Source organism: Oleiphilus sp. HI0125, from assembly GCF_001635355.1.
On record NZ_LWGF01000845.1, the window covers coordinates 1 to 52,355 of the forward strand.

The window sequence follows — 52,355 nt, forward strand, 5'->3', positions numbered from 1 at the left end:
AGTTCTGATTGATGCTGGCTGTGAACTCGATTGTTATGCATCGGATATTACGCGTACTTTTCCCGTAAACGGAAAGTTCAGCAAAGAGCAGACAGAGATTTATCAAATTGTTTTAGATGCCCAAGAAGCCGCGATTGCTCAAGTGAAGCCAGATAATCACTGGAATCATCCACATGAAGCCGCCGTTGAGGTTATTGTTGATGGCTTGATCAAACTTGGGTTGCTTGAAGGTTCTCGTGAAGACAATATCGAGAATGAGACGTATAAAAAATTCTACATGCACCGCACAGGTCACTGGCTAGGTATCGATGTTCACGATGTAGGTGAATACAAAAGCGGCGGCGAATGGCGAGTGTTAGAACCAGGAATGGTGATGACAGTTGAACCAGGCATATACATCGCTCCGGGCAGTGAGAATGTACCATCGAAATACCATGGTATTGGGGTACGAATAGAGGATGACGTTGTTGTTACCTCTTCAGGTTACGACGTTTTGACGAACGGCGTACCAAAGACGATCCAAGAAATCGAAGCGTTAATGGCAGAATAGTAATGCAAGCTCAAGCTGATCACTTACGAACCGAATATGATATCGCCGTGATTGGTGGAGGTATGGTTGGCATTCCTCTTTCAATTGGTTTGGCTCATTCTGGCTTCAGCGTGCTGCTTCTTGAGAAGTTCCCTATTAAGGCTAACGCTCAGCCTCAAACTGTACATAATAGTTTCGATAGTCGCTCCACAGCTTTGTCATTAGGTAGCATCGAAATATTGAAAGATCTCGATCTATGGGATGCAGATTCAGTACAAGCAAATCCAATTAATACGGTTCATGTCTCCGAGCAGGGGCGAATGGGAACAACTCGAATTGCCAAAACAGATTTGCAGCTTGATGCCCTTGGCTATGTCGTTCCAAACATGGCCTTTGGTCAGTACTTATCTTCGCAGTTATTAGATAGCAAGGTAGATGTTCTTGATGGAGCCAATGTTTCGCAGGTTGTCATGCACGATACGCACGCTCAATTAATCGTTGCTCGTGACAATGGTGGCGCACAGGAGTTAAAAGCTAAGCTCGTCATCGCCGCGGATGGTGCCAACTCCCCGACAGCTCAGGGCTTGGGAATAGAGTACCAAATCAAGTCTTATGAGCAATTTGCCATTGTTGCAAACGTAGAGACGGAATTACCAAATGAAGGTGTTGCTTTCGAGCGCTTTGCTCGAACAGGTCCTTCAGCGCTTTTACCCCTCACAATCGATACGAGTGCTTTGGTATGGACCTTATCTGAGCAAGATGCAGAAGCCGCTATGAAATTAAATGAGCGTGATTTTGCGGACAAAGTTGCGCGTTTGTTTGGAGATCGTCTAGGACGAATTCTTAATGTGAGTAAACGGGTTTCGTACCCTTTGACTTTGAAGCAGGCTAAGGAGCCGGTTCGTTCTCGCTTTGTAGTGGTCGGGAATGCCGCGCATAGCTTGCACCCCGTAGCTGGGCAAGGGTTTAATTTAGCTCTTCGCGGTGTTGCTGGCGTGATTGAAGGTCTGAGGCAATCTAGTCGAGATGCGTATTGGAGTTATTCTGTCTTACAAAATATCGCGCAGCAGCATCAGCCTGAACAGCGTAAAATTGTGAGCTTTAGTGATCAACTGATTGATGTGTTTTCCCCAGAGTCACACATCCCAGCGCTAGCTCGTAGTGCTGGTTTAGTGACTCTGAATGGCTTATCGCAACTAAAGTCAGAGTTTGCAAAGCATGCAATGGGGCGAGCTCAGACATTTGATTTAGAACGCGCTTGAGAGAATTCGATAATTTATGTCTGAGCAAACGTCCTTAAACGATCAATCATTTGACCTCGCTATTGTGGGAGCGGGGATTGTTGGTGCAAGCGCTGCACTATGCCTAGGTCAACAAGGCTATCGTGTGGCTTTGATTGATCGACAATCACAACCTGATGTAGCCGTCGATATGAAGCGCTACTCTGTAAACGACTACTCGGCTAGAGTCAGTGCCTTGACGCCTGCAAATGTCGCTTTTTTTCATCGTTGTGGTGTTTGGGAGCATCTTCCTTCATCACTTGTGCAACCTTACCAAACTATGGAGGTTTGGGAGGAACTAGGCGGCGGTCGTATCCATTTTGATTCGGCTGAATATCAGGCCCAGGCGCTTGGATACATTATCGAGAATCATGTATTGCTGGCAGCTTGTATGAGAGCCATTGGCGAGCAAAACAATGTGCATACTTTCTTCGAGAAAGACATTACATCATGCGCCTTGATCTCTCGCGAGGGCGAGCAAGCTCGCGCCTATCAATTAAGTTTTTCTGATCAATCATCTGTGTATACGAATCTACTTATTGGCGCTGATGGTGCTAATTCTAGTATTCGTAAACAGCTGAATTTGGCGACGCGCGAATGGGATTATGATCAAGAAGCTATCGTTTGCACTGTCGAAATGGAAATGCCTCACGGTATGAAGGCGCGTCAGCGTTTTGCCGAGAGTGGCCCTGTAGCTTTTTTGCCCTTAAATAACTCAAGTACAGAAGGGGCTTCATCTGATGCTTCGTTTTGTTCCATCGTGTGGTCGATTGATACAAATAAAGCTGCGCATATTTTTTCATTGCCTGAAGTCGAGTTTAAACGTCAGTTGGCCGCACAAATAGAAGGTGAGCTAGGCGCGGTTAAGTCAGTATCTAAGCGATTTAAATTTCCTCTACGCCAACGTCATGCAAAGAGCTATGTTGCGGATCAAGCCATTTTGATGGGTGATGCTGCGCATAGTATTCATCCTTTAGCTGGCCAAGGCTTGAACCTCGGCTTGGATGATGTGCAGGCACTGATCAGTATTGCAGAAGATGCCAAGAAAAAAGGGTATGAGCTTTCAAGTCCCATATTATTGAAACGCTATGAGCGAGCGCGTAAGAGCGAAAACTTTTCAATGATGCTGGGTATGGAAGGGTTTAAAAGATTGTTTGGTGCGACAGACCCTATAGTACGTTTGATCAGAAATCTCGGCGTGGATGCAATGAATCGTCATACTTTTATAAAAGCCCAAATTGCTAAAAAAGCAATGGGTCTACAGTAAAGCGTTCGCTTTATGTAGCGCCCGTTTTTTGCAGAAATCCGTTCAACATTCCTAATCGTGATTCGCGACATATTCGTCTTTCTGTTTTTATCGGACAATAGCTCCGCGGTGACCGTCACGAATAAAAAGAGAATATACCGATGCCATTAAAATACTTATTCATCCTTTCGTTGCTTCTTGTAGTGTTTAGTAGTCCAGTGAATGCCAGCGGGACCGTTAATTTTACGACCAAGATGCCTCCAGAGTTCGAGTTTTGTGGGAAGAAAGTTGGCCGCGGCACGCCTGAGTATGATGCCTTGTTTAATTGGTTTAATAACAACACTACGGGTTGGTACGAGTCTAATTTACCCTATGAATTAGGTTTGACGTATATGTCGCAAACGTTTCGGGTTAATTTGATGGATAACAAAGTGATTGTGAGTTATGCCAGTGCAACCTCGGTCGGCCAGTTGGTAAGAGCTGCAAAAACTTCAGGTTTTTCTCGTTTATGCAATAAGTAAGTACTTGCTATTCTGACCATTCAATTTCGTCAATAACTAGCCTAGCTTGTGCGCTCGTACAGTCTGTGAGCCTCATGAGTTGATTAACGCTGATTGGCCAATGTTCTTTGGCAAGCGTTTTTAGGTCTCTCAAATTTAATTCTGGTCGCTGCTTCTTAAGCAGATTTGCAACCCATAGCCAGCTTTCTTGTTTCGCTGATTCAATACTCTTTTGTAAGTTGATGGACTGCTCTGTATTGAGTTTGATTGTCCAATTTCGAGATCGTCCTCTACGCGTTAATGTTACACCTTGGTCTTTTATCAGGCATTTAAGATCCTGCGCATTTTCGACACGGCGAATAAAACTATTCAGTTGGATTCGAAAAAATTGAGGCATTTTAGAGGGATATTCTTAGAGGGTCTCAGAAATATAGCTGTTTTATATGCTACGAGAATCTAACAAATACTTTTACAATAGTCTCGCGGCAACAAAAGGCTGACCAATAAAAACGCGCTTGCGTTTGTTGTCTCTTCTGATTTCCATAGCCGTTTGGCTACTGTTCTGTGCGAAAGACTTACTATGCCTGATATCGTTGTCATGTTTTTTTTGCTCGGCCTAGTTGCTGGGCTTCTCAAATCTGATTTGAGTATTCCAAAAGAAGCCTACGATACCCTGAGTTTACTATTAATGCTTACCATCGGATTGAAGGGTGGTATGGCCTTATTTGGCAGTGTTTCGACTAACTTGATATGGGAGATGTTAACCGTCGCCTTAGTTGGAGCGATTTGCCCTTTATTAATCCTTCCTATCTTACGTTTTGTCTGTGGCGTATCTCTCGCCAACGCCAGCAGTATTGCAGCTCACTATGGTTCGGTTAGTGCCGGTACCTTTGCGGTTGTGCTGACGTATGTAGAGTCCAATAACATTGAGTTTGGTGCGCAAACGACGCTTTATCTGGTTATGTTAGAGCTTCCAGCGATTATTGTTGCCCTCGCCATTTATCGTTTTTTCAATTCGGAGAAGCAAGTTGAAGGCGTTTCTCATCGCGCTATTTGGCATGAAACATTGACGAACCGAGGTGTTGTATTGCTCGTTGGTGGTGTTCTGATTGGCTGGATGTACGGGCCAGTGCAAGGTGCGTCGGTCACCGAGTTATTGACAGGAGGCTTCAAAGCAATCTTGGCTATCTTCATGTTAGAAATGGGACTTACCGCGGCTGAAACACTCCGTCCCTTCCCATACAAACAATGGAAACTGGTTATCTTCGCATGCGTCACACCGCTTGCATTTGCTGCGATTGGCGCAGGCGCTGGTATAGCTTTGGGGCTGCCTGAAGGCTCAGTTCTTATTCTTGCGACTTTAGTCGCTAGTGCTTCCTATATTGCTGCGCCGGCAGCAATTCGAAGCGCTATTCCCGATGCGGATATTGGCTTAGCCATGCTGTTATCACTAGGCTTGACCTTCCCTCTGAACGTTATTTTTGGTATCCCTTTTTACCATTCATACATTTCACAGTGGATCGCATAGTTACTTAGCTACCCGTATAGTTCGCAACAATTCGATCCAGCTCTCCAGTGCGTTTTAGCTCCTCTAAATGCATTTTTACTTCTTTAATTGTATCGACCTTGTTTTGAGGGAGTGCGAAGAAAAATGGTTTTTCTGCTAGACGAACTTTGGTTTTTGCGATGCCTTTTTCGTGCGTTTTCATCAAGGTAAAGTCGATGACGTGTGTTGAGCCGACTAAGTAATCACAACGATTTTTTTTGAGCATTCGCACCATAGTTTCATTGTCGGGCGATTGTACGATTCGAATATTTTGCTCTTCGGAGACGAGCTCGATCACAGGATTTTTGTAGCCAAGTCGTGCGCATATTGTTGTGTTCTGAATCTCACTTAAATGTTTCGGTGTTGTGGTGTCGCTAAGTCGCTGGTAGAGAACTTTGGTTTGTGAGAAATAGGTAGGTATGAAATTTAACTTATCATCAATTTCCGTATAGTCAGGATGCATTAACGCAAAATCGATTTGCCCAGAAAGCAATGCATCATCTAATCGCTTGCGTGGGATTTCCGTGAATCGAAGTTTATAGGGTTTCATTCGCGCGACGATATCTGGAATGATGCCGATATGATCACCGTTGTTATTTTTCCAAAAATAAGGTGCGAGACCATCCTTTAGGTCATAATGAACTAGGGTAACTTCTGATGCGTGCGTTGTTGTTATTTGAGCTATAACAGCAAGCAATAAACATTTTATAAAAGCCATCATGATGCGTGATTCAATGTATTTAGGTGACATAAAAAACATAATGGCGATGCAAGCAATCATACTTTCGTCTTAAAGGATTCTTTATGCAATTCAACACATACCCACTGGGCCAACAGACGATTGGAACACAAAGAGAATTAGTCAGTCTGCATTACGGGAAGAAAAGTAGAGATCTAAAGATTTATCTTCAAGCCAGTTTGCATGCGGATGAGATTCCTCCCATGTTAGTGCTGCACCATCTCAGAAGCTTGCTCGATCAAGCTGAGAAAGAGGGATTGATCGAAGGTGAGATTGTCTTGGTGCCATATGCCAACGCAATTGGTTTGTCTCAACATGTGATGCACGATCATTTGGGACGATTCGATCTGAACACAGGCTTGAACTTTAATCGTAGCCACCCCGATTTCTATGAGTTGATCGCTGAGAATATAGAGTCCCAGTTAACACGAGATATAGAAGCTAATAAACGAGCTATTCGAAAAGCCATCGCTGATGCGCTTGAACAAAGGCCTCAGTTAAGCGAGTTAGACGAGCAGCGCGCGATACTTTTAAAGCTATCGCATGATGCCGACTATGTATTGGATATGCATTGTGATTTCGAAGCATTAATGCATCTATATACCGATACACCCTACCTTGAACAGGCCGAACATTTATCGCGTTATTTAGGTGTAGAAACGCTGCTCCACGCAGAAGGATCAGGCGGCTCTGCTTTTGACGAGGCGCAAGCAGGCGTGTGGTATCGACTTCAGGAACTTTTTGGCACGCGTTACCCAATTCCTTTAGCTGGCTGTGGCGTCACCATAGAATACCGTGGTGAGGCAGACGTTAGTCATACGTATGCTAAGCAAGATGCACAGAATCTGTTTGCGTGGTTATGCGCTGTTGGTGTGATTGACCAATCGACACCTTCTGAACCAAAGGCGAAATTTGAATCAACGCCTCTTGCTGGCTGTGATTCAATTGATGCGCAAACAACAGGTATTATCGTGTTTTTAAAAGAGCTGGGAGATTGGGTTGAAGCAGGTGAAGCGATCGCCGAAATTATTAGTCCCGTAGACCAATCTGCAACGCTTGCATGCGCGACGGTTAGCGGTAAGTTTTTTGCCAGAACAAACCAACGTTTTGCTGCAAAGGGAACACATATCGGCAAAATCGCTGGTGCGAAAGCGTTCAAAGAAGGGGTTTTGCTAGGCGCTTAGAAAAAATGTACAAAAAGTGCGCTATCGCTTTATTCTGATCTAGACTTTTAAAGAGAATAAGAGTCTAGAGAATTCGTTTAGTGTTTGTGTGTCATTCCTTTTTTCGTTTGCGAAGTGTCTTGCTTTGCTTGTTATTTGTTTTAAGCAATTATTCTGTTGCTGGGCAAAGTGCAGCGTTGAATACCTTTGAAGGTGTGTATCAGTCACCACTTTCAGCCTCTTACTCCTACCTCATTGATCAAGAATTATCTCTGCAATTGCGAGACATTCAAAAACTACCTGAAGATAAGTGGACCCAAGGTGCCAGCGAGCAAAGAAGCTTTGGGTTTACCAATGCACAACTCTGGTTTAAAACACGCGTTAAAAATGGAGCTGACAAGGCGAACAACTTTATTCTTGAGATCGATTACGCTCAGCTTGATCATGTTGTCTTTAATGCGCGTAAGCAAGATGGAACCGAGCTTGGACTGGCCACTGGTGATCGAAAACACTTTGCGCACAGGCAAGTCGACGATCCAGGTATTCTTTTTCGTTTTTCGTTAGAACCCAACGAAGAAATTGAAATCTACACGAGCGTGAAAACAAAAGGCTCGATGACCGTTCCTATGTTGATTTGGGAAGAGACGCATTACTTTGAACAAGCTTCGAAAGAGCAAAAGGTTCATTTCTTTTACTATGGCGTTCTGACGATTATTGCGATTATTAATCTCGCTGTTTTTCTTCGCTTAGGCGAACGATTGTATCTTTATTATGCGCTGGCTATCGCAAGCTATTTGTTATTCTTTGCGAGTAGTCGAGGATATATCCATCAACATTTTCTAAATGATCTTCCCGAACTAAATGGGCGCCTGTTCTTGGCGTCTATGCCCTTGCTCTCTATTTTTTCTCTTTTATTCGCAAAGTTATTTTTGCGAATGAAGTCGATTAGTCCGCGCTTCGATAAGCTTCTTCAGGCGATGATAGCGCTGGAGTTGATACACCTCTGTATCATTTTATTCGCAGATTATAGCATTGCGGTGCGTATCTCGGTTGTGGGTGCGTTATTGCTTTTTAGCGTCCTCGCTTTTGCAGGTCCCATCGCTTGGTATAAAGGGCTTCGTTCAGGTATTTATTTCACGGTTGCTTGGATTCCTTTGACCGTTGGTTTTGCGATAACAAGCGGCCGCACTACAGGCGCATTGCCAAATACATTTTGGACTGAGTACGCCATGCAGATTGGATCTGGACTTGAGGCATTGATTTTGACTTTGGCTCTTGCAGATCGTTTGTATCGCGAGCGTGAAAAGAAAATATCTGCGCAATCAAAGAGTCTTCATATCGAGCAACAGCGAAATTACACACAGAGTTTGTTAACGCAAACCATGTCACGTGATCGAGTCACTAATCTGCTTAATCGAAATCATTTCGAGAACCTCTTACGTGAGCAGATGGATGCTGCGCCCAATAGAAGAATGATGATCTCGATGGTGCATTTGACGCGCATCTCTGATATTACGCGGACGCTCGGCTTGGCCAGCTCTGAGACGGTTTTGGCGCAAATGGCGGTGTTTTTAAACGAGAAGTGCAGAGATATGTTCGGAGTAATTAGTGTTGAGCATATGCAAGGAGTTGGCCCAGACGCGGCGTTTCAAATTGCGAATGAAACATTCGGTGTACTTATTGATTTAGATAAATTCGAAAAAAACCGTCAGCCGTTTGATGATCTCTTAGTCGAGCTCGCATCGCCGATTGAATTTGATGGCTTAACGTTTGAACTAGCACCATTATATGGTTGCTCTCTTTATCCCAATCATGGCTCAGAGCCGGCACAATTAATTCGAAATGGATTGATTGCGATGGATCGCTCCGAACGAGGCTCCATGGGAATCTATAGTGAGAAGTACGATATCTATAGTTCGAGCCGGCTTACCCTGATGACAGACTTACGTAAGGCCTTGAATGATGATGCGCTCAGTTTAGTGTTTCAGCCGAAGTTTGAAATTAGTAGCGGGAAGGTGATTGGTCTCGAGGCTTTAGTACGTTGGATTCATCTAGAGAATGGTTTTGTTCCTCCGGATCAATTTATTCCCCTGGCCGAAGAAACTGGGGTAATTAATGAGCTGAGCTTATGGGTATTTCAAGAAGCGATACGTGCTTTAGTAATGCTACGAGCTCAAGGCTATGACGGAAGCATGTCGATTAATATTTCAGCGCGTGATCTGAAGTTTAAGTATTTTGGCGCTCAACTTCTTAAAACGCTGAAGACCGAGAATGTATCACCTGAATTGGTTTACTTGGAGTTAACCGAAACTGCGGCGATGGATGATCCGGCGTTTAGCATTGCGACACTGGATAAATTAGCAGCCCATGGGTTCAAGATTTCAATTGATGACTTTGGCGCGGGTTATTCATCGTTGTCATATCTCAAAGGTTTGCCTGCAAGTGAAATCAAGTTAGATCGCTCTTTGATCGAAGATATAAAGAATGATGAAAACTCAAAAGTGATCATACAAACCGTGATTGCGATGGCGGAAGGTTTAGGCTGCGATTTGATTGCAGAGGGCATCGAAGATGCACAAACTTTAAAAGTCTTAGAGAAGTTATCGTGTAACCGTTATCAAGGTTACTATGGCTGTAAGCCCCTGCCATTAGATCGATTGCAGCGATGGCTTGAACAAGCTGGCGCGATCTCTTCTAGCTAATCCTTGGTGCGCCTGCACTATTATGGTGCATAAAGCTCGGTAGCTACTGATAAGTCTAGCCTTGTAAGTGCCTGAATCTTATAGAGATATAAAGTTGGTACTAAATTTGTATTAGAAATCGTATCGCAAAGCAGTGTTAAAAACCGCGCGGGGTATGACGACGGTTCATACTCACACAGAACAGAGACAGCATATTAAGAATGAACTTAATGTGCTGACGGCAAAGAAGCCCATGCTAACTAGCAAATATGCTGGTGGCATGGGTTTTTTTTTGCCCCAAAATTTTTGGTGGAGAAGAAGTTATGCAAGCATCAACAATGAAAGTATTGGTAGTCGGCAATGGAATGGTAGGCCATCATTTTGTTGAGCAGATACTTGAACAAGATATGAACGTCGAAGTGACAGTTCTTTCTGCAGAGCCAAGGTTGGCGTACGACCGAGTGCATTTGTCGGAGTACTTTACAGGCAAAACAGCAGATGATCTTTCACTTACAAGCGCAGAGCACTATGAAAAGCTAGGCGTGAATTTTCGTGTGAATGTAAAAGTTTCTCATATTGATAAGCAAGCCAAGACGGTTAAGACTGAAGCGGGTGATGTGTATGCTTACGACAAACTCGTGCTTGCTACGGGCTCCTTTCCTTTTGTTCCTCCAATTCCTGGTAATGATCAAGAGCATTGCTTGGTGTATCGAACCATTGAAGACCTAGAGCAAATTGAAGCCTCATCTAAACAAAGCAAGGTTGGTGTTGTTGTGGGTGGTGGTCTGCTTGGTCTTGAAGCGGCAAATGCTCTCAAGCAAGCAGGTCTCGAAACCCACGTTGTTGAGTTTGCTCCGCAGCTAATGGCGGTTCAAGTAGACCAAGTTGGCGGTCAATTGCTGAAGTCAAAAATTGAAGAGCTTGGCGTGCAAGTCCATACCGAAAAAGCGACGCAAGAAATCGTATCTGGCGTTACTAGCCGCTATAAAATGAAGTTTGCTGATGGCTCAGATCTAGAAACAGATATGATTTTATTCTCGGCAGGTATCCGTCCAGAAGATGGTTTAGCTCGAGAGTTCGACATCGATGTTGGCCCCCGTGGCGGCATCGTGATCGACGATAATTGTCTAACGTCCGACCCAAATATTTATGCGATTGGTGAGTGTGCGCTTTGGAATAACTTTATTTTTGGTTTAGTTGCCCCTGGCTATACCATGGCGCGCGTCGCTGCGAGTCATCTTGCAGAAGGTGACTTGAAGTTTGAGGGCGCAGATATGAGCACCAAACTCAAGTTGATGGGAGTCGACGTAGGCTCTATTGGTGACGCCCATGCTCGCACAGTAGGTGCTTTGAGTTACACCTATGAAAATCAACCTGAAGGTGTTTACAAGAAGATCGTTGTTGATGCAGACAAAAAGCTACTTATTGGTGCGGTGCTAATAGGTGACACTTCAGACTACGATACTCTTCTTCAGTATGCTTTAAATGGTATCGACCTTCCTGAAAAACCAGAAAGTTTAATTCTTCCTTCTACGAGCGATGCTGCGCCTGCGCTAGGTGCTGATGCTTTACCAGCGACTGCGACGGTATGTTCTTGTCACAACGTCTCTAAGGGCGACATTGTTGATGCAATGGATGCAGGCAACTGTGATCTTGGCTCGGTGAAATCATGCACTAAAGCAAGCACCGGTTGTGGTGGTTGTGCGGCCTTATTGAAAAACGTCGTTGATAGCGAACTAGAAAAACGCGGCGTAGAGGTCAATAAAGATATTTGTGAGCACTTTGCTTATTCTCGCCAAGAGCTCTTCCACATTATTAAAGTCGAAGAAATCAAAAGTTTTGACGCGCTGCTTGAAAAACATGGTCGCGGTATCGGTTGTGAAATCTGTAAGCCTGCGGTCGGTTCAATTCTCGCGTCAGTATGGAACGATTTCGTGCTTCAAAAAGAGCACGTTAAACTCCAAGACACCAACGACACTTATCTTGGCAATATGCAAAAAGATGGTAGTTATTCGGTTGTACCTCGTATCGCTGGTGGTGAAATTACACCTGACAAGCTGATTGTTCTGGGGCAAGTCGCTAAGAAATACAACCTATACGCAAAAATCACTGGCGGGCAGCGTGTTGATTTATTTGGTGCGCGCGTTGGGCAATTGCCTTTCATTTGGGAAGAGCTGATCGCTGCAGGTTTCGAGACCGGCCATGCGTACGCAAAAGCGCTACGTACGGTTAAGTCATGTGTAGGAAGCACTTGGTGTCGTTATGGCGTCCAAGATTCCGTTGGCGCAGCGATTGATATTGAAAACCGATACAAAGGCTTGCGCGCACCGCACAAAATGAAAATGGCGGTTTCAGGCTGTACGCGAGAGTGTGCAGAGGCGCAAAGCAAAGATATCGGCATTATTGCGACCGAGAAAGGTTGGAATTTATACGTGTGCGGTAACGGCGGTATGAAACCTCGTCATGCTGATTTATTCGCTACTGATATCGATACTGAAACACTGATCAAATTTATCGATCGCGTCTTGATGTTCTATGTCAGAACGGCAGATCGCTTGCAACGTACTTCTACATGGATGGAAAACTTAGAAGGCGGTCTTGAATACCTAAAACAAGTGGTTATTGAAGACTCGTTGGGTATTTGCGCAGAGCTAGAAGCCCAGATGCAGCATGTTGTGGATACCTACCAGTGTGAGTGGAAAACGGCAGTTGAAAATGAAGAGTCGCGTAAGCGCTTCCGTCAGTTCGTAAACGCGGCTGATGCGACTGATCCTAACATCGTATTTGTTCAAGAAAGAGATCAAATTCGTCCAGCAACAGAGCAAGAAAAACAATCAGGTGATCTGATTGCGACGGATAAAGTCCTTGCTGAAGATGCTTTGGCTTAATACATAAGCCTCTAACGAATTAAGAACGAATGATATAAGAGAGAAAATGATGTCTAGCAATGAAAACTGGGTTTCTATCTGCCAAACAAACGATCTTGTCGATAACTCTGGTGTTTGTGCCTTAGTAAATGGAGAGCAAGTTGCGTTGTTTAAGTTGACGCAAGGTGAACAAGAACAAGTACTCGCGATTAGTAACTTTGACCCGATCGGTAAGGCGAATGTGCTTTACCGTGGTTTGATTTGTTCAGTTTCGGGTGAAGATACTCCGCTGCGTTATGTGGTTGCTTCACCTTTATATAAGCAGCGTTTCTGTTTAACAACGGGCGAATGTATTGATGATCCAGAGCAATCTGTTTCCGTGTTTCCGGCACGTATCGTTGATGAAATGGTTCAGTTAAGTGTAGCGAGTTAATTGTGTCTAGCGCAGAGCTTATTCAGTTTAAATCTGTTGGGTCAAACGTTGCACTGCAGCGCACGACTTGCCCTTACTGCGGCGTGGGGTGTGGTGTCGATGTCCAGATTCAAAATGTTGAGTCTGAGGAGGCTTCTGAGACAGAAGTTTTGGGGCTGAGTGGCACTCCTGAGCATCCAGCAAATTTTGGTCGACTGTGCGTTAAAGGAAGTCGCTTACTAGATACCTTAGAAGATAGTGGGCGCTTACTTTTTCCTGAAGTTAGTGGGAAGCAGGTTCCTTGGGAAGCTGCGACCAACGAAGTGGCTCAGCGCTTTCAAGATATTATTGATGAGCATGGCCCAGACAGCGTTGCACTGTATGTATCGGGGCAATTACTAACGGAAGATTATTACGTCGCAAACAAGTTGATGAAGGGTTATATCGGGTCTGCCAATATCGATACGAACTCTCGTCTGTGCATGTCCTCAGCAGTTGCTGCACATAAACGCGCATTTGGATCAGATGTCGTACCGTGTAGTTATGAGGATTTAGAGCAAACGGAATTGCTCGTTTTTATAGGCTCAAATGCGGCTTGGACACATCCTGTTCTGTTTCAACGCGTTGAGCGTGCGAAACAAATAAATCCAAATCTAAAAATTGTATTTATCGATCCACGTCGCACAGCAAGTTGTGAAGTCGCAGATCTTCATCTCCCTCTGAAAGCAGGAAGTGATGTTGCCTTGTTTAACGGTTTGCTCGCCTATCTGGCAGAGCATGATGGGCTTGATAAAGCTTATATTGATCAGTCGGTTGAAGGAGTTGAGCAAGCAGTAGAGGCCGCACAGTCTTTCACTATTGAGAAGGTCGCACAGCTATGTGATTTGCCTGAGCAAGATGTAGAAGAGTATTACGCAAGCTTTGCGCAAACAGATAAGGTGATTAGCTTTTTCTCGATGGGCGTGAATCAGTCGAGTGCTGGCGTTGATAAAGCTGCGAGTATTATCAATTGTCATCTTGCGAGTGGAAAAATCGGCAAAGAAGGGTGTGGACCTTTCTCTATTACCGGTCAACCAAATGCAATGGGCGGTCGAGAAGTAGGCGGTTTGGCCAACTTGCTGGCTGCACATATGGATATTGATAACGCAGAACATCGCGCGCTAGTACAAGAATATTGGTTATCCCCAACGATTGTTGAATCGCATGGGCATAAGGCTGTAGATCTGTTTCAAAAGATTGAATCAGGCGATGTTAAAGCGGTCTGGGTGATGGCGACAAATCCTGTCGTGAGTATGCCAAACAGGCTTCAAATAGAGAGCGCGCTGAAAAAATGTGATTTCGTTGTTGTCTCAGATTATGTGTCGTCAAACGATACTTTACCCTTTGCTGATGTGAAGTTGCCGGCGACGAGCTGGTCAGAAAAAGATGGCACGGTGACGAATTCAGAGCGCACGATTTCTCGTCAAAGAGCTTTCTTGCCGCCTCTAGGTGAGGCAAAGCATGACTGGCGAATTATCTGTGATGTCGCAATTGCAATGGGTTTTGACGGATTTGATTTCGCTTCTCAGCATGAGGTCTTCGATGAGTATGCTGGATTGACGGCATATAAAAACAACGGAAGTCGGGACTTAGATCTAAGTGGTTTGTGTGATTTATCGTCGCAAGAATACGATCAGCTAGCTCCTGTTCAATGGCCCATAAACGACGAGAACCCAAAGGGCACTAAACGATTATTTGAAAACGGAAAGTTCTTTACTCTGTCTCAAAAAGCAAACTGTATTGCGGTGCAGTTCCGTCCTCCTGAGCAGGCAGTTAGTGAAGACTTTCCGTTTGTGTTGAACTCTGGAAGATTGCGCGACCAATGGCACACCATGACACGTACTGGTGTGAGCGCACAATTGAGCCATCATACTGCGAACGCATATATAGCGATTCACCCAGAAGATGCCAAAGATTTAAGTCTTGAACAGGGTGCCTATGTGTCGGTCACTTCTGCCGTGAATTCAGACGCTGATCAGGTCGTGTTACCAGTCGTAATCGATGATGGATTACGTCGAGGTGAGTTATTTGCACCCATTCATTGGGGTACAACATGGTCTTCATCATCGGCAATTGCAAAGCTATATACAGATGCAAGAGACCCCATTTCTGGGCAGCCAGAATTGAAACATGCGGCTGTTGCGCTTTCACCGGTCGAGATGGCTGAATACGGCGAGTTATTTAGTCGAGACGAGCTTCCGATTCAATGGCTAGATACGCAGTTTTATGTGTGGTCGAAAGCAAAAGTCCGTGGCGGCATGATTTACCGATTTGCGTGCAAAGAAAAAAGCACCACGCTTGGTTCAGCTCTGAATGCGGTTTATCAAGATGTGCGTGAGTGTTATTCCTATCAGCATCAAAATGGAATGAATCGTTTTGCGACGCGCGACCAATCATTAGTTTACGGCGTATTCACGCATTCAGAGGCGCAAGAATATGAGCGAGCTTGGTTAGAAAGCATGCTTGATAGTAGCGTCTTGAGCGAAGAACAAATCCAAGCACTTCTGCATGCGGAAGTAGACTCCGTCTATGCCCAAGGTCGCATGGTCTGCAGCTGTTATAAGGTGGGTGAAAAAGAGATCATCCGAGCCATACAAGATGACGGCTGTGATAGCGTTGAAGCTTTGGGGTCGCAATTAAAGTGCGGCACAAATTGTGGGTCGTGTAAGTCTGAACTCAAACAAATTCTTAAGCAAAATCTTGTTCCAGAAGGTGAACGCATTACCTTAGAGGAGTTTTCATGATTACTGCTGCAACAAATTTATTAGCTCTATTTAGGCGCTCTTCAAATAATGATGGAAAGAGTAAGGACACAGGGTTTATAAATCGGGTTAAAACTCAAATACAAGCTCGTTCTAAACGAGGTTGTGTAACGATTATTGGTGCGGGGCCAGGTGATGTAGAGTTGCTCACCCTTAAGGCTTATCGCGCGCTACAAAATTCAGATGTCATTCTGTTCGACGCACTCGTGTCCGATGAGGTGGTGGCACTGTTTCCTAAACAAGTACAACGCATTTATGTTGGTAAGCGCTATGCCCAACATAGCATGTCTCAAGAGGGTATTTCGGCGTTGATGCTAAAACTGGCACTTGAAGGAAAACAGGTAGTACGAGTAAAAGGCGGCGATCCCGCGATTTTTGCTCGTGTTGGTGAGGAGTGTCAGGTACTTCAACAATCTGGAGTTCCAGTTTGTGTTGTTCCTGGAGTCACAGCCGCATCGGGCGCGTCTTCTTATGCTGGTATTCCCTTAACACATCGCAGTTGTGCACAATCGGTTCGGTTTGTGACGGCACACATGAAAAGTGCTGAGACAGAACCCAATTGGGCATCATTGAGTGAAGGAGTATCAGGGCAATCGAAAAACGGAGAAACCTTAGTATTTTATATGGGGCTTCGTCGAATCGACTTAATTGCTCAGAGGCTTATTGAGCATGGGGTTTCTGCTTCGTTGCCTGTGGCAGTGATCGAAAACGCGACAACCTCTATGCAAAAGATCTGCATAGCCACGCTTTCTGATATCGCAGAGAAAGTTCGAGATCAAAAAATCTCTGGTCCTGCGATTACGATTGTTGGTGAAGTGGTGAACTTGCGTTATCCAGTGGAAAGAGAAGCTGTTGCTGTTGCGACCGCCTAACTTTGCTGCACTGTATTGGTGCGCGATTGTATGTGTACAAGTTTGACCGCACCAAAAATCAAGCACTTAGCGTGCATTTAATGCATGGTCTATTTTTTGCTGCCTGTTATGCACGTGAGCGAGCATCAAGACTCGTAGCGAGTAAGTTGTCCGTGACAAGAGTCCCAAGGTATGTCCTCAGAATTAAGTATTCTACTTATTGACGAAGACTTAGATCGTGCTAGTGAGGTGGTATCCGCCTTAGAAAAATCGCGATATAAAATTCGTCATATGGCGCAGCCAAACGCTACCTTACTGAAGGAAGTAGATGCCTGGCAGCCAGATATCATTGTGATTGATATCGAATCTCCTACTAGGGATATGCTTGAAAGTCTAAATATGATTTCAGCATATAACCCCAAGCCTGTTGTGATGTTTTCTGATGCAGAAGACGAAGATCTAATCAATGAATCCGTGAAATCTGGCGTAAGTGCGTACGTGGTGGGGGATACCGATACTAGTCGGTTAAGACCTATTCTTGATGCGGCCGTGGCCCGATTTAATGAATATCAAAGTCTCAAAGAAGAGCTGACTCAAACCAAGAATGAGTTAGAGGCGCGCAAGCTTATCGATCAAGCCAAACTTTTGCTAATGGAGACCAAAGGTCTCTCTGAGCAAGAGGCTTTTAGTAGCATGCGCAAAACTGCCATGGATTCAGGGCAAAAACTTGAAGATGTCGCGAAAACGATTATCTCGATTATGAAAAATATGAATTTTTAGGTGTATTCATGCGATCAACACAAAAACAAAAACTAAAGCTCGGATTTGTTGCTTTGACAGATTCGGCGCCACTTATTGTCGCCAAGGAATACTGTTTTTTTGAAGAACAAGGCTTAGATGTCACGCTTCAAAAGCAAAATTCATGGGCGACACTCAGAGACAAGCTGCATGCTGGTGTTCTCGATGCGGCGCAAATGCTTGCGCCTATGCCGTTGGCGAGTGGCTTAGGTTTAGGTTGTCGGCCTTGCGAGGTCATCGCTCCCTTTGTGTTGAGCTTAAACGGGAATGCAATCACGATTTCCGAAGGTTTATATCAGGAGATCCTTGCGGTATCGGGCTTGTCAGAGTTGCCTTTGCCTTTATCAGCAGAGTTATTGTTACCTGTTATTGCGCAAAGAAAAGAAGCGGGTCTTAGCAAATTGAAATTTGCAGATGTCTTTCCCTATAGCTGTCACCACTATCAGTTACTGGACTGGTTAAGTGACGGTGGGGTTGAGTTAGATGATGTGGATTTGCTGACCGTGCCGCCGGTCAATATGGTCGATTTTCTCGAGAGTGGAGAAATTGACGCTTTTTGTGTTGGTGGCCCATGGAACGCAAAAGCTGTGCGTTCGGAGATCGGTTTGACTGCGTTGACCTCTTTCGATATCTGGGAAAACCAGCCTGAAAAAGTCTTGGGTGTAACGAAGAAGTTTGCGTCTGATAATCCAGATCTGGTTCGTTCTTTGTGTACTGCTTTGGCGCAAGCTTGTTCGTATTTAGAGAAAACGCCAAATCGTTTTGAAGCCGCACGTCTCATGTCGAGAGCAAATTATTTAGATGCGCCAATTGAAGTGATTGCGCCTTCTCTTATCGGTAGCTGTTTAACGCATCGATTTTTACCGCCGAGAGTTGTTCCTTCGTACAATCAATTTAGTGATGCTGCAGTCGATATTAACAAGCCGACGCGCGAGCAAGGGATATGGCTTGTAAATAAAATGCTAAAAGCAAACCAGATCACTGATCGAGAAGCGGCATATGCTGTGGTGGACAAGGTATTTACCGATAGCTACTTGTGATCAAAAGCTGAAGATAAAGGCGCGCACACTTGGTGCGCGTTTTTGTTTTAGCTCCTTACTCTGGTGCAAGTAGTTGGTGGGGCAAGAGTGGTGTGGCCATAAGTTATTGAAATTTATAGCTTTATAAAGTTGGCCTTTGTTTTGCAGTAGATAGATTACGGATTGCCCGTAAGGCGTAATCTCAGAGAACAACCAAAATTAGAGAGTTGCTGCGAAGGTGCGGCAATACTCAGGCAATGATGCCCGCACAGTCTTTCAAGATCTGGAAGACTGTGCGGGTTTTTTTTTGGCGAAAGAACTGGAGACAGTCGGAGTAGAGCATGAAAAAAACAGGATTTTTGAGTTCATTGAAAACCAAGCTAGCGGTGATGTCAGTCACCGTTGCTGCTGCAGGTGCAATGATCAGTACTTCTGTGACAGCACAAGAGTTAGGATGGCCAGAAAAAGAAGAGTTGAAATTTGGCTTCATTAAATTGACGGACATGGCTCCATTAGCTGTTGCGTATGAAAAAGGTTACTTCGAGGACGAAGGTCTTTACGTTACCTTGGAAGCACAGGCGAACTGGAAAGTATTGCTAGACCGCGTGATCGACGGCCAGCTTGATGGTGCTCATATGTTGGCAGGTCAGCCACTTGGTGCGACGATTGGTTTCGGTACGCAGGCGCACATCATTACTGCTTTCAGCATGGATTTGAATGGTAATGCGATTACCGTATCAAACGATATTTGGTCACAAATGAAGCCGAATATTCCTCACGAAGGTGGCAAGCCAGTGCACCCAATCAAAGCTGACGCACTAAAGCCTGTTGTTGAAAAATATCAGAGCGAAGGTAAGCCATTTAACATGGGTATGGTATTCCCAGTATCGACGCACAACTATGAGTTACGTTACTGGTTAGCTGCTGGTGGTATTCACCCTGGCTATTACGCACCACATAAAGGTGATACCAGCGGTCAGATTGATGCAGATGCATTGCTTTCGGTTACTCCACCACCACAAATGCCAGCAACGATGGAAGCCGGCACTATTTATGGTTACTGTGTGGGCGAGCCGTGGAACCAGCAAGCAGTATTTAAAGGTATTGGTGTGCCAGTTGTAACGGATTACGAAATTTGGAAGAACAACCCAGAGAAAGTTTTCGGTGTGAGTAACGAGTGGGCAGAGAAATATCCAAATACGCATGCTCGCGTTGTAAAAGCGATGATCCGCGCAGCAATGTGGTTGGATGAGAACAACAACGCTAACCGTCCAGAAGCGGTAAAAATCTTATCTCAAGCAAACTACGTTGGTGCTGACTACGAGGTTATTGCAAACAGTATGACGGGTACGTTTGAGTACGAGAAAGGCGATAAGCGTGAGATTCCTGACTTCAACGTATTCTTCCGTTACAACGCGACTTATCCTTACTACAGTGATGCAATTTGGTATCTAACACAGATGCGTCGTTGGGGGCAGATCTCTGAGCATAAGTCAGATGATTGGTACATGGAAACGGCTAAGAAAGTATATCGTCCAGATATCTACGCGACAGCAGCGAAAGCATTGATCGAAGAAGGTAAAGCGAAAGCTTCTGATTTCCCTGAATTCGATTCAGAAACTGGCTTTAAGCCACCTCAAACACACTTCATTGACGACCACGTTTACGATGGTTCAAAACCAAATGAGTACTTGCAGAAGTTCCCAATAGGTTTGAAAGGCAAAGACTTAATTTAAGCCGTAACGAAGTTAGCACATAGCCTAATTTGCCGAGTGCATAGTCCTCGCACTCGGCAAGTTTTATAGGCATAAAGGAGAAAGATATGTTTAAACAAGCGGTGATGCCTACTACTGGTGGATTAAGCCAAGTAGGTGAAAAATTGAAGCAGCTCTCGACTGCACTCGCATTACCCTTGCTTGGGTTAGTATGTTTTTTAGGTCTGTGGAACGCTGCAGCACAAAACATCGATACCTCGCTAGGCCAATTCCCAGGCCCTGTTCAAGTATGGGAACAATCAAAGAATCTATTGAATGAACATCAGGCAGAGGTTGCTAAGGCAGAAGCCTTTTATGAGCGACAAGAACAACGCAATGAAGCGCGTATGGCAAAAGATCCAGACTACGTGCCTAAAATCCGCCCTTATACAGGCGCACCAACGTTCTTCCAGCAAATTTGGACGAGCTTAGGTACGGTTGCAACCGGATTCTTTATCGCATCAATTATCGCCGTGCCATTAGGGATTTTATGTGGTTTGAGTAAATCGGCATATGCTGCGATTAACCCTTTAATTCAGTTATTTAAACCGGTGTCACCGCTTGCGTGGTTGCCATTGGTAACAATGGTCGTGAGTGCTGTGTATGTATCAAACGACCCAATGTTTTCGAAATCCTTTATCACTTCAGCTGTCACGGTATCGTTGTGCTGCCTATGGCCAACGCTGATCAATACCGCAGTGGGTGTTTCTAGTATTGATAAAGATCTTATAAATGTGAGTAAGGTTCTGCGTTTGAACCCAATCAATCACGTTATAAAAATTGTTATGCCGTCATCGATTCCAATGATTTTTACGGGCCTTCGTTTGTCATTAGGTATTGGTTGGATGGTACTGATTGCTGCAGAGATGCTCGCTCAAAACCCAGGCTTAGGTAAGTTTGTTTGGGACGAGTTCCAGAACGGTAGTTCAGCGTCACTCGCACGTATCATGGTAGCAGTGTTGGCAATCGGTATTATCGGATTTTTATTAGACCGTTTGATGTTAGTTATCCAAAAGCAAGTGAGCTGGGATAAGAGCGCAACATTACGTTAAGCGCAGGAGGATTTAAGATGAGTACAGGACATTTAGAATTATCAGGCGTTGGTATTGATTTCCCTACACCTAAAGGGCCATTTACAGCCTTACAAGACGTAAACTTAAAGATTGAGAAAGGCGAGTTTGTGTCTCTTATTGGTCACTCAGGTTGTGGTAAATCAACGGTACTGAACATTGTTGCAGGCCTGCATCAAGCGACAACTGGCGGCGCTATTTTGGATGGCAAAGAAGTGAATGAGCCAGGCCCAGAGCGTGCAGTTGTATTCCAAAACCACTCTTTATTACCTTGGTTGAGCGTTTACAAAAATGTTGAGCTAGCGGTGAAACAAACAAGTAACGGCCGCAGTAAGGCTGAGATGAAAGACTGGGTGCATCATAATCTTGAATTAGTGCACATGACCCATGCCTTGGATAAATTACCTTCTGAAATTTCCGGTGGTATGAAGCAACGTGTTGGTATCGCTCGCGCTTTGGCGATGGAGCCAAAAGTATTGCTCATGGATGAACCTTTCGGTGCACTCGATGCGTTAACACGGGCTCACTTACAGGATTCTCTTATGGAGATTCATGCCGAGCTTGGTAACACCGTCATTATGATCACGCACGATGTTGACGAAGCTGTTCTATTGTCTGATCGCATTGTGATGATGACTAACGGACCAGCGGCAACGATTGGCGAGATCTTAGATGTGAAACTAGATCGACCTCGTGATCGTTTGGCGTTGGCAGATAATCCTGAGTACAACCACTATCGTCATGAAGTACTTACCTTCTTATATGAAAAACAGAAAAAAGTTGAGTCTGTCGATAAGCATAAGAAAAAAGAAGAGTCTTCTGAGAAGGTCGTTACAGATCAAACCGATTCGAATGCAGCATAGTTGCTGATTGATTCACTCATTACGAGTTTGCTTATCAGAGTAAATTGTCTCGTGTTCTTGCCCACTTTAACGTGGGCATTTTTTTGCCTGTTAATTACTAGCGTTGCTTGTACTGTGTGGAGCAATACCCTCGAGAGATGTCTGGGTTACGGAGTTTCAAATGCTTCGTGGTGCGCGATGAGACACGCGTGCGCCAATGACGAAAGCTAGAAGGTTTAAGTTGACGGCGCATGAATCGAATGACTTCCGATTCATTCATGTCATATTGATGTTTGATGGCTTCAAAGGGGGTGCGATCTTCCCATGCCATTTCAATGATTCTAGAGATATCTTCGGCTGATAGAGCCATACACGCCTCGCTCAATTATTTGAAAGGTATACGTGTAGGAATCAAAAGAGGTTTATGATCTATTGCGGGTGTCTAAAACAACTCTCGTTGAAGTTGTGTTACGCGAACTTCATCGCCAATTTTAAGTTCACCGCCTTGAATCACTTTTGCGCAATAGCCGCCTCTGCCATACATCGCGAGTAGAGTCCCTTTCCCCAATGATTTTTCCATACGAGAACAGGGATGGCAGTGCGCGCCTACTTCTACAATCGCATTACCTATCTGTAGAAGCTGATAGCGCATCGCGTGCAGGCTCATGCCAGAGATGACGATATTTCTGCGCAGAATAGATGGGTCAATTAATGATCTATTTAGTAGGGTGCTGAGTGCTTGAATATCTTCGGCGTTGATCAGTGTGATTTGTCGTGCAGAGCCATTAGCGCGTTTAGCGCTATGGTCGCCTTGGAGGCCGCGATCTGCCTTGGCATAGACCTGCGATACGGTTTTAATATCGGCTTTACGAGAAGGTCGCAAACCAATCCATTCAACCCGGCCAGACTGTGCACTATCCATGTATTTCGCTAATAGTCTGGCTTGGGTTTTCATGTCTTTCTTACTACTTCAAGGTAATGCGTTGCACGTGCCTAAACTAAACCATCATCTTGAATCGAAAGCCGTTGTGTATTGCTCGAAAGCTCATCAGGGCTTGATGCGTCAGAACCAAGTTTAATCAGAAGACGCAAGTCGTTCGCAGAGTCAGCATGCGCCAGTGCATCTTCGTAGGTGATTTCGCCGGCAGCGTACAGGTCATAAAGCGCTTGGTCAAAGGTTTGCATTCCGACATCGCGAGATTTTGTCATTATCTCCTTCAGTTTATGCACTTCTTTCTTACGAATAAGATCTGCACAAAGCGGTGTATTCAGAAGTACTTCAATTACCGCTCGACGACCAGTGCCATCGGGAGTCGGTACAAGCTGCTGCGCGACAATGCCTTTCAAGTTTAACGACAGGTCCATCCAGATTTGGTTGTGCTGCTCCGGAGGGAAGAAGTTAATAATACGGTCCAATGCTTGGTTCGCGTTGTTGGCGTGTAGGGTCGCGAGACACAAGTGACCTGTTTCTGCGAAAGTTACCGCATACTCCATTGTTTCTTTACTACGGATCTCACCGATCATGATGACATCAGGTGCCTGACGTAATGTGTTTTTAAGCGCAACCTCGAAAGACTCAGTATCGATCCCCACTTCGCGCTGCGTAACGATACAGCCCTCGTGTTGGTGAATATATTCAATAGGGTCTTCGATCGAAATTATATGGCCTTTACTGTTTCGATTTCGGTGACCAATCATCGATGCGAGAGAGGTCGACTTACCAGTACCCGTTGCGCCCACAAAAATAATCAAACCGCGTTTCGTCATTGCTAGAGAGTTAATAACTTCTGGCAGCGCGAGGTCTTCAATACGTGGGATATTCGTTTCGATACGACGCAGCACCATACCGATAAGGTTACGTTGAGAGAATGCGGATACACGAAAACGACCAATTCCTCGTGCACTGAGGGCATAGTTACATTCGTTTTTTTCAGTAAATTCGTCGCGTTGTTTGTCGTTCATGGTGTCAAAGACAATCTCACGACACATTTCTGGTGTCAGAGATTGCTTGGTGACAGGGACGATCTTGCCATGGATTTTAATGCTAGGTGGAACGCCTGCTGTGATAAAGAGGTCTGAGCCTCCTTTTTCAACCATGATTTTTAAGAGTCGATCAAAGTCCACGTTTTCTTCCTTAACTTGTCTTGCATCCGATAAATAAACTTATCGGCTAATTCTTAGAAATTTTCAGGGATTTTTGCTTTTTCGCGTGCTGTATCGCGATTGATATGGCCTTTGCTAAGCAAGTTTTGCAAGCACTGGTCGAGCGTCTGCATACCAATGCTGGCCCCTGTTTGTATTGCCGAGTACATCTGTGCAACTTTATCTTCACGAATAAGGTTACGTATCGCTGGTGTACCAATCATGATTTCATGTGCGGCAACACGACCACCATTTGATTTCTTCAACAGTGTCTGCGAGATAACGGCTTGTAGAGATTCTGAAAGCATGGAACGAACCATCGCTTTTTCTTCCGCTGGGAATACATCAACGACACGGTCAATTGTTTTGGCAGCAGATGTGGTGTGGAGAGTGCCAAATACTAAGTGACCTGTTTCTGCAGCGGTTAGTGCCAATCGAATGGTCTCAAGGTCACGAAGCTCACCAACTAGAATAATATCGGGGTCTTCACGAAGTGCTGAGCGCAGTGCTTCGTTAAAGCCTAAGGTGTCACGATGTACCTCACGTTGGTTCACGAGACATTTCTTACTTTCGTGAACAAATTCTATTGGATCTTCGATGGTCAGAATGTGGTCGTAGCGATTGTCATTAATGAAATCGATCATTGCCGCTAGCGTTGTTGATTTACCAGAACCGGTTGGACCGGTTACCAGTACGAGACCACGAGGTACCTCGGCAATGTCTTTAAATACTTGCGACATACCCAAGTCTTCCATGGTTAATACTTTGGAAGGGATGGTACGAAATACTGCGCCTGCGCCACGGTTTTGGTTAAATGCGTTAACACGGAAACGTGCGACACCAGGTACTTCAAATGAAAAGTCGGTTTCTAAGAATTCTTCAAAATCTTTACGCTGCTTGTCATTCATAATGTCGTAAATCAGGCGATGCACTTCTTTGTGTTCCATCGCTGGTAGATTGATACGACGTACATCGCCATCAACACGAATCATGGGTGGTAAGCCTGATGACAAATGTAAATCTGATGCGCCTTGCTTCGCAGAGAAGGCGAGCAGTTCGGTAATATCCATGAGAACCCTCTATAGGACTAGATTTTCACTAGAGTAAAAATCTCATCTTGTTAAACTTATTGAGATAATTAGTTGTTGCCCATACGGCTCAGAAATGTTCTAAGCCTTGATAGGTATGGCTTTCAGAGAACTTAACCCCTAACACCACTATCTTATTGATTAGCATAATGTTTAGCATAGCAGACAAGCTCCAGAGCGTTAGTTTAAGAATACAAAAAGCAACAATTCGGGCTGAGAGAGAAAGTGGCTCGGTTCAGTTACTCGCTGTGAGCAAGAAACATACAGCTAAGTCGGTGATCGAAGCCTATGAACAAGGGCAACGATTATTTGGGGAAAATTACCTGAGTGAAGCCCTTGAGAAGCAAGAAGAGATCTTGTCATTAGCACCTGAAAAAGCAGGCAGCATTGAATGGCATTTTATTGGTCCGATTCAATCGAATAAAACACGTCCCATCGCTGAAAGCTTCGCGTGGGTGCATGGTGTCGACCGCCTAAAAGTGGCAACACGATTGAACGATCAAAGACCAGAAACATCGGAAGCGCTTAATGTATGTATTCAAGTGAATATCGATCAAGAGGAAACGAAGTCTGGAATCTCTCTTGATGAATTGGATGCATTAGCCGAGCAGATTTCGGGTATGGATAAATTATGTTTGCGCGGAATTATGGCGATTCCAAGTGCAAGTGCCGATAACGAGCAATTAGCGAAAAGCATGCACGCTTTACATCAAGCAAAAGATCGGCTCGCTGCACGTTATGCTTCAGTTGATACCTTATCGATGGGGATGTCGAAAGATTTAGAGTTGGCTATTGAGCATGGTTCAACCATGGTACGTGTAGGCACTGATATATTTGGTGAAAGAAAAAATTAGGATTAGAAGCTCGATGAGTCATCGTGACTTTTAATTTCCACGAAAACGGGAAACAAAGAATGAAGTTAGACGAACTGAATATTAGTTTCATCGGTGCTGGCAATATGGCAAGCGCGATTATCGGAGGTTTGATTGAGAATGGCGTGAGCCCAAAGCGTGTGACCGCAAGTGATCCAAGCCAAGATAAGTTGACGCAGATGGCTGAAACGCTTGGCATTAGTACAACCACTGATAATGTCGAAGCGGTACGTGCTGCTGATATCGTATTGTTATGTGTGAAGCCGCAGGTCCTCGAGGCGGTGATTGCACCGATGAAAGACGCTTTGGCCGCGCAATCTCCTGTAGTGGTGTCGATTGCAGCAGGAATCGAAGTTTCAAGTTTGCAGAAATGGCTAGGTGAAGACATTGCGATTGTACGCGTGATGCCAAACACGCCTGCTCAAGTATTAGAGGGCGCAAGTGGCTTGTATGCGACTGAGAAAGTCAGTGCCGAGCAAAAGCAAGCGGTTGAAGATGTTTTTGCTGCAATAGGTGTTGCAAGATGGGTCGCCTCAGAGGAGCTGATTCACGCGGTCACGGCAGTATCAGGGAGCGGTCCGGCATATTTCTTTTTGATGATCTCCGAGATGGCGAAGGCTGCTGAGAAACTTGGCTTATCCACAGAAGATGCGAAGCAATTAGCTGCACAAACAGCACTTGGGTCAGCCAAAATGGTGCTCGGAAGTGATCTGCCAGCAGAACAATTAAAGAAAAACGTCATGTCGCCCGGCGGCACAACTGAACGTGCTATTCATGTTTTCGAAAATGAAGGTCTGCCTCAGCTGGTTGAAAAAGCGATGACAGCGTGTGCTGATCGCTCTATTGAAATGGCAGCGCTTCTCGGTAAATAACTATATTGCGCTGCGTATCGTCAGAGAATTCTATGAGCAACGAACAACAATCTATAAAGCTCTCTTTGCTATTAACAGGCAATGAGTTAATGAGTGGTGACATTGTCGATAGCAATTCGGCAATGTTAGCTGAAGCCCTTAGCCCCTTTGGTTGCACGATTTACTACAAGGCAACTGTTGGGGATGACTTAGCCTTGCTTGAGCAGGAAATAGCGCGCATTGCGGGTTTTTCTGATGTGCTTGTTGTGAATGGTGGTTTGGGGCCAACTGTTGACGATCTCACAGCACAAGCCCTAGCCAATGTTATGCGCGTTGATTTGCTTGAACATCCGCAGGCAATGGCGGACCTTGAACAATGGTGCAAGAGTAAAAATATTGCCTTCAATGCAGCCAACAAAAAGCAGGCTATTTTGCCTGACGGGGTAGGTTTAGTTCCTAATGCCACAGGTTCAGCTGTTGGCTTCTCTGCTGAGATTAATGGATGCACTGTTTACTGCACACCTGGAGTCCCATCAGAACTGAAAACAATGTTTAGTGAGGAGATTCTCCCGCGTTTACCTTTAGACTCGAATGCCAAAGTGAAGCGACAACGATATCGTGTTTTTGGAATGGGTGAGTCAGGCATTCAAGAGCGTGTTTTTAAGAGTGGTTTGAAACTTCCAAAAGAATTGGAGCTTGGGTTTCGCGCTTCATTGCCAATGTTGGAGTTAAAGCTCCAAGCAAATCATGAGCAAGACTATGCGTTGCTCGAGCATTTTTCTGAACAAGTGGAGCAATTATTTGGCGCGCATATTGTGACCGATGATAATCGCAGCATTGCGCATGTCGTGAAAGATTTATTGTTGGCGCAAAGCAAACGTGTGACCTTTGCCGAGTCATGTACGGGCGGACTGATCAGCTCTATGCTGACCGAGCTTGATGGCGCTTCGGGCGTATTTGATGCTGGCTTTGTTACTTACTCCAATGAAATGAAGCAGAAGATGCTCGGCGTCGAAGAAGCGACATTAATTGCACATGGCGCGGTTAGCCAAGCGGTTGTAGAACAAATGCTATCAGGCGCCTTGGATCGAAGCGGCGCTGATTTAGGTGTCGCGGTATCAGGAATAGCTGGGCCTCAAGGTGGTACAACAGATAAACCTGTCGGTACTGTATGGGTGGCGTGGGGAAGTAAGAGTGAGATAAAGGCACACTGTTTCTACTTTCCAGTAGACAGAAAACGCTTTCAAATACTCGTTGCGGCCTTGGGTTTCGATCTATTGCGTCGTGAGCTGATGCAAGTCAATGAAGAAGCGGCATATTTCAAAGAACGTAGCTTAAAGAACAAGAATTAGTGCGCTGGAAATGAAAAATTATGGGCCGCGTAGATTTGCGACCCATAGGGCACGAGTTTAGTTACTTACTCGTATTTGCAAAGATAAGCAGTATCCGTCGGGACGACTAGATCGAAAGACTGATTTGCTTCAACTTCAAATGTTTGGCCATCTGTGAAGCTGACGAATTCGTCGCTACCAGGCAACTTAACTTGAAGCTCGCCAGCGACAACAGTCATGTATTCTTTTTGGCTTGTGCCGAAGGTGTATTCACCGGCAACCATTACACCTACTGTTGCAGGTAGATCTTTGCCTTCGAATGCGATTGATTTTACTTTGCCGTCAAAGTACTCATTAACTGATAACATGCTGATTCTCCAAAATTAACGCCAACTGCGCGAGCGCGAGTGGCCAAAAAACTGGCGCGTAGTATACGCGCAGCTTGCTCAAATGCCGAACAAAATTGACGAAACATGATGAATACAGAAACGATTATTGACCTGATACGACACGGAGAGCCTGAAGGTGGGCAAAAACTTCGTGGCACGCTTGATGATCCACTCTCAGAGCTAGGCTGGGAGCAAATGCGAACATCCGTAGGTGAGCATTCTCCTTGGGCAAGTATTGTCTCGTCGCCTTTATCGCGATGTCGTTATTTTGCCGGTGAACTGGCAGATAAACTGTCGCTAGATCTCGATATCAATGCAGAGTTTCGTGAAATTGCATTTGGCGAGTGGGAAGGCCTCACCAATAAGCAATTGATGGAAGGAAACAAAGAGGCGTTTTCTAAGTACTGGCAAGATCCCGAGAACAATACGCCTCCTGGCGGAGAACCGCTCAGTCAGTTCGTGACACGAGTACATGGTGCTTGGGAAGATTTGGTTGAACAAAGTAAAGGACAACACCGCTTGTTGGTGTGCCACGGCGGCGTCATACGTGCCATTCTGACTCACGTATTAGGCATGCCAACCAGTAAACTTTGGAGCTTTGATGTGCCTTATGCAAATGTGAGCCGCATTGTTATCTATCATTGGTCTGAACCGAAGAGTGAAGGTGACCAAGAACAAAGTGCAGCGCAGCTGCGTTTCCATCAAACTAGGTTGATTTAGATCAAGAGAACAAGCCTGCAAACTAGGTAGACTGCGCCAGATACACTTTTTGCAGGCTACTTTCGTGATAAACGCTGATCAACTCAACGATTTTCTCTTACGGTATGAAGGTTATGGTCCTCGTTATATTTCATACCCGACGGCGCTGCATTTTCGTGATGACTTCCCAATAGGTAGTTATCTTGAGCAGGTGACTGAGAGTAATCAGCACCCAGCTCCTAGAAGCTTGTCCCTTTATATTCACGTGCCGTTTTGTGCATCGCTTTGTTATTACTGTGGTTGCAACAAAGTGGTGACTCGAAATATGTCTAGAGCGGATGAATATATTGAATTGCTAAGTAAAGAGATCGCTTTAAAAGCGCCATTATTTGAAAGTGGTCGCTTAGTCGAACAGATTCATTTTGGTGGCGGCACACCGACCTTTATGAGCACTGATCAGATCAAAGAGATCCTAGAGTTACTCGCACAATCTTTCCATTTTGGACTTCCTCAAAAGCTTGAGATGGGTATCGAAATCGACCCACGAAGCGTCACAGTAGATGACATCGATGAACTAGTGGGCCTAGGCTTTAATCGCTTTAGTTTTGGTATTCAGGACTTTAATCCAGAAGTACAAAAAGCGGTGAACCGTGAACAAAATATTGAACAAATCGAGGCGCTTGTAGCGCGCGCTCGTGCGTTGGGTGTCAGCTCCATTTCTTTTGATCTAATTTATGGATTGCCGAAGCAGACTCGTGCTTCATTTGATGAAACACTGAAAGAAGTTTTGCGGATTAAGCCTGATCGTTTAGCGCTTTATAACTACGCGCATATGCCAGATAGCATGCCTGCTCAGCGCTTAATTAACGCAGAAGAACTTCCATCAAGTGCAGAGAAGATTCATATTCTCAGTGACAGTATTGTCGGCTTGGGTGATGAAGGGTACACCTATATCGGGATGGACCACTTTGCCCTGCCAAGCGACAGCTTAGTGAAAGCGCAAGAAAACGTCTCGTTGCAGCGAAACTTCCAAGGTTACTCTACGCATGCAGAAACAGACTTGATCGGCCTTGGTGTCAGCGCTATCTCTAAGGTGAATCACAGCTTTAGTCAAAACGTGACTAAAATATCTGAGTACAGAGAGCAGTTAGCAAATGATGAGCTACCGCTCTACAAAGGCCTGATTATGTCGTCTGACGACATCGTTCGATCAGACCTTATTCAGCGGATTATGTGCGGTGAATTTATTAGCAAGGCTGCATTTGGTAACGAACATTTGATTGACTTCGATACATATTTTAAACGAGAGTTCGAAAACCTATCTCAATTTGTCGAAGATGACTTGGTGCTGTTAAACAATGACGGCATCCAAGTGACCGAACTTGGTCGTGTATTTTTAAGAAATATTGCGATGACGTTTAATCATTATTTAGCGAGAGGAGAACAACAGAATGTTGAAATACCTCGATACAGTAAAACAGTATAAATAAAAACGAGCGGTTATGGATCAGGGAATGAGACTAGCTACGATTAGCGACTTGAAATGTGGTGAATGTGCGCTTGGGAAGTTGTGTTTACCAGTAGGTGTGAATCCTGCTCAGATGGCATCGCTAGAAGAAATTGTTGATGCGGGAAGGGTTTTCCATGAAGGTGAACGCGTCTACTCAGAAGGTCAAAATTTTTAGTATGTCTATGCGGTTAAATCAGGCATGTTCAAAACTGTGCTCAATGATGGCCAAGGTTCGGAGCATATCGCAAGCTTCCATCTTCCAGGTGAACTTTTCGGACTAGATGCGCTGCACCAAAATTCGCATCCCTCTAGTGTGATTGCGCTTGGGACATCTAGCCTTTGTGCTATCAAATATTCGAAGCTCGAACGACTTGCGTTGCAAATTTCTGGCTTACAACACCACTTGCTCTCAGTACTCGTAAAGAAGTGCAAAGCGGGCACGAAAAACAACAAGAACACGCGGCTGATCAGAAGCTTGCAACCTTCTTGTTTACTTTATCTGCTCGTTACAAAGAACGCGGATATTCTGATACGCGCTTTAATTTAATGATGCCACGTAGAGATATCGCTAATCATCTTAATCTTGCTCCGGAAACCATCAGTCGTTTGTTCAAACGCTTCCAGCGAGACGGGTTGATTGATGTGAAGCGAACCGATTTGCAGATTCTTGATTTACCAGCACTCGGTGTGCTCGGCGGCTGTAACCAAATGTGCGTCTAAGCTCTGTTTCATTTGAACCAATACTTTATCATTAAGTCTTAGGACATTTGGTATCGCATTGGTAATGAGAATGCAGCATCTCATTTTTATTTTACTTCTTCTAATTTCCTCAATCTCACGGGCCGATTTCGTAGCAGCGCCTGATTTTCATCTTAAAGAATTAGCTAACGACACGATGCATCGGTTGAGTGATTACCGTGGTACGGTTATCTATCTCGATTTTTGGGCGTCGTGGTGTGGGCCTTGCCGACAATCGCTACCGGCGCTAGATCGCTTGCAAAAGGAATTCTCACCAGACGACTTTCAAGTGATTGCGATTAACTTAGATGAAGACTCAGCTGAGGCGCTTGGATTTCTAGCGGATTATCCGGTTGACTATACCGTACTGACAGAAAAAACAGGAAAGACACAGCGGGCATATCACTTGGTCGGTTTACCTTCCTCGTTTCTTATAGATCAACGAGGAGAGGTGATTGGTTCGTTTCAGGGTTTCAAGCCTGATCACATCCCGAAAGTAAAAAGAGCGGTGAACTATCTCTTAGAGGAATGATCCTTACGATACTGCGAAGGACTTCGTTCACTCCAGCGCTTAAAGGCATGATTAAACGCGGCGGCTTCTTGGTAACCCAGTTTCAGAGCGATTAGCTCAATACTTAATTGTGACTCGCTTAACCAGCGTTTTGCTTTCTCGAATCTCACTTCATCCAACACGTTCTGAAAGCTGCTATCTTCGTCGCTTAACTTTCTGCGTAAAGTTCGTTCTGACATACCAAAGGTTTGAGCAGCTTCCTTGGCTTTAGGAATGTCATAACTAAACATCAAAAGATAGTTCTTCAATGCATCAGTGAGCGTTTCTTCTTTTTGACTTGATTCGAACAGAATCTGCTCGCATTGCTCACGATACATGTCGAATGCGTTTTTATTCGCTTGAGGGAAGGGCTGTTTCAGTAGCGCGGTTGGAATCAGTATGCGATTGCTTTGCATGCCAAACAACACTCGGCAGCCGAAAGCTTTTTCAAACTTAATACGATCTTGTTTTTTTGGCGTGACAGTCAGGTGAACTTCAACGATTTGAAAATCGATTCCGTTCATCATATAGATGTCACGGACGAGCTTCGCGCATCCTGCCATGTCGCGGTACAAAACAAATTCGCGCACATCTTCGGGAAGCATTGCGGGGTCGAAACGTAGTGACGAGTTATCAGTCGCCAAAGAAAAACTCATTTCGCCGAACATATAGCCCATAGATTGGTAGCGAATACCCATCTGGCAAGATTCATAGCCATCTTTACAGCTGCTAAGTAACATTGCGAATGGGCCGTAGCCAGCAGGCCCAAGGAAAGGACCGATTTCGAGGGCGATGAGAGGGTCGGGATTTAATTTGACTAAGTCTTGATAGACTTCAAGCTCTTTGCTGCGTGTGATGCGCGCTTGCGGATCGATACGATCGACGTTTAGTCCGTTGCTATTTAAAACAGCATCGCTGTCTAAACCCAGAGACTTAAAAAGCTGTGCGGTATACGATAACCCTAATACTGATCTCGTTGGCATAATCTTATTATTTGGCCAAATTTATCAACTTGAAACGCAGCTTACCATAGAGAGGCTAGGAGCTGTCTACTAGGATGCGTGCGAAAAGTACAAAATAAATACAAATAAACTGTTCCATAAGGAAGATAATGTGAAGAAGGTAATCATTTTTCTCGCTGCTGTGTTAATTGTTTTGATGGGAGCGAATGCCCTATTTTTAGAAAAGCGTGTTGAGTTTAGGGCGTGGGCACTCAACATGGAGGCCGAAAAAGCTGGTCTCGTTCACGAAACAATTGAAGTAAACGGTCAGCAAGTCACCTTATACGATAATAACGCTGATGCCCCAGTTCTAGTCATGTTGCATGGCTTTAGTGGTAGTAAAACGAATTGGTTGCGTCTAGCGCAGCAGTTCGGTTCGACGTATCGTGTGATTGTTCCAGATCTAATGGGGCATGGTGAAAACAAGCAAGATCTGAACGCGAGTTACCATATTGCTGATCAAGTTGCGTTTGTGAATGCTTTGATGGCGAAGCTAGATATCAAGACGTTCCATTTGGCGGGCAATTCTATGGGTGGCGCTATCTCATCACTTTATGCAGCCCGTCATCCAGATCAAGTGTTATCGATTACCTTAATCAGTCCAGCAGGTGTGCATACTCAGCCTTCACAAATGGATGAAATTCTTGAGCAAGGGAGCAATCCTTTGATCGCAAAAACTGAACAAGACTTTTATCGGGTCTTAGATTTTGTCATGGAAGTGAAGCCATTTATTCCCGATGCGATTGCAAAAGCGGAGGCTGAAATAGCGGTGTCTCGACTAGCGATCAACGAAAAGATTTTTAAAGACATTCGTTCAGACCTCACTAAAGGCTTAGACAAAGAATTCGTTAATATCACCGCGCCAACCCTAATCATTTGGGGAGAAGGAGATAAGGTGATTAGTGCCAAGAATATTGATGAATATGCGGCGCTGGTGAAGAACTCTAAGAAGGTTGTATTGCCTGGTATTGGTCACTTAGCAATGGTTGAAACACCAGAAAAAACAGCTGCACTAATGCGAGACTTTATCGGTAGCTAGACTCAAGCATTGATGAAATGAAGCCGCTAGTGGGAAACTAGTAGCGGCTTTTTTGTTTTGTGAGTGTTGTCTACGGTTAGGCATAAGTGGTTGTTGTTTTTAGAGGGTAACATCAGGCTCATTCTTCTGTTCCTGTCGGCGCTGGCCGACGGCAAGTCAGGGTCTTTGTTTCGCCAAAGACCCCAACATAACCTAGGTCACTCTCTCTTGCTCTACGAGCAATTCACCTTGCCCCAAAGGCGACCCGGATCGCTTACGCGCTCAACGGGATTATCCCTTCGTTCCAGCCTCTCATTGACGCGAATGACTGCAACCTATTGATTAAGGTGTAATACCCAAAATTAGACATTAGCCGACATCAAATACCCCTCATGATCAATGCCCGCTTCATATAGGGGGCTGACATTTAGTGATGCGAAAGCCTTAAAATAGTTGCTGTGACCTAACAATAAGGTCCTCAGATAATTAGTTAGAAAACTATATAAATAAACAGGTGTAATGGAATCAGGAAGCTTTGAGGTGATCGCTTCCTATGAAACCCGTGAGATAAGTCTGTCTTTTTGCGGCTTCCTTCTGATATTGTTTTATAAAACAATTACTTAAAAAATTGCTTCTGGGTTTATACGGACCCGTGTAAACCCAAGTCTTCTTTTTGCGCAAAGAGAATCTTGGTTTCTAATGATAGGATGCTCTTTAAGTGATTGAATCAATTGAACAAAAATGGAATTTTGGTGATCGTGAAGACGCGTTGTCGTCTGCGGTTTATACGGAATTCCGTATAATAAGCTGTTAAATGTCAGGAGTAACCATGGAAGATTGGCCATTTGATCAGCCAGAAAATTGCGCCGCTGTAACTAACAAGGATATCGCCTTTGAAGGTGCTCCGATCCTTCACGTTTGTCACGATGAAGATGATCATGGGTGGCAGTTCTTAGGGCTCGAGGATGCCCAAGAAGAAAACATCTCTCTTATTGCTATGTCCCAAGTCGTAAAACTTGATCCCAGCGTCAAAGAGGTAGCGCATATCCCTCCAGGTTGGCATGCTTGGCGCCAACATGTAGGTGGTCCATGGGAAATAGAAAAATATGAAGAATAAAACATTTAACAAGGCCAGCCAGCATCGCTCCCTGCGGTCGCTGGACCTCGTTTCACTCGGCCGCTGCTGGCGGCGTTATATGCAAAAGGTAGTTTTAAACTAAGGGAATGAAATGAAAAAAATAGGTGGTTATTTACTCGCTGCACTTGGTGCCTTACTCATCTTATTTGGAGCTTTTGGCGCAATCGATACAGTTCTATTTGTCTTAAGCGCAGATGCTTCTTCATACAATATTGGTTTTGTCATTGGCCGTTCAACCGTTCTATTTTTTATCGTCTACCTAGGTTTGCGTGCTTTCAAAAAAGCCAAACCTATTATTAATAACAATCCGGTTTCCGAGCTGTAATGGATATCGTAAATAAAACTACTCAAAAGCATTTCACCATAGCTCTGGCGTTATCTGCAATTGCTTCTGCCGCAGCTTACCAATGGCTAGTTATTCTTATGGCCACTTGGTTTTTACTTTTAATGGGCGGGGTTTCATTGTTTCGTTCGGCTAACCAAAAGTTCTACTCTGTTATGTGGGGTATATTCATTGGTTTAACATTAACTTTAGCGTTGCTAGTCTTTGGGCCATGGGAACTATATACATAAAAGCATATAACAAACTGCTCAATGATCAGCCAAGGAAACCTTGGCTTGGACAGCCACCGCTGCGCGGCGTCTGCCCATTAGCTTAGCGTTAAGTGGCGCTTTGAGATAACGATTTGATGAAAACTACTTCACAAGTAATTCAAGATCTAAACGAGATTCAAAGTGTTGGTGTAACACTAGAAGAGGCAACTTTGTCTTACCATAAAAAAGAAGAAGTAAGTTTTGAAGAAATTTGGCCTGCCATTTTACAAATACTAGAAACTGATGAAACTCATGCAAAAGAATTAGCAACACAGTGGTGTACTCAATATGATTAGTTTCTTGGAAATCTTGAGCCACTTAACAAGTGCAAGCAACAGGACTGTTAAAAAGCTGGCGCTTTTAAACAGCCGCTGTTGCAGGCGTTAGGTGTTCAAGGATGGAAACGATCTATCAACAAAGCACGTTTAAACTCGCAACTAAAAATATTTGTTTCTTCTCTTTGTTGTTTTTAGTTGGCTTACCCTTAAATCTCGCGTTTCGCCATGATTTCCCATTAGAGCGTGTGGGCGTAGGCATTATGAACAACTTACCTGTAGTGCTTAAATGGCTTTTTGTTCTCTATGTTTATTCATTTATTGAGGCTGCCATAAAAAGTAAATGCTTCAAAGCGCATGTTAGCGGAGAGGGCGTTCGCGCGAGGAATGTATTCGGTAAAATGGTGTCCAGTGATTGGGGTAATGTCTCTCAAATAAAGAAGGACAAATTTTCTAATACGGTAAAAATCAAACTGGCAAACAAACGTTTGTCTTTATTGGCGCCGGCTTCAATATTAGGTAGTACACATGTGCCAAACCATATTAAAAACACCTAACCAGTCGCTCAAGCAAGGACAAAAAACGCTACGCGCTTTTTGCCGCTTAGCTTGGCGTTAATAAGGTCTGCTTTCTTTATAAAACCCGACGAAATCCCCTGTTACTCTCGAACGCTTCTGACTTCCGCTTCTGTCTATGTTCGGAAGTTAGGAAATGCCAGATACAGTTGTTTGACGGACTAGGTGGCCACTATATGGTTCCTTTAGGTGGCCAATATATGGTTCCCACACCACCTTCTTACAATTTGTTTTACTTGCCTGAATATCGATGCAGCATTGTTTGTTTTGTTAGCTTAGTTCAACGCAGTGATGAAGAATTTGTTACACTCTGCGCCCTCATTTTTATGGCTTGTATGAGCTAGTTCAGTCTGGCTTATTCAAACAAACCTTCAATTTTTAAATTTTTAACTACACTTACGCTCTAGCTATTCGATTGCTTTTAGACGTATGGAGCATCCATGCTGCGTTATTTATTCATCATTGCTGTCATTGTTGTCTTGCCTTCTTGTGCTTTGATTGGGCAGAAACAGCAGGTCGTTGAACCTGAGGTGAAAGTTGTTGAAAAAGTGGTGGTCAAGGAAGTACCTGCACCATGCCCGGTATGTCCAGAGTTAAAACTTCAGCCTGTATTAGAAAAAACGCTAGAATGCCCTAGCCCAAAGCAAGACGTTTCGCAGATACAGCCTGTTAAATCGTTACATCACACCAGCCTGCCAATTATTGGTGAGGTGGAGTGGGTTTCCGTGAATGCAACACGTAATCGATTTAAAGCACGTATTGATACCGGAGCTGCGACAAGTTCGATCCATGCGGAAGATATTCAATTATTTGAGCGAGATGGGCGTACGTGGGCCTCTTTTAATATCCATCCTTTCAAAAAGTCGAAGCCTGTAAGAGTCAAAGCACCTATCACGCGTAAATCTAAGATCAAGCAACATGATCGAGCATCTGATGAACGTTACGTGGTCGAGCTGACGCTCACTATGGGCGATATTAAAATGAAGACAGAGGTGAATTTGAATGACCGTTCAGAATTCAGATACCCGTTGTTGGTCGGTCGTAGCTTTCTTGAAGGCAATGTGCTCGTTGATACCAGTCAACGTTATATGGTACTCGATTAGGTGCTCTTATGAACTCCCGGCTTCAAATTGCGTTCGTCATCAGTGTACTTATTATTTTGGGTCTCGGCGCGGTCGCCTATAAAAACCAAGTGCTCTCGTTTCCGCTCACGACGAATCAAGACCAAGAAGTATGGTCTGTCGAAATAAAGCTCTCGTTTGAAGCCACTGAAGAATCTGTTCGATTGTTTATCAATGCTGCAGATAAAAACCCTTACCGTCGTACCTTAGTCACTCAAAAATTTGGTCCCTTCCAGTCGCAAAAGAATAACTCAGAAAACGGTTATGAATCAGTTCTGCTTGAAGGGAAAATGAATCTAGGTAAGCAAGAAGCTGCGATTCGTTATGTTACGTGGTTTTTGAATAATGATAATTACACGAGACCGTCACCAAAAGAGCTCAGTCTCCCAACATTTCTCGTGAGTGAAAAACAGGCGGTTGATGCGATTACAAGGTCGCTTGAACAGTATCGTTCACCCAAAGGAAAAGCGCTGGCTTTGTTAGATATGATGAATACTGATGAGCCGAGCATGCTGGTTCTATTAGGTGAGAACGCACGCTTAAGTAAGCGCATAGAGCTTGCGCAAAAATTACTAGCTTACTCGGGTGTACATAGCAAAACTGCACAAGGCTTGATGCTGCGTGATCGCAAACGCAACACGCCTATTCAGCAATTTTTAAGGGTTTACGAAGAGGGCGCGTGGCATACCATCGATGCCTTAGAAGAGTATGTAATTCAGCCTAACCGACTAATTTTGTTCCAAGAGGGCGATGAGCCGCTTATTGAAATTTACGGAGGTCGAAATGCGGAACTTCGTTTTTCAATGCTCAGAGAGTATCGCAATGCGCTTGCCACGTCGGTAGAGAGTCAAGGGATCGCAGATAGCTTGTTTATCGACTTTTCAATTTATTCTTTACCGATTTCTGAGCAAAGCACTTTTAAGTTGCTATTGATTATTCCCTTGGGCGCTTTGGTTGTTGTTATTTTTCGAAATCTAATCGGCATCAGAACGTCCGGGACGTTTATGCCGGTATTAATAGCTATGGTGTTTTTGCAGACTGAGCTCATTGTCGGGCTGACGCTGTTTGTCTTGGTGATTAGCATTGGCTTGTTACTTCGATCTTGGCTAAGCCGTCTGAATTTACTGCTGGTGCCAAGAATCGCGTCAGTACTTGTGTTTGTGATTATTATTTTTGCAGCTATTGGTATTGCGAGTCATAAACTTGGTATCCCATGGGGGCTTAAAGTGACGTTTTTCCCTATGATAATTACCGCATGGACGGTTGAGCGTCTTTCTATTCTTTGGGAAGAAGAAGGTCCAAGAGAAGTCGGGATTCAAGGCTTAGGTAGTTTGCTCACGGCAGTAGTGAGCTATATTTTGATGAGTAATACCTACGTTGCAGATTTTGTTTTCTTATATCCCGAAAGCTTATTACTAGTATTGGCGGCGATTTTAGCGATAGGAAATTACAACGGCTATCGCTTAAGTGATTTAAGACGCTTTAAATCGATTTTGGAACATCGTTGATCATGTTTGGTTTTGCCAGCCCTAAACGTCTAAAACAATGCGGCATCATCGGAATGAACCGCCGCAATGTCCAGCTGATTGCAGAGAACAACCCTCGCCAATTGTATCCCCTTGTCGACAATAAGTTGAAAACCAAACAACTTTGTCTGAAGTCTGGTATTGCGACGCCTGACCTACTTGCCGTGTTCCGCGCGCAATATGAGTTACGAAGTTTGGAACCAACATTAAAAGGGCTCGAGGGTTTCGTTATCAAACCTGCTCAGGGCAGTGGTGGTAAAGGAATTTTGGTAATTATTGATCGTAGAGGCGATCACTTCATCCGTACAGATGGCTCTGAAATTGATAGTAATCATGTACATCGTCATATCTCCAATATTCTAAGTGGTCTTTATAGCTTGGGCGGACGAAATGATGTGGCCATTGTCGAATCTCTAGTTCAATTTGATCCGTGCTTTGAAGGTATGAGCTATAAGGGCGTCCCGGATATTCGTGTGATCGTTTACAAGGGCTATCCGGTGATGGCGATGACGAGATTGTCCACGCACTCGTCTCACGGCAAGGCTAACTTGCATCAAGGGGCTGTTGGTGTTGGTTTATCCATCCGTAATGGCAGTACGTTGCGTGCAGTTATGCGCGACAACCCAGTGATCTTTCACCCTGATACAGGCAAAGATCTCACGAAGCTTAATATTCCGCGATGGGATGACTTGCTGGCTTTGTCGGCGCGTTGCTATGAAATCACGAATCTTGGTTATTTGGGTGTCGACCTAGTCTTAGACAAAGACTTAGGCCCCTTGCTGATGGAGTTGAATGCGCGACCAGGTCTAGCTATTCAATTGGCCAACGGACAAGGCTTGCTGCCACGCATTAATGCCGTTAATGCGATATCTGCGCGCTACGATCATTCTATATCTGAGAGAGTGTTATTCAGTCAGAATGAATTCGATACCTAGCCAACGTACTATCCCTGGAGGCTTAACAGATTTTGTTAGGACGCTTTAGGGATTTGTTGCGTGACGCAATGAATATTACCGCCGCCTAATAATATTTCCCGTCCACCTTTTATTCCCGTGACCTGATAATCAGGAAACGCCTGTTGAAGAACTTCAGCGGCTTGAGCATCTGTTTTTGGATCTAACAACGGGAAAATGATTTGTTGGTTGGTGATTAGAAAATTGGCATAACTTGCTGCAAGTCGCACGCCTTCATAACGAGATTCATGCGGCTCGGCGTCGAAGCTATCCGCTTCTTCTCCACTCATAAATAAGGGGCCGGGCATTGTGATTTTACGGATCGTTATGGTCCGACCTTGTGCATCAGGATGAGAGTTGAGAGCACGTTCAGCTAGTCGTGAAATCTCATATTGAGGATCAGATGGATCGTCACACCACGTTAAGACTACCTCACCCGGTGCTACGACATGCAGTATGTTATCGATGTGTCCGTTAGTGTCTTCATCGGCATAGAGCCCTAAAGGTAGCCAGAATACAACGTCCACATTTAGGTATTGTTTTAAGTAGGCTTCAATTTGCGCTTTGCTTAGCTCTGGATTACGGCTGGGATGTAACAGGCATTCTTCCGTTGTATAGCATGTGCCTTGTCCGTCGACGTGAATCGCGCCGCCCTCTAAGATGAAAGGAGCTTGATAAACATCAGAGTCAAAGCAATTTGCGAGCTGCTTTGCGACGGCATCATCTTTACTCCAATCGCTATACATTCCCGCTAAATGACCACCCCAGGCATTGAATTTCCATGAGACGGCGCGGCGCTTTCCTTCTTGGTTGATAAGAAAACTACAGCCTGTGTCGCGCAACCAAGAGTCGTTATTCTCAATGACAATGACCTGAATATGTTCAGGTAATTGTGCGCGAGCAGACGAAAGGCTACTGGCATTGGCGTAGACATAGACAGGAGTTGTCTTAGCAATCTGCAGTGCAACTTCTACAAATGCCGCCTGAGCCGGCAATGCCTTGGCTCGCCAAGTCTCGAGATTATCGGGCCATATTAAACCTACTGCTTCATGAGGACCTGACTCAGCAGGCATATAGAAAGCATCTTGTTTTGGGGTTTGGCTATCGAGCTTTGCCATGTGCGGATCTCGTGTTGTTATTCGCCTTGATCAGATACATCTAAGTGCTGCAGCGCTGAATAATGCTCTGGACGTCGATCACGATATAAGCCCCAAACGTGACGATCACGTTGCGCCGCACTCAAGTTTAGGCTGTGCGTGATGAATGTTTCGCTTTGGCGGTCGGCACTTACTTGAATCTCGCCCTGATGATCTGTAATAAATGACGAACCATAAAAATCGATGACATTTGTGTTTGTCTCAGCCGATTCTTTTCCGACTCGGTTTGCAGCAATCACCGGAACTTGGTTTGCCGCAGCGTGACCTTGCATTGTGCGACGCCAATGTGGCATCGAATCTAAGTCAGGTTCTTTAGGTTCAGAGCCAATAGCAGTCGGGTATAAAAGTAGTTCAGCGCCGGCTAAAGACATACTTCGTGCAGTTTCTGGGAACCATTGGTCCCAGCAAATACCTACACCAATTTTTGCGTAGCGTGTGTTCCAAACTTTAAAGCCTGTATCGCCAGGCGAAAAATAGTATTTCTCTAAATAGCCATCGCTATCCGGAATATGGGTTTTACGGTACGTGCCTAAAATTTCTCCATCTGCATCGACCATTGCGACAGAGTTAAACAAGACATTACCGGCTTTTTCGTACCAACTAAATGGGATTACAACAGCAAGTTCAGCACAAAGTGCTTGCAGCCATTTGATAGACGGGTTGTCTTTCAGAGCTGTTGCAAGACCGAGATGTTCTAGTTTTATTTCAATACAAAAATATGGCGACTCAAATAATTCTTGAAGTAGAATGATTTGCGCTCCGTCTGCGGCCGCGGCTCGAATCATCTTTTCTAATTTATTCAAATTATCTTGGCGATCCCAACTGCAAGCAATTTGTACTGCAGCGACTTTAACAACTCGATCTTGTGTCATAATTAAACCGTTGATAGCAAAAATTCACGTTCCCAAGAACTAATTACGCGCTTAAAGCCTTCATACTCCGCCCAGCGAGTCCCAATAAAACCATCCACAAACTCTTCGCCTAAGAAGGTTTTGATGTCATCGCAATTTGACATCGCTTCTAGTGCCGCTTCCAAATTTAACGGTAGATAAGGTGCATCTACTTCGTTGTGGCGCCCGACAACAGGGTCTCTCGGCTTAATCTGTTTCATCATGCCTAAGTAGCCACATAACAAGTTGCCCGCGAGTGCCAGGTATGGGTTGGTATCAGAGCCCGGTAAGCGGTTTTCAACACGGCGCGCAGCGGCATTTGCTTGAGGAACTCTTAACCCTACAGTTCTGTTTTCTTCTGCCCACTCAGTATTTACAGGAGCGTTGCCATCTTCACCACTTTGGAAACGGCGATAGCTATTCACGTTTGGCGCAAAAATCGGCATCATTTGTGGGATATATTCTTGAAGGCCGCCAATATAGTGATAAAAGTTTTCAGACGCATCGCCATCTTCATTTGAGAAAATGTTTTTGCCAGTCTTTTTATCGATAATAGATTGGTGAATATGCATCGAACTGCCTGGCTCGCCTTCAATCGGCTTCGCCATAAACGTCGCATCAATTTTGTGTTTCAATGCCGCTTCGCGAACGACTCTCTTAAACACAAATACTTGATCAGCGAGGTGCAAGGCGTCTCCATGGCGGAAGTTGAATTCAAGCTGTGCAGGGCCTTCTTCATGAATAACTGTATCGATATCTAAGTTCATCGATTCACAATAGTCGTAGATATCTTCGATAATTGGATCGAACTCGTTCGCCGCGTCAATGCTGAATGATTGTCTACCAGACTCTTGTCGACCACTTCGACCAACAGGTGGAACCAATGGAAGATCCGGATCCGTGCAGCGCTTAGTAAGGTATAACTCAACCTCAGGTGCAACAATTGGTTGCCAACCTTTCTCATCAAACAAGGCGAGTACTTTCTTCAAAATGGCACGCGGAGATAATGGAAATTCTTTGCCTGCACCATCGAAACAATCGTGAATGATCTGCGCCGAAGGCTCCAATGCCCAAGGAACAGAAAACATCGCACATTCATCTGGTTTTAGAATCATGTCGATATCAGCAGGGTCTAAAAGATTGTAATAGAGCTCGTCATCCGGGTAGTCGCCAGTGGCTGTTTGCAGCATGACAGATTCTGGCAAGCGAATACCTGCCTCTGCGATGAATTTTTCTGTAGGCATTATTTTACCGCGAGCAATACCTGTTTGGTCTGGCGTAATACACTCGACTTCAGTGATATTGTTTTCGGTTAACCAATTGATGATTTTTTGCATGTAATTCGATTAGCGTTGCTGACGTGTTTTACACGCTGCGCCAAAGGCCTCATATAATTTATGTTGAATTGGGTTTTGAGTAACTTGCCATTCAGGGTGCCACTGAAGCGCTAATCCAAATGTAAGTTGTGGAATGCTGAATGCTTCAATAAGACCATCTTCGGCGACTGCTTCAACTTGAAGCCCTTGTCCTAACTCTTTAATTCCTTGGGTATGCAGGGAGTTCACGAGGATATCATTTCGTCCCGTAATCTTGCGCATTATACCGTCTTCGTTGAGCGTGACTGAGTGCGTATCCGCATACTGTTCAGCTAGTGGTGCGTTTTTATCTTCGCGGTGATCATTCATTCCTTCAACTTCGTGAAGGCTTTGATGAAGCGAGCCACCTAACGCAACGTTGATGTCTTGCAAACCACGGCAAACGGCGAACAAAGGCTTGTCTTCTTTAAGCATGTTTTGAATGAGTGCGCGACTAAGATTATCTCGTTGATCATCGTAGTCGAAGTCGGCGTCAATTTTTGACTCACCGTAGAGAGAAGGGTTAACCATTGAGTAGGCGCCTGTTAGAAATACGCCATCTAAGTGCTCTGTCCAATGTGTGATGTCCATGATGTCATTCAGAGCAGGGATCATGATTGGTACGACATCAGCAGCTTCAACGAGAGCACGTAAATACTTGTCTCCCGCGATATGGAATGGATGCGGCGAAATCACTTTAACATCACTAATGACGCCAACGAGCGGTTTTTTACTGGAGGAACCCATAAAATGACCTGTTGTTTGCTTTAATGTACGGAGCATAAAATATTTTTTACACCATGAAAAGCCATTAAGAGATGCAAATACGGTTTTAATCGTCTCTCAAAACGAGTTGTCCATACTTGTTTGACGTTCAAAATAATTTATACTGCGTTCAAAAGATTATACACCTCTGTTGTTCAGATATCTGTACGACATAAACATTTTTGATTGATAGATAAAGGTTGATGGATGCCGATCTCGATACAGTTCACCCAGAGTTATGTTGGTGGTAGCTGGAAAGACAGCCGCAGTGGAAAAACATATGAAGTAGTCGATCCGAGTACTGCAAAATGTATTGCTAGGGTTTCTGACTGCGATGCGCAAGATGCGACGCAAGCCGTTGATGCCGCGCATCAAGCTTTAAATTCATGGCAGAGCAAAACCTCCGTTGAGCGCCATGGCTTGTTGATCAAATGGTTTCAGTTGGTTCAGCAATCTGCGGATATGCTGGCCGAAATTATGACCTTGGAGTCGGGTAAACCGCTTAGTGAATCCTATGCAGAGGTGAATTACGCCGCATCGTATATTGAGTGGTTTGCAGAAGAAGCGAAGCGTGTTTATGGCGATGTGATTCCTGCTGTCAGCCCAGATAAAAAAATGTTGGTGCAGCGTCAAGGTGTTGGTGTTTGTGCAGCCATTACCCCTTGGAATTTTCCCTTAGCGATGATTACCCGAAAGGCCGCTCCAGCGCTTGCTGCCGGGTGCACCATGGTACTGAAACCTGCTGAAGCAACTCCTTTAAGTGCGTTAGCGCTTGCTGACCTTGCAGGCAAGGCAGGTATTCCTGCTGGGGTATTTAATGTTGTCACGGCGAGTCATGGGGTAGATGTCGGTAAGGTATTCTCGCAAGACGCGCGAATCAAAAAGCTTTCTTTCACGGGGTCTACTGCGGTTGGCAAATTACTGTTGAAGCAGTGTGCAGATACGGTTAAACGCGTGTCGATGGAACTTGGCGGCAATGCGCCTTTTATTGTGTTTAATGATGCGGATATTGAACAAGCTGTGGCGGGTGCGATTGCTTCTAAATATAGAAACACCGGTCAAACTTGTGTATGTGCCAATAGATTTTACGTGCAATCAGGTATTTATGATCGTTTTGTCAAGGCTTTAAGTGATGCCGTGAAATCAATGAAAGTCGGGCATGGTTTGGATGAAGGAGTGGTGCAAGGCCCACTTATTAACCAAGCCAGTTTCAATAAGATAGCTGGGCTTGTTCAGGATGCGAAACAAAAAGGGGCAGAGGTTGTCGTTGGCGGCGAGCCGCACTCTCTAGGTGGATTGTTCTATCAACCTACTATCCTTGGCAATATCTCAAGTGACATGGACATCGTTCATCAAGAAATTTTTGGCCCTGTAGCGGCTATTAGCGTGTTTGAAGACGAGGCCGATGTCATCGAAAAAGCCAACAATACGCCATATGGCTTGGCTGCATATTTCTACTCAAAAGATATAGCGCGTGTGTGGCGCGTTTCAGAGGCATTGGAATACGGAATGGTTGGTATCAATGAAGGGGTTATCTCTACTGCCATGGCACCATTTGGCGGTGTTAAAGAGTCTGGTATGGGGAGAGAGGGAAGTCAGTACGGCATGGATGAATATTTGGAACTTAAATACCTCTGCATGGGCGGTTTAAATTAAGGAGTACATGATGCAAAACCAAGAAGTGAGGGATTTTCTTAACCGCTATCCTAAGGTTCAAACCATCGAATTACTGTTGCCTGATCAAAACGGCATTCTTCGAGGTAAACGAATCGAAATTGATCTGCTTGATAAAGTGTACCAAACGGGGTGTTGCCTACCTGCCTCGGTGATGAGTTTAAACAGCCGAGGAGCATCAACTGAAGAAGCGGGTTTGGGTCTTGCACAAGGCGATCGAGATTATGTTTGTAAACCCATTGAGGGCACTTTAGCGATTGTTCCGTGGGTCGAAGATCTCAGCCGTGCGCAAGTGCTCTGTACCATGTTGGAGGATGATGGCTCGCCGATGGATGTTGTACCGCGCAATATCCTCGTTAAAACGAATGAACGTTTTAGCACACTGGGATACAAAGTGGGTATTGCCTTGGAACTTGAGTTCTATTTATTGGATACCGAGAGAACAGAAAATGGCGGGCTGCAGCCACCTAAATCTCCCGCTAGCGGTCATCGAATGAGTTCAACGCAAGTCTATGCAATGCAAGACTTGGCGGATCATAACGACTTTATTGAAGAGGTAATTAGTGCTGCACATATGCAGAATATTCCTGCTGATACGGTCATCGCTGAATATGCACCCGGCCAGTTTGAAGTAAATCTAAACTATGGCGACGATGTCGTGGCTGCTGCAGATCAGGCGCTTCTTTTAAAACGCGTGATTACTTCCATTGCTAAAAAGCGTGGTATGCAAGCCACATTTATGGCGAAGCCGTACCTCGAAGAGGCAGGTAATGGCTTGCATATGCACTTAAGTTTGATGGACGAGTCGGGAACAAATGTGTTCGCGAGTGAACCCCCAACGGATAATCCTTTACTACAATACGCAGTTGCGGGCTTATTAGATATGGCAGATTCATGCCAAGCCTTGTGGAGCCCTAATGTGAATAGCTTTAAGCGTTTAGCTTCTCGCTCCTTTGCGCCTACAAGTAAAACGTGGGGTTACGACAATCGTTCCGTTGCTATGCGTATTCCTTCTGGAAGCCTGTCTTCGACTCGAATCGAGCATCGTATGGCTGGTGCGGATGCAAACCCTTATCTTGCAACGAGTGCGTTGTTAGCGGGTGTGTTTCATGGAATTACCGAAAAGATGACTGCTCCTGAGCCTGTCACAGGTGATGCCTATAAGCAGGACCATCCTTGCGTTGCTGATAACCAAAGAGACTCTTTGAGATTGATGGAATCAGACCCACGCATTAGCGATTGGTTTGGTGCTGAGTTTATTCGCGTGTTTAGCGCAGTGAAATGGGATGATGTAAACATTTTTGAGCAGCAAATTAGTGCCTTAGAGCACGAATTATTACTCCCGTATATCTAAGGTTTCCTTACTTTGATAAAAACGCTCTCCAGCATAATGTGCTCGAGAGCGTTTTTGTTTGTCTTACGCGTTACTCTCTAGAGTAGGCAATACGTTTTATAGGTATTGAGTGTGTAATTTGAGAGCGTGCTTTGAGATTAAGTCACACGAGATTTAGTGCGCAAGATAGAGAAGAACTAGCGGTCGCTAAATAGTTAGACTAAAGCTAGGGCTTAAATGCCTAGCTTATCGCGAAGACCATAATAAAACGCACCGATCGCAGTGTAAGGTACACGGAAGATGCGCCCACCAGGGAAGGGAAGGTGTTTCAAGCTAGCAAAGGTATCAAAGCGCGTCGCATCGCCCTTCAGCGCTTCCGCAATGACCTTGCCTGCTAAATGCGTGGTTGTAACGCCATGACCACTGTAGCCTTGCGCATAGTAGATTGAATCATTGAGTCGGCCGAACTGTGGCAAACGACTCATCGTTAACAAGAAGTCGCCCCCCCATGCATAATCAAATTTGATGCCTTTGAGTTGCGGGAAAGTACGCTCAAGATGTCGACGAAGAAAATGTTCGATTGAATTTGGATCGCCGCCGCCATAGGTGACTCCACCCCCAAACAGTAATCGATTGTCTCCAGTGATACGGTAGTAATCGAGTTTGTAGTTGCAGTCTTCGACACAGTATCCGTTGGGAATGAGAGTGCTTGCGACGGACTCTTCGAGAACTTCGGTCGTGATGATTTGCGTGCCACAAGGCATCGTTTTCGCTGACAACTCCGGTACCAAACCATGCATGTAGGCATTGCCTGCAACAAGAAGATAATCAGCTGTCACACTTCCTTCAGCGGTATGTATTTTAGGGCGACGTGTTCGTTCTATTTTTAATGCGGCAGAGTCTTCATACACAACGCCACCGAGTTGTTCGAACGCCGCTACTTCACCCAGTAACAAATTAAGTGGATGCATATGACCGCCTTTGTGATCTAAGAGGGCGCCTTCATAAACATCAGTATTTATTTCTTTCTGCACTGCATTGCTATCTAACAATTCAAGCTCGGTATGGCCGTAGCGTTCCCATAGCTTTTTCTGTTCTGTTAGCTCGTGCATCTGCTTTGCGTTAAGCGCAGCAAATATGCCACCGGGTTTTAGGTCACAGTCGATATTATATTTTTTGACGCGCTCGCGAATAATGTCGGCACCTTCAAATGCCATAGCGCCAAAGCTATGCCCAGTTGTCTTGCCATAGTTGCGTTCAATGACATCGATATCTCGACTGTAACTATTTACAAGTTGGCCGCCATTGCGACCACTTGCTCCAAACCCAAGGCGTGCGGCTTCAAGTACGACGACCTTGAAGCCTGCTTCGGCGAGGTGTAATGCGCTAGATATGCCAGTGTAGCCACCACCGATAATGCACACGTCTGTATCAATGTTGTCCTTCAGTGCGGGCCTATCATTGCGATCATGACGGGTTGCTGCATAATAGGATTCAGTGTGCTCGGTACGCATATTGGATTACGCCTCGTAGATTACATAGATTTTTTTGCAGTATTTGGGCACCTCCCAGGTACCTGAAAATCCTGCAGGAATGGTAAAAGTGTCGCCAGCTTTAACTGTCTTGCTTTGCCCTGATTCGTCGTGAATGATCGACTCGCCCTCTAGTATGTAGCAGAACTCGTCTTCATCATAACTAACAGTCCAAGCACCGGCCTGTGCGTCCCAAACGCCGGCATGGAATTTCTCATCGCGAGACGAGAATGCATTCCATACATTTTGATGTGGCGTGCCTTTCACAATTTTTTCCGCATCAGGTAGATAGCTATCTACCTGAATATCGGAAACATCAAGGGACTTTATATCATTGATAGACATAAAAGCCTCTTACTTCATGGTTGGCATATTGAACTCTGCCGCTAAACCGTCTCCTGGCCAACGGATGGTAACGGCTTTGCGCTTGGTATAAAAACGCACGCCTTCTTCGCCGTGAACATGATTCGATCCAAACAATGAACGTTTCCAACCGCCAAATGCGTGGAATGCCATTGGTACAGGGATTGGAACATTCACACCTACCATGCCGACTTGAATGTCATGCGCGAACTTACGTGCGATGCTTCCAGAGCGCGTGTAGATAGATGTGCCGTTGCCGTACTCATGATCATTAATCATTTTGGCTGCGGTCGCATAGTCTGGTACGCGTACGACACATAGTACTGGACCAAAAATTTCTTCTTGGTAGATACGCATGTCGGTAGAAACATTGTCGAATAAACAGCCGTTCATGAAGTAACCATCTTCGTGACCTTCTACTGTATGCTCGCGACCATCAACAACTAGCGTTGCGCCTTCTTCCACACCAAGATCTACATAGCCTTTTACTTTTGCTAAGTGCTCTTTAGTAACCAGAGGCCCCATATCTAATCTATGGTTTACGCCATTACCTACTTTAAGTTGACGTGTTTTCTCAGCAAGTTTCTCAACTAGTGCATCGCCAATATCACCAACCGCAACGGCAACAGAAATAGCCATACAACGCTCGCCAGCAGAACCGTATGCAGCGCCCATTAGCGCATTCACAGCGCCATCTAGGTCTGCATCAGGCATAACAATTAGGTGGTTCTTTGCACCGCCTAGTGCTTGAACGCGCTTACAGTGTTTTGAAGCGGTAGAGTAGATATATTCAGCAATTGGCGTAGAGCCAACAAAGCTTACTGCTTCAATGTCTGTGTGAGTGAGTAAGACGTCAACGGACTCTTTGTCACCGTTTACGATATTGAACACGCCATCAGGGAGACCCGCTTCTTTTAACCACTCAGCAACTAAAAATGTTGCGCTTGGATCTTTTTCTGAAGGCTTCAAGATAAAGGTGTTACCCGTAGCAATGGCGATTGGCCACATCCACATAGGTACCATCGCAGGGAAGTTAAAAGGCGTAATGCCCGCCACAACGCCAAGAGGCTGGCTCGTTGAATAAGCATCAATGTCGCGACCTACTTGCTCAGTGAAGTCACCTTTTAATAATTGTGGGATACCGCAAGCGAATTCGACAACTTCTAAACCGCGGGTGATTTCTCCGCAAGCGTCTTCGTATACTTTGCCATGCTCTTTTGTGATTGCCGCAGCTAACTCGTCTCTACGCGCTTCAAGAATAGTTTTAAACTTGAAAAGAATTCGAGAGCGATTCAGTGGCGTTACCGCAGACCAAGAAGTAAATGCTTCTTTTGCTACTGCAATCGCGTTTTCAGTTTCTGCAACGCTTGCGAGTGATACTTCTGCAGTTTGTTGGCCAGTAGCAGGATTATAAACAGGCGCTGTACGTGCGCTCGCTGCTGTGAATTCGCCATTAATAAAGTGTGTTAGTTGATCCATAATTCACCTAGTTTTTTAAGCTTTCAATTGCATCGCCTAACGCAGCGACTAATTGGTCAATTTGTTCGTGATTAATAGTAAGTGGTGGAGATAGTGCAATCGTATCGCCTGTGCATCGCACTAGGGTATTTCCTTTCCAGAAACAGTGCGTAAAGACTTCGTAGCCCTTACTTCCAGGTTTATCTCCGCTATGAAGTTCAATGCCTGCTACTAGGCCGAGGTTACGAATGTCTTTGACTTCGTCATAGCGGCGTAGGCTGTGTACGGCCGTCTGCCAATATTCTTCGAGCTCTAAAGCGCGATCAAATAAACCTTCTTGCTCATAAATATCTAGCGTTGCAAGTCCGGCCGCTGCAGCAACAGGATGTCCTGAATACGTATAACCATGGAATAGCTCGATGACTTCTTCAGGCCCATGCATAAATGCATCATGAATGTGATTACCAGCAAATACTGCACCCATTGGTAGAGCGCCATTTGTGAGGCCTTTTGCCGTCGTCATTAGATCTGGTGTAATGCCGAATCGGGTCGACGCGAATGGTGTTCCGATACGACCGAAACCACTAATTACTTCATCGAAAATAAGAAGAATATCGTGTTTCAAGGTAATTGCGCGTAGCTTTTCTAGGTAGCCTTGTGGCGGAACGTAAACGCCAGCAGAACCGACTAAAGGCTCGACAATAACTGCAGCGATATTCTCTGCTCCATGAAGAAGAACCATGTCTTCAAGCGCATCAGCTAAATAGGCGCCTTCTGGTGGCTGGCCTTTTGCAAAAGCCTGTTCTGGTAAATATGCATGAGGTAGATGGTCAACGCCGGTAAGCAAGCTACCAAAAGCACGTCGATTGTTACCTAAGCCGCCAACTGAAATACCGCCAAAGCCGACACCGTGATATCCGCGTTCACGGCCAATTAAACGTGTTTTTGAAGGATTGCCTTTTGCGCGATGATAAGCCAAAGCGATCTTTAATGCCGTATCGACAGACTCTGAACCTGAGTTGGTAAAAAACACATGATCCATATTCTCTGGCGAGTGCTTCACCAAGCGATCAGCAAGTTGATGTGGTAGTGGATGACTCATTTGGAAGGTCGGCGCAAAATCTAGATTTCGAATTTGCTGACTAACTGCTTGCGAAATTTGTTCGCGACCGTGCCCTGCGTTAGTACACCATAAGCCGGCGGTACCGTCTAAAATTGTACGACCATCATCAGAGGTGTAGTGCATTCCTTCTGCTGAGACGAGCATGCGTGGTTGTTTTTTGAATTGTCGATTAGCCGTGAAGGGCATCCAAAATGCATTGTTATTACCAAAGTCAGAGTTCGACATTTACAAAGCCT

At 44.9% G+C, this 52,355-nt stretch carries 51 protein-coding genes and 1 pseudogene; 36 read left to right on the top strand and 16 right to left on the bottom strand.

What is annotated here, in order from left to right; all coding sequences use genetic code 11:
* The 4 genes from A3762_RS13690 to A3762_RS13705 form a co-directional block, all read left to right on the top strand.
* A partial coding sequence (locus A3762_RS13690) for a M24 family metallopeptidase (protein ID WP_156493455.1) occupies nt 1-550 on the top strand: 550 nt, incomplete at its 5' end.
* 2 nt (nt 551-552) lie between these two features.
* On the top strand, nt 553-1,791 hold the full coding sequence (locus A3762_RS13695) for an FAD-dependent monooxygenase (protein WP_068475979.1): 1,239 nt from the start codon (nt 553-555) through the stop codon (nt 1,789-1,791).
* A gap of 16 nt (nt 1,792-1,807) precedes the next feature.
* Nucleotides 1,808-3,076: a UbiH/UbiF/VisC/COQ6 family ubiquinone biosynthesis hydroxylase gene (locus A3762_RS13700; protein WP_068475978.1), complete on the top strand. Its 1,269-nt coding sequence runs from the start codon at nt 1,808-1,810 to the stop codon at nt 3,074-3,076.
* A gap of 140 nt (nt 3,077-3,216) precedes the next feature.
* The gene (locus A3762_RS13705; RefSeq protein WP_068475977.1) at nt 3,217-3,576 is read left to right on the top strand and encodes a hypothetical protein; all 360 of its coding nucleotides are present in this window, start codon (nt 3,217-3,219) and stop codon (nt 3,574-3,576) included.
* Between the two features lie 7 nt (nt 3,577-3,583).
* Here the strand turns inward: A3762_RS13705 and A3762_RS13710 are convergent, their stop codons facing one another.
* Complete coding sequence (locus A3762_RS13710; protein ID WP_068475976.1) at nt 3,584-3,952, bottom strand: ribosome recycling factor family protein; 369 nt, start codon at nt 3,950-3,952, stop codon at nt 3,584-3,586.
* Nucleotides 3,953-4,135: 183 nt separating this feature from the next.
* Between A3762_RS13710 and A3762_RS13715 the strand changes: the two genes are divergently transcribed.
* Complete coding sequence (locus A3762_RS13715; RefSeq protein WP_068475975.1) at nt 4,136-5,083, top strand: sodium-dependent bicarbonate transport family permease; 948 nt, start codon at nt 4,136-4,138, stop codon at nt 5,081-5,083.
* Nucleotides 5,084-5,087: 4 nt separating this feature from the next.
* Here the strand turns inward: A3762_RS13715 and A3762_RS13720 are convergent, their stop codons facing one another.
* A complete protein-coding gene (locus tag A3762_RS13720; protein WP_068475974.1) occupies nt 5,088-5,882 on the bottom strand; it encodes an ABC transporter substrate-binding protein in 795 nt (264 codons plus the stop codon).
* 23 nt (nt 5,883-5,905) lie between these two features.
* Here A3762_RS13720 and A3762_RS13725 point away from each other — a divergent pair, with 23 nt between their 5' ends.
* The 11 genes from A3762_RS13725 to A3762_RS13775 all read left to right on the top strand — a co-directional run bounded on the left by A3762_RS13725 (nt 5,906) and on the right by A3762_RS13775 (nt 22,119).
* A complete protein-coding gene (locus A3762_RS13725; RefSeq protein WP_068475973.1) occupies nt 5,906-7,024 on the top strand; it encodes a succinylglutamate desuccinylase/aspartoacylase family protein in 1,119 nt (372 codons plus the stop codon).
* Nucleotides 7,025-7,152: 128 nt separating this feature from the next.
* Complete coding sequence (locus tag A3762_RS13730; RefSeq protein WP_156493456.1) at nt 7,153-9,705, top strand: EAL domain-containing protein; 2,553 nt, start codon at nt 7,153-7,155, stop codon at nt 9,703-9,705.
* Nucleotides 9,706-10,007: 302 nt separating this feature from the next.
* Nucleotides 10,008-12,572, top strand: a complete 2,565-nt coding sequence (gene nirB, locus A3762_RS13735) for a nitrite reductase large subunit NirB (RefSeq protein ID WP_068476017.1) — start codon at nt 10,008-10,010, stop codon at nt 12,570-12,572.
* A gap of 46 nt (nt 12,573-12,618) precedes the next feature.
* The gene (gene nirD, locus A3762_RS13740) at nt 12,619-12,984 is read left to right on the top strand and encodes a nitrite reductase small subunit NirD (protein ID WP_369820684.1); all 366 of its coding nucleotides are present in this window, start codon (nt 12,619-12,621) and stop codon (nt 12,982-12,984) included.
* Between the two features lie 2 nt (nt 12,985-12,986).
* Nucleotides 12,987-15,746, top strand: coding sequence for a nitrate reductase (locus A3762_RS13745; protein WP_231878814.1), 2,760 nt, complete (start codon nt 12,987-12,989; stop codon nt 15,744-15,746).
* Nucleotides 15,743-16,636 (top strand): uroporphyrinogen-III C-methyltransferase, encoded by an 894-nt coding sequence (gene cobA / locus A3762_RS13750; RefSeq protein WP_068473689.1) that lies wholly within the window; start codon nt 15,743-15,745, stop codon nt 16,634-16,636. The genes A3762_RS13745 and cobA overlap by 4 nt, the downstream gene beginning before the upstream one ends.
* A 171-nt stretch (nt 16,637-16,807) precedes the next feature.
* Nucleotides 16,808-17,395, top strand: a complete 588-nt coding sequence (locus tag A3762_RS13755; protein WP_068475459.1) for an ANTAR domain-containing response regulator — start codon at nt 16,808-16,810, stop codon at nt 17,393-17,395.
* 8 nt (nt 17,396-17,403) lie between these two features.
* Nucleotides 17,404-18,453: a CmpA/NrtA family ABC transporter substrate-binding protein gene (locus A3762_RS13760; RefSeq protein ID WP_068475970.1), complete on the top strand. Its 1,050-nt coding sequence runs from the start codon at nt 17,404-17,406 to the stop codon at nt 18,451-18,453.
* A gap of 398 nt (nt 18,454-18,851) precedes the next feature.
* Nucleotides 18,852-20,168: a CmpA/NrtA family ABC transporter substrate-binding protein gene (locus A3762_RS13765; RefSeq protein ID WP_369820685.1), complete on the top strand. Its 1,317-nt coding sequence runs from the start codon at nt 18,852-18,854 to the stop codon at nt 20,166-20,168.
* A gap of 86 nt (nt 20,169-20,254) precedes the next feature.
* Nucleotides 20,255-21,238, top strand: coding sequence for an ABC transporter permease (locus A3762_RS13770; RefSeq protein WP_082869133.1), 984 nt, complete (start codon nt 20,255-20,257; stop codon nt 21,236-21,238).
* A 17-nt stretch (nt 21,239-21,255) separates the two neighbouring features.
* On the top strand, nt 21,256-22,119 hold the full coding sequence (locus A3762_RS13775) for an ABC transporter ATP-binding protein (RefSeq protein WP_068475968.1): 864 nt from the start codon (nt 21,256-21,258) through the stop codon (nt 22,117-22,119).
* A 97-nt stretch (nt 22,120-22,216) separates the two neighbouring features.
* On the opposite strand, the gene A3762_RS13780 is transcribed toward A3762_RS13775, so the two are convergent.
* The 4 genes from A3762_RS13780 to A3762_RS13795 all read right to left on the bottom strand — a co-directional run bounded on the left by A3762_RS13780 (nt 22,217) and on the right by A3762_RS13795 (nt 25,310).
* Nucleotides 22,217-22,468 (bottom strand): TIGR03643 family protein, encoded by a 252-nt coding sequence (locus A3762_RS13780; RefSeq protein ID WP_068475967.1) that lies wholly within the window; start codon nt 22,466-22,468, stop codon nt 22,217-22,219.
* 72 nt (nt 22,469-22,540) lie between these two features.
* Nucleotides 22,541-23,053, bottom strand: coding sequence for an MOSC domain-containing protein (locus A3762_RS13785; protein WP_068475966.1), 513 nt, complete (start codon nt 23,051-23,053; stop codon nt 22,541-22,543).
* 38 nt (nt 23,054-23,091) lie between these two features.
* Complete coding sequence (locus A3762_RS13790; RefSeq protein WP_068475965.1) at nt 23,092-24,222, bottom strand: PilT/PilU family type 4a pilus ATPase; 1,131 nt, start codon at nt 24,220-24,222, stop codon at nt 23,092-23,094.
* Nucleotides 24,223-24,275: 53 nt separating this feature from the next.
* On the bottom strand, nt 24,276-25,310 hold the full coding sequence (locus tag A3762_RS13795; protein WP_068475964.1) for a type IV pilus twitching motility protein PilT: 1,035 nt from the start codon (nt 25,308-25,310) through the stop codon (nt 24,276-24,278).
* Between the two features lie 167 nt (nt 25,311-25,477).
* On the opposite strand from A3762_RS13795, the gene A3762_RS13800 reads away from it, so the two are divergent.
* From A3762_RS13800 to A3762_RS13810, 3 genes are read left to right on the top strand one after another with little or no spacing between them, the layout of a single operon-like run.
* Nucleotides 25,478-26,182, top strand: coding sequence for a YggS family pyridoxal phosphate-dependent enzyme (locus A3762_RS13800; RefSeq protein WP_068475963.1), 705 nt, complete (start codon nt 25,478-25,480; stop codon nt 26,180-26,182).
* 59 nt (nt 26,183-26,241) lie between these two features.
* Nucleotides 26,242-27,072, top strand: coding sequence for a pyrroline-5-carboxylate reductase (gene proC / locus A3762_RS13805; RefSeq protein ID WP_068475962.1), 831 nt, complete (start codon nt 26,242-26,244; stop codon nt 27,070-27,072).
* Nucleotides 27,073-27,104: 32 nt separating this feature from the next.
* Nucleotides 27,105-28,403 carry a CinA family nicotinamide mononucleotide deamidase-related protein gene (locus A3762_RS13810; protein WP_068475961.1) on the top strand — a complete coding sequence of 433 codons (1,299 nt, stop codon included), beginning with the start codon at nt 27,105-27,107 and terminating at the stop codon, nt 28,401-28,403.
* Between the two features lie 65 nt (nt 28,404-28,468).
* Here A3762_RS13810 and A3762_RS13815 read toward each other — a convergent pair whose 3' ends face one another.
* Entirely contained in the window at nt 28,469-28,750 is a 282-nt protein-coding gene (locus A3762_RS13815) for a pyrimidine/purine nucleoside phosphorylase (RefSeq protein ID WP_068475960.1), read from the bottom strand.
* Between the two features lie 105 nt (nt 28,751-28,855).
* Here A3762_RS13815 and A3762_RS13820 point away from each other — a divergent pair, with 105 nt between their 5' ends.
* From A3762_RS13820 to A3762_RS13835, 6 genes and pseudogenes are all read left to right on the top strand, one after another.
* On the top strand, nt 28,856-29,491 hold the full coding sequence (locus tag A3762_RS13820; protein ID WP_068475959.1) for a histidine phosphatase family protein: 636 nt from the start codon (nt 28,856-28,858) through the stop codon (nt 29,489-29,491).
* Nucleotides 29,492-29,555: 64 nt separating this feature from the next.
* Nucleotides 29,556-30,956, top strand: coding sequence for an oxygen-independent coproporphyrinogen III oxidase (gene hemN / locus A3762_RS13825; protein ID WP_068475958.1), 1,401 nt, complete (start codon nt 29,556-29,558; stop codon nt 30,954-30,956).
* Between the two features lie 28 nt (nt 30,957-30,984).
* Nucleotides 30,985-31,155 (top strand): hypothetical protein, encoded by a 171-nt coding sequence (locus A3762_RS25975; RefSeq protein ID WP_156493457.1) that lies wholly within the window; start codon nt 30,985-30,987, stop codon nt 31,153-31,155.
* A gap of 24 nt (nt 31,156-31,179) precedes the next feature.
* Nucleotides 31,180-31,296 (top strand): annotated as a pseudogene (locus tag A3762_RS28860) (transcriptional regulator FNR); the annotation flags it as partial.
* Between the two features lie 23 nt (nt 31,297-31,319).
* Nucleotides 31,320-31,700: a helix-turn-helix domain-containing protein gene (locus A3762_RS28385; protein WP_068757839.1), complete on the top strand. Its 381-nt coding sequence runs from the start codon at nt 31,320-31,322 to the stop codon at nt 31,698-31,700.
* 70 nt (nt 31,701-31,770) lie between these two features.
* Nucleotides 31,771-32,250 (top strand): TlpA disulfide reductase family protein, encoded by a 480-nt coding sequence (locus tag A3762_RS13835; protein ID WP_197469263.1) that lies wholly within the window; start codon nt 31,771-31,773, stop codon nt 32,248-32,250.
* Here the strand turns inward: A3762_RS13835 and A3762_RS13840 are convergent.
* Nucleotides 32,232-33,251: an AraC family transcriptional regulator gene (locus A3762_RS13840; RefSeq protein WP_068475956.1), complete on the bottom strand. Its 1,020-nt coding sequence runs from the start codon at nt 33,249-33,251 to the stop codon at nt 32,232-32,234. The genes A3762_RS13835 and A3762_RS13840 overlap by 19 nt on opposite strands.
* A 130-nt stretch (nt 33,252-33,381) precedes the next feature.
* Here A3762_RS13840 and A3762_RS13845 point away from each other — a divergent pair, with 130 nt between their 5' ends.
* The 9 genes from A3762_RS13845 to A3762_RS13885 all read left to right on the top strand — a co-directional run bounded on the left by A3762_RS13845 (nt 33,382) and on the right by A3762_RS13885 (nt 40,451).
* On the top strand, nt 33,382-34,308 hold the full coding sequence (locus tag A3762_RS13845) for an alpha/beta fold hydrolase (protein WP_068475955.1): 927 nt from the start codon (nt 33,382-33,384) through the stop codon (nt 34,306-34,308).
* 808 nt (nt 34,309-35,116) lie between these two features.
* Nucleotides 35,117-35,404 carry a hypothetical protein gene (locus tag A3762_RS13850; protein ID WP_068756118.1) on the top strand — a complete coding sequence of 96 codons (288 nt, stop codon included), beginning with the start codon at nt 35,117-35,119 and terminating at the stop codon, nt 35,402-35,404.
* Between the two features lie 112 nt (nt 35,405-35,516).
* Nucleotides 35,517-35,750, top strand: a complete 234-nt coding sequence (locus A3762_RS13855) for a hypothetical protein (RefSeq protein ID WP_068756120.1) — start codon at nt 35,517-35,519, stop codon at nt 35,748-35,750.
* Entirely contained in the window at nt 35,750-35,998 is a 249-nt protein-coding gene (locus tag A3762_RS13860) for a hypothetical protein (protein WP_068756121.1), read from the top strand. The genes A3762_RS13855 and A3762_RS13860 overlap by 1 nt, the downstream gene beginning before the upstream one ends.
* 116 nt (nt 35,999-36,114) lie before the next feature.
* Complete coding sequence (locus A3762_RS13865) at nt 36,115-36,315, top strand: hypothetical protein (protein ID WP_068756123.1); 201 nt, start codon at nt 36,115-36,117, stop codon at nt 36,313-36,315.
* Between the two features lie 101 nt (nt 36,316-36,416).
* Nucleotides 36,417-36,851 carry a hypothetical protein gene (locus A3762_RS13870; RefSeq protein WP_068756125.1) on the top strand — a complete coding sequence of 145 codons (435 nt, stop codon included), beginning with the start codon at nt 36,417-36,419 and terminating at the stop codon, nt 36,849-36,851.
* Nucleotides 36,852-37,309: 458 nt separating this feature from the next.
* On the top strand, nt 37,310-37,972 hold the full coding sequence (locus A3762_RS13875) for an ATP-dependent zinc protease (RefSeq protein WP_082869136.1): 663 nt from the start codon (nt 37,310-37,312) through the stop codon (nt 37,970-37,972).
* A gap of 8 nt (nt 37,973-37,980) precedes the next feature.
* Nucleotides 37,981-39,498, top strand: a complete 1,518-nt coding sequence (locus tag A3762_RS13880; RefSeq protein ID WP_068475943.1) for a UUP1 family membrane protein — start codon at nt 37,981-37,983, stop codon at nt 39,496-39,498.
* Nucleotides 39,499-39,500: 2 nt separating this feature from the next.
* Nucleotides 39,501-40,451 (top strand): alpha-L-glutamate ligase-like protein, encoded by a 951-nt coding sequence (locus A3762_RS13885; RefSeq protein ID WP_068475942.1) that lies wholly within the window; start codon nt 39,501-39,503, stop codon nt 40,449-40,451.
* Between the two features lie 35 nt (nt 40,452-40,486).
* On the opposite strand, the gene aguA is transcribed toward A3762_RS13885, so the two are convergent.
* The 4 genes from aguA to A3762_RS13905 are packed head-to-tail and all read right to left on the bottom strand — an operon-like array spanning nt 40,487 to nt 44,654.
* Nucleotides 40,487-41,587 (bottom strand): agmatine deiminase, encoded by a 1,101-nt coding sequence (aguA, locus tag A3762_RS13890; protein WP_068475941.1) that lies wholly within the window; start codon nt 41,585-41,587, stop codon nt 40,487-40,489.
* A gap of 17 nt (nt 41,588-41,604) precedes the next feature.
* Nucleotides 41,605-42,498, bottom strand: a complete 894-nt coding sequence (aguB, locus tag A3762_RS13895; RefSeq protein ID WP_068475940.1) for an N-carbamoylputrescine amidase — start codon at nt 42,496-42,498, stop codon at nt 41,605-41,607.
* Nucleotides 42,499-42,500: 2 nt separating this feature from the next.
* Nucleotides 42,501-43,853, bottom strand: a complete 1,353-nt coding sequence (locus tag A3762_RS13900; RefSeq protein WP_068475939.1) for a glutamine synthetase family protein — start codon at nt 43,851-43,853, stop codon at nt 42,501-42,503.
* A gap of 9 nt (nt 43,854-43,862) precedes the next feature.
* Entirely contained in the window at nt 43,863-44,654 is a 792-nt protein-coding gene (locus A3762_RS13905; protein WP_082869137.1) for a gamma-glutamyl-gamma-aminobutyrate hydrolase family protein, read from the bottom strand.
* Nucleotides 44,655-44,843: 189 nt separating this feature from the next.
* Between A3762_RS13905 and A3762_RS13910 the strand changes: the two genes are divergently transcribed.
* Nucleotides 44,844-46,292 carry an NAD-dependent succinate-semialdehyde dehydrogenase gene (locus A3762_RS13910; RefSeq protein WP_068475938.1) on the top strand — a complete coding sequence of 483 codons (1,449 nt, stop codon included), beginning with the start codon at nt 44,844-44,846 and terminating at the stop codon, nt 46,290-46,292.
* A 10-nt stretch (nt 46,293-46,302) separates the two neighbouring features.
* Entirely contained in the window at nt 46,303-47,664 is a 1,362-nt protein-coding gene (locus A3762_RS13915) for a glutamine synthetase family protein (RefSeq protein WP_068475937.1), read from the top strand.
* Nucleotides 47,665-47,876: 212 nt separating this feature from the next.
* Here A3762_RS13915 and A3762_RS13920 read toward each other — a convergent pair whose 3' ends face one another.
* From A3762_RS13920 to A3762_RS13935, 4 genes are read right to left on the bottom strand one after another with little or no spacing between them, the layout of a single operon-like run.
* Nucleotides 47,877-49,157 carry an FAD-binding oxidoreductase gene (locus A3762_RS13920; RefSeq protein ID WP_068475936.1) on the bottom strand — a complete coding sequence of 427 codons (1,281 nt, stop codon included), beginning with the start codon at nt 49,155-49,157 and terminating at the stop codon, nt 47,877-47,879.
* A gap of 6 nt (nt 49,158-49,163) precedes the next feature.
* Nucleotides 49,164-49,520, bottom strand: a complete 357-nt coding sequence (locus A3762_RS27630) for a cupin domain-containing protein (RefSeq protein ID WP_068475935.1) — start codon at nt 49,518-49,520, stop codon at nt 49,164-49,166.
* A gap of 9 nt (nt 49,521-49,529) precedes the next feature.
* Complete coding sequence (locus tag A3762_RS13930) at nt 49,530-51,017, bottom strand: CoA-acylating methylmalonate-semialdehyde dehydrogenase (protein WP_068475934.1); 1,488 nt, start codon at nt 51,015-51,017, stop codon at nt 49,530-49,532.
* Between the two features lie 7 nt (nt 51,018-51,024).
* A complete protein-coding gene (locus tag A3762_RS13935) occupies nt 51,025-52,344 on the bottom strand; it encodes an aspartate aminotransferase family protein (RefSeq protein ID WP_068475933.1) in 1,320 nt (439 codons plus the stop codon).
* Nucleotides 52,345-52,355 lie beyond the last annotated feature (11 nt).

Coding starts and splice junctions, on each gene's coding strand:
- A3762_RS13695 (WP_068475979.1), top strand. CDS start 553: ATGCAAGCTCAAGCTGATCACTTACGAACCGAATATGATATCGCCGTG.
- A3762_RS13700 (WP_068475978.1), top strand. CDS start 1,808: ATGTCTGAGCAAACGTCCTTAAACGATCAATCATTTGACCTCGCTATT.
- A3762_RS13705 (WP_068475977.1), top strand. CDS start 3,217: ATGCCATTAAAATACTTATTCATCCTTTCGTTGCTTCTTGTAGTGTTT.
- A3762_RS13710 (WP_068475976.1), bottom strand. CDS start 3,952: ATGCCTCAATTTTTTCGAATCCAACTGAATAGTTTTATTCGCCGTGTC.
- A3762_RS13715 (WP_068475975.1), top strand. CDS start 4,136: ATGCCTGATATCGTTGTCATGTTTTTTTTGCTCGGCCTAGTTGCTGGG.
- A3762_RS13720 (WP_068475974.1), bottom strand. CDS start 5,882: ATGATTGCTTGCATCGCCATTATGTTTTTTATGTCACCTAAATACATT.
- A3762_RS13725 (WP_068475973.1), top strand. CDS start 5,906: ATGCAATTCAACACATACCCACTGGGCCAACAGACGATTGGAACACAA.
- nirB (WP_068476017.1), top strand. CDS start 10,008: ATGCAAGCATCAACAATGAAAGTATTGGTAGTCGGCAATGGAATGGTA.
- nirD (WP_369820684.1), top strand. CDS start 12,619: ATGATGTCTAGCAATGAAAACTGGGTTTCTATCTGCCAAACAAACGAT.
- cobA (WP_068473689.1), top strand. CDS start 15,743: ATGATTACTGCTGCAACAAATTTATTAGCTCTATTTAGGCGCTCTTCA.
- A3762_RS13755 (WP_068475459.1), top strand. CDS start 16,808: ATGTCCTCAGAATTAAGTATTCTACTTATTGACGAAGACTTAGATCGT.
- A3762_RS13760 (WP_068475970.1), top strand. CDS start 17,404: ATGCGATCAACACAAAAACAAAAACTAAAGCTCGGATTTGTTGCTTTG.
- A3762_RS13765 (WP_369820685.1), top strand. CDS start 18,852: ATGATCAGTACTTCTGTGACAGCACAAGAGTTAGGATGGCCAGAAAAA.
- A3762_RS13770 (WP_082869133.1), top strand. CDS start 20,255: ATGTTTAAACAAGCGGTGATGCCTACTACTGGTGGATTAAGCCAAGTA.
- A3762_RS13775 (WP_068475968.1), top strand. CDS start 21,256: ATGAGTACAGGACATTTAGAATTATCAGGCGTTGGTATTGATTTCCCT.
- A3762_RS13780 (WP_068475967.1), bottom strand. CDS start 22,468: ATGGCTCTATCAGCCGAAGATATCTCTAGAATCATTGAAATGGCATGG.
- A3762_RS13785 (WP_068475966.1), bottom strand. CDS start 23,053: ATGAAAACCCAAGCCAGACTATTAGCGAAATACATGGATAGTGCACAG.
- A3762_RS13795 (WP_068475964.1), bottom strand. CDS start 25,310: ATGGATATTACCGAACTGCTCGCCTTCTCTGCGAAGCAAGGCGCATCA.
- A3762_RS13800 (WP_068475963.1), top strand. CDS start 25,478: ATGTTTAGCATAGCAGACAAGCTCCAGAGCGTTAGTTTAAGAATACAA.
- proC (WP_068475962.1), top strand. CDS start 26,242: ATGAAGTTAGACGAACTGAATATTAGTTTCATCGGTGCTGGCAATATG.
- A3762_RS13810 (WP_068475961.1), top strand. CDS start 27,105: ATGAGCAACGAACAACAATCTATAAAGCTCTCTTTGCTATTAACAGGC.
- A3762_RS13815 (WP_068475960.1), bottom strand. CDS start 28,750: ATGTTATCAGTTAATGAGTACTTTGACGGCAAAGTAAAATCAATCGCA.
- A3762_RS13820 (WP_068475959.1), top strand. CDS start 28,856: ATGATGAATACAGAAACGATTATTGACCTGATACGACACGGAGAGCCT.
- A3762_RS25975 (WP_156493457.1), top strand. CDS start 30,985: ATGAGACTAGCTACGATTAGCGACTTGAAATGTGGTGAATGTGCGCTT.
- A3762_RS13835 (WP_197469263.1), top strand. CDS start 31,771: ATGCAGCATCTCATTTTTATTTTACTTCTTCTAATTTCCTCAATCTCA.
- A3762_RS13840 (WP_068475956.1), bottom strand. CDS start 33,251: ATGCCAACGAGATCAGTATTAGGGTTATCGTATACCGCACAGCTTTTT.
- A3762_RS13850 (WP_068756118.1), top strand. CDS start 35,117: ATGGAAGATTGGCCATTTGATCAGCCAGAAAATTGCGCCGCTGTAACT.
- A3762_RS13855 (WP_068756120.1), top strand. CDS start 35,517: ATGAAAAAAATAGGTGGTTATTTACTCGCTGCACTTGGTGCCTTACTC.
- A3762_RS13860 (WP_068756121.1), top strand. CDS start 35,750: ATGGATATCGTAAATAAAACTACTCAAAAGCATTTCACCATAGCTCTG.
- A3762_RS13865 (WP_068756123.1), top strand. CDS start 36,115: ATGAAAACTACTTCACAAGTAATTCAAGATCTAAACGAGATTCAAAGT.
- A3762_RS13870 (WP_068756125.1), top strand. CDS start 36,417: ATGGAAACGATCTATCAACAAAGCACGTTTAAACTCGCAACTAAAAAT.
- A3762_RS13875 (WP_082869136.1), top strand. CDS start 37,310: ATGCTGCGTTATTTATTCATCATTGCTGTCATTGTTGTCTTGCCTTCT.
- A3762_RS13880 (WP_068475943.1), top strand. CDS start 37,981: ATGAACTCCCGGCTTCAAATTGCGTTCGTCATCAGTGTACTTATTATT.
- A3762_RS13885 (WP_068475942.1), top strand. CDS start 39,501: ATGTTTGGTTTTGCCAGCCCTAAACGTCTAAAACAATGCGGCATCATC.
- aguA (WP_068475941.1), bottom strand. CDS start 41,587: ATGGCAAAGCTCGATAGCCAAACCCCAAAACAAGATGCTTTCTATATG.
- aguB (WP_068475940.1), bottom strand. CDS start 42,498: ATGACACAAGATCGAGTTGTTAAAGTCGCTGCAGTACAAATTGCTTGC.
- A3762_RS13900 (WP_068475939.1), bottom strand. CDS start 43,853: ATGCAAAAAATCATCAATTGGTTAACCGAAAACAATATCACTGAAGTC.
- A3762_RS13905 (WP_082869137.1), bottom strand. CDS start 44,654: ATGCTCCGTACATTAAAGCAAACAACAGGTCATTTTATGGGTTCCTCC.
- A3762_RS13910 (WP_068475938.1), top strand. CDS start 44,844: ATGCCGATCTCGATACAGTTCACCCAGAGTTATGTTGGTGGTAGCTGG.
- A3762_RS13915 (WP_068475937.1), top strand. CDS start 46,303: ATGCAAAACCAAGAAGTGAGGGATTTTCTTAACCGCTATCCTAAGGTT.
- A3762_RS13920 (WP_068475936.1), bottom strand. CDS start 49,157: ATGCGTACCGAGCACACTGAATCCTATTATGCAGCAACCCGTCATGAT.
- A3762_RS27630 (WP_068475935.1), bottom strand. CDS start 49,520: ATGTCTATCAATGATATAAAGTCCCTTGATGTTTCCGATATTCAGGTA.
- A3762_RS13930 (WP_068475934.1), bottom strand. CDS start 51,017: ATGGATCAACTAACACACTTTATTAATGGCGAATTCACAGCAGCGAGC.
- A3762_RS13935 (WP_068475933.1), bottom strand. CDS start 52,344: ATGTCGAACTCTGACTTTGGTAATAACAATGCATTTTGGATGCCCTTC.